This window comes from Citrobacter sp. Colony219 (genome assembly GCF_019382635.1).
GTDB lineage: Bacteria > Pseudomonadota > Gammaproteobacteria > Enterobacterales > Enterobacteriaceae > Citrobacter > Citrobacter youngae.
The window spans coordinates 3593829-3640590 of the sequence record NZ_CP080033.1 but is presented as its reverse complement, the minus strand read 5'-3'; the positions used below and the strand labels follow the sequence as shown (position 1 = coordinate 3640590).

Genomic DNA, 46762 nt, shown 5'->3' with positions numbered 1-46762 from the left:
GATCTCTATGTCTGAAACAAAAAACGAATTAGAAACCCTGCTGGAGCAAGCGGCGACAGAGCCTGCGCATCGTCCGGCATTTTTCCGCACTTTACTGGAGTCTACCGTCTGGGTGCCGGGTACTGTCGCAGAAGGCGAGGCGGTGGTTGAAGACAGCGCCCTCGACCTTCAGCACTGGGAAAAAGAAGACGGCACCACCGTGATCCCGTTCTTTACCTCCCTGGAAGCCCTGCAGCAGGCGGTTGAAGATGAGCAGGCATTTGTCGTCATGCCGGTGCGCACATTGTTTGAAATGACGCTCGGCGAAACGCTGTTTCTCAACGCGAAACTGCCGACCGGCAAAGAATTTATGCCGCGTGAAATCAGCCTGCTGATGGGGGAAGAGGGGAATCCGCTCAGCACCCAGGAAGTACTGGAAGGCGGTGAATCGCTGATCCTCTCTGAAGTCGCTGAACCTCCGGCGCAGATGATTGACTCGCTGACTACGCTGTTTAAAACCATTAAGCCGGTAAAACGCGCGTTTCTCTGCTCGATCAAAGAAAGTCCGGATGCCCAACCCAACCTGCTGATTGGCATTGAAGCCGATGGCGATATTGAAGAGATTATTCATGCCACGGGGAGTGTTGCAACGGATACGTTACCGGGTGATGAACCGATTGATATCTGCCAGGTGGTGAAAGGTGAGAAAGGGGTCAGCCACTTTATTACCGAACACATCGCGCCTTTCTACGAGCGTCGCTGGGGCGGTTTCCTGCGGGATTTCAAGCAGAACAGGATTATCTGAGTAAAGGAAAGCCGCCCCGTAGGGCGGCTACCTGGCTTACTTGCCCTGGGCGCTGAGCGTCACGCATACAGAATTACCTGAGTAACTCCGATCACCGTGAAGACACAACGCGCCAGATACAACAAGCACGATACAGAAGTATCGTATTTTCATTGCGCGGTCCATGCGAAGACCGCATCACGACAGCACCACTGGCGATCATGCCGTGATAGCAAGCACTGAGGTGCGCCTGCGTATACGGCCATACAATGACCTTCCCTAAAGCCAGTGCCCGTTTGCGAGACAGCGGAAAGGGCCGCTCAGAATAATACATTAAATGTTGAATAGTTTCCCTGTTAATTAACTTGACTTTTATTCTCTTAAACCGGAATATTTAGCTCCTGAGGTGTGCCTGCGTTGCTATGGCAACACAGCCTGCTGGAAAGGCCGCGAACCGGACTGGCACAAAAAAACCGCTCATTTGAGCGGTTTTTTTGTGGGCGAAAAAGATGTGTAAATCAGATTTTATTTGGTTTCGGGTTCTACCGGTAAATCGTTGCGCGCTCCCCATTCGCTCCATGCGCCGTCATACAACGCGACGTTGGAAACGCCCAGCGTCGCAAGCGCCAGCACCACCACGGCCGCCGTTACGCCGGATCCGCAACTGGCGATTATCGGTCTGTCAAAGCTCACGCCGTGGCTGAAGAAAATAGCATCCAGCTCATCGGTGGTTTTCAGTTCGCCGTCACGAACCAACTCTGTCCACGGTACGTTCAGCGCACCGGGAACATGGCCGCGCTTGAGGCCTGGTCGGGGTTCGTCAACTTCTGCGTTAAAACGCGCAGCCGGGCGCGCATCGACAATCTGTGCGGTTTTTTCATGGCTGGCCAGCAGGACATCGGTCACCCGCACGACGGCCTCTGGCGTAAACACGGCGTCAAATTCACCTTCGGGCAAGTCAACATTTCCTGTCTGCAAGGGGAGCTCATCACGCTGCCAGCTCGCAAAACCGCCTGCCAAAATGGAAACATTTTCGACGCCAAATGTGCGCAGCATCCACCAGGCACGCGGGGCGGAAAACAGATTGCCATCATCGTAGATGACCAGGTGTTTATCCTGATGTACACCCAGCTCGCGCATGGCGACGGCGAAAGCCTCCGGACGTGGCAGCATATGCGGTAACGCAGAAGTATGGTCGGAGAGCGCTTCGATATCAAAAAAGACCGCACCAGGAATATGGCCGGCGCGATACTCCTCGCCAACATCGCGATCTTCCTGGCCTGGAGGTGCCATCCGGGCATCAAGAATTTGTATTTCCGGGTCGTCAATATGTTCGACAAGCCAGTCGGCAGCGACAAAGAAGGCGGTAGTCATAGGCATCTCCATTTTTACCAGGTTTCGGCAAATTGTCGGATGTTTGGTGCAAAGCGACAAGTAAAAGAGGCTGATTTGTCAGGTGGACCCACATTAATCACGAAAATTCAGACAACAACATCTTATTACTGACTTCCACCTGCTGAAATCTGACGCATAATAGTTGTTCTACGTTGCTAACGGGCCACTCAGGCCAGGGATGAAAAATGAAACATTTACGCGTAGTGGCCTGTATGCTGATGTTGGCGCTGGCGGGGTGCGATAATAACGATAAGCCGTCGACGACGGCAAAAAATGATACGCCCGCCCCACAGACCACACCGGTAAAAGATCCGGCGCAATTACAAAAGCTGATGCAGCAAAGCCAGGGCAAGCCGTTGACGCTGCTGGATGCCTCAGAAGTCCAGTTGGATGGTGCGGCGACGCTGGTGCTGACTTTTTCTATTCCTCTCGATCCTGAACAAGATTTTTCTCGCGTACTGCACGTTGTCGATAAAAAAAGCGGCAAAGTGGATGGGGCCTGGGAGCTGGCGCCAAACCTGAAAGAGCTGCGCTTACGCCATCTTGAACCTAACCGGGAACTGGTGGTGACCATTGAGCGTGATTTGCTGGCGCTGAATAAAGCGACGTTCGCTATTGATTATGAAAAAAACATTACCACTCGCGACGTCCAGCCAAGCGTAGGATTTGCCAGTCGCGGCTCGCTGCTGCCGGGAAAAGTGATTGAAGGGCTGCCAGTGATGGCCCTTAACGTCAACAGCGTGGATGTGAACTTCTTTCGCGTGAAGCCCGAGTCGCTCGGTGCATTTGTCAGCCAGTGGGAATATCGTAATTCGCTGTCAAACTGGGAGTCAGACAATCTGTTGAAAATGGCGGAACTGGTTTATACCGGGCGCTTTGACCTTAATCCTGCGCGCAATACCCGCGAGAAACTGCTGCTGCCGCTTAGCGATATTAAGCCGCTACAGCAGGCGGGCGTTTACATTGCGGTGATGAACCAGGCCGGGCAGTACAACTATAGCAATGCCGCCACGCTGTTCACGCTCAGCGATATTGGCGTGTCTGCGCACCGTTATCATAACCAGTTGGATGTCTTTACGCAGAGTCTGGAAAATGGCGCTGCGCAGCAGGGTATTGAGGTCACCTTACTCAATGAGAAAGGGCAGACGCTGGCGCAGGCGACCAGCGATGCGCAGGGACATGTGAAGCTCGAGACGGATAAAGATGCCGCCTTATTGTTGGCCCGCAAAGATGGGCAAACCACGCTGCTGGACCTGAAGCTCCCGGCGTTGGATCTGGCTGAATTTGATATTGCCGGTGCACCGGGATACAGCAAACAGTTCTTTATGTTCGGTCCTCGTGACCTCTACCGTCCTGGCGAAACGGTGATCCTCAACGGATTACTGCGTGACAGCGACGGCAAAACATTGCCCGACCAACCGGTGAAGCTGGAAGTCGTGAAACCCGACGGACAGGTATTACGCTCGGTAGTTAGCCAACCGGAAAACGGCCTGTACCGTTTTAGCTGGCCGCTGGACAGCAGCGCGCCAACCGGCATGTGGCATATTCGTGCCAATACTGGCGACAACCAGTCGCGGATGTGGGATTTCCACGTCGAGGATTTTATGCCGGAGCGGATGGCGCTTAACCTCGCCGCTAGTAAGATGCCGGTGGCGCCAACTGATGAAGTGAAGTTCTCGGTGGTGGGCTACTACCTGTACGGTGCGCCCGCCAACGGCAATGCGCTGCAAGGCCAGCTTTATCTGCGTCCATTGCGGGATGCGGTACAGGCGTTACCGGGCTTCCAGTTTGGGAATATCGCCGAAGAAAACCTTTCCCGCAGCCTCGATGAAGTTCAGCTCACGCTGGATGACCACGGTCGCGGCGAAGTGACCGCCAACAGCCAGTGGCAGGAGACGCATTCCCCGTTACAGGTCATTCTGCAAGCCAGCCTGCTGGAGTCGGGCGGTCGTCCGGTAACGCGTCGGGTTGAACAAGCCATCTGGCCTGCAGATACGCTGCCGGGCATTCGTCCGCAGTTTGCGGCGAAAGCCGTTTATGACTACCGCACCGATACCACCGTGAATCAGCCTATCGTTGATGAAAACAGCAACGCCGCTTTCGACATTGTGTATGCCGATGCGCAAGGCGAGAAAAAAGCGGTGTCCGGTTTGCAGGTGCGTTTGATCCGTGAACGCCGGGATTATTACTGGAACTGGTCTGAAGGCGAGGGCTGGCAATCACAGTTCGATCAAAAGGATCTGGTTGAAGGTGAGCAGACTCTGGATCTTAAGGCCGATGAAACCGGTAAAGTCAGCTTCCCGGTTGAGTGGGGCGCCTATCGTCTGGAAGTGAAAGCCCCTAATGATGCGGTGAGCAGCGTACGCTTCTGGGCCGGTTATAGCTGGCAGGATAACAGCGATGGCAGTGGAGCAGTACGTCCCGATCGCGTGACCCTGAAACTGGATAAACCCAATTATCGCCCCGGCGATACCATGAAGCTGCACATTGCCGCACCCGCCGCCGGCAAAGGTTATGCGATGGTGGAATCCAGCGAAGGTCCGCTGTGGTGGCAAGAGATAGACGTGCCTGCGCAGGGGCTTGATATCGCCATCCCAATCGATAAAACCTGGAATCGCCACGATTTGTATCTTAGTGCGCTGGTGGTTCGTCCTGGCGACAAGTCCCGCTCAGCAACGCCAAAACGGGCGGTCGGGTTACTGCATTTACCGTTAGGTGATGAAAACCGTCGTCTGGGGCTGACGCTGGAAAACCCGGCGAAAATACGGCCCAATCAGCCGTTGACCGTCAAGATTAAAGCCAGCGTGAAAAATGGCGACATGCCAAAACAGGTTAACGTACTGGTCTCTGCCGTTGACAGCGGAGTGCTGAACATTACCGATTACGCCACGCCGGATCCGTGGCAGGCGTTTTTCGGGCAAAAACGCTATGGCGCGGATATTTATGATATTTACGGCCAGGTGATCGAAGGGCAAGGACGCCTGGCGGCGCTGCGCTTTGGTGGTGATGGCGATGAATTAAAACGCGGCGGTAAGCCACCGGTCAATCACGTCAATATCGTGGCGCAACAGGCGCTGCCGGTCACGCTTAACGAGCAGGGCGAAGGTATGGTGACGTTACCTATCGGTGATTTCAACGGCGAGCTGCGGGTAATGGCGCAGGCCTGGACGGCGGATGACTTTGGCAGCAGCGAAAGCAAGGTGATTGTTGCCGCGCCAGTAATTGCTGAACTGAATATGCCGCGTTTTCTGGCGGGAGGCGATACCTCGCGCCTGACGCTGGACGTGACTAACCTGACTGACAAACAGCAAACGCTGAATATTAAGCTCGCGGCCAATGGTTTACTGGAGCTGATGGGGCAAGATCCCGCGCCGGTAAATCTGGCGCCAGGAGTAAGGACTACGCTGTTTATTCCGGTGCGCGCGCGGGAGGGGTTTGGCGATGGCGAAATTCAGGCAGAAATTAGCGGTCTGACTTTACCGGGTGAAACGCTGCCTGTTCAGCATAAACAGTGGAAGATTGGCGTGCGTCCGGCGTTCCCGGCGCAAACCGTTAATAACGGTGTCGCACTTCAGCCGGGCGCAACCTGGCAGCTTCCGGGCGAAGCACTGACCAATTTCTCCCCTGTGACGATGCAGGGACAACTGCTGTTCAGCGGTAAACCGCCGCTAAATCTGGCGCGCTATATCCGCGAACTGAAAGCTTACCCCTACGGTTGTCTGGAGCAAACGGCGAGCGGGTTGTTCCCATCCTTATACACCAACGCTGCGCAATTGAAGGCGTTAGGTATTGTAGGCGACAGCGATGAAAAACGTCGCGCGGCAGTCGATATTGGGATTTCCCGTTTAGTGCAGATGCAGCGTGATAATGGCGGTTTCGCGCTGTGGGATAAAAACGGGTCGGAAGAGTACTGGCTTACCGCGTATGTCATGGATTTCCTCGTCCGGGCAAATGAACAGGGCTACAGTGTCCCGGTAGAGGTGATTAACCGGGGCAACGAGCGACTGCTGCGCTATTTACAGGATCCGAGCATGATGTCGATTCGTTATACCGACGACGCATCCGCGAGCCGCTTTGCCGTCCAGGCTTACGCCGCGCTGGTACTGGCTCGTCAGCAAAAAGCTCCGCTCGGCGCATTGCGTGAGATCTGGGAGCGTCGTGCGCAAGCAGCCTCTGGTTTACCGCTGTTACAACTGGGGATCGCGCTGAAAAATATGGGCGATGCCAACCGCAGTGAACAGGCGTTGACGCTGGCCCTGAATACACCGCGCCGCGATACGCAACAGTGGATGGCGGATTACGGCAGTCAACTGCGCGACAACGCGCTGATGCTGGCCTTGCTGGAAGAAAACAAACTTAAACCTGAGGTACAGAATACGCTGCTGAACACCTTGTCAGAACAGGCCTTTGGACAGCGCTGGCTCTCGACTCAGGAAAATAATGCGTTGTTCCTTGCCGCGCGTACGTTACAGGACTTGCCAGGCACATGGCAGGCGCAAACGTCACTCTCTGAACAACCGTTAGCCGGGGAGAAATCACAGACGCGTAATCTGGATGCCGATGCGCTGTCTACGCTGAGCGTCACCAATACCGGTAATCTACCGCTGTGGCTGCGTCTGGATGTGAGCGGTTATCCGCAAACCTCACCGACGCCTGCCAGCAATGTCCTGCATATTGAACGTCAGATCCTGGGGCTCGACGGGAATAGCAAATCACTGGATTCTCTGCGTAGCGGCGAGCTGGTGCTGGTCTGGCTGGAGGTAAAAGCCAGCCAGAACGTGCCGGATGCGCTGGTGGTCGATTTACTGCCAGCAGGCCTGGAACTGGAAAACCAGAATCTGGCCAACGGCAGCGCCAGCCTGCAGGATAGCGGCAGCGAAGTGGCGAATCTACTCAATCAGATGCAGCAGGCGGATATCCAGCACGTTGAGTTCCGTGACGATCGCTTTGTCGCCGCAGTGGCGGTCAACGAAGGACAGCCGGTGACGCTGGTGTATCTGGCGCGGGCGGTAACGCCGGGGACCTATCAGGTTCCTGTGCCGCAGGTGGAGTCCATGTACGTTCCGCAGTGGCGCGCGACCGGTGCGACAGAGGGACTGTTGATTGTCAGACCGTAAATGATGCGCGGGTTGGGTAAACGCGGCTGCTGGCTCTGGCTGGCAGCCGTTGCACTATTGTTTGTGGCGGCGGTTTGGGCGGCAGATAAAATCTGGCCGCTGCCGCTGCACGAAGTCGATCCGGCGCGGGTCGTGGTGGCCTATGATGGTACGCCGCTCTGGCGCTTCGCCGACGCGGACGGCATCTGGCGTTATCCGGTGACGATTGATGAAGTGTCCCCCCGGTATCTTGAGGCGTTAATTAACTACGAAGACCGTTGGTTCTGGAAACATCCTGGCGTTAATCCTTTTTCAGTGCTGCGCGCGGCATGGCAGGACCTCTCCTCAGGGCGTGTGGTTTCGGGCGGCAGTACGCTCACCATGCAGGTCGCACGATTACTCGATCCCCATCCGCGAACCTTCGGCGGCAAGTTTCGCCAACTCTGGCGCGCATTGCAGCTGGAATGGCATCTCTCCAAACGCGACATCCTGACACTGTATCTCAACCGTGCGCCGTTCGGCGGTACGCTGCAGGGCGTGGGGGCGGCAAGCTGGGCTTATTTTGGTAAATCACCTGCGCAATTGAGTTATTCCGATGCCGCGCTGCTGGCCGTGCTGCCGCAGGCACCGAGCCGCCTGCGCCCGGATCGCTGGCCGGACCGTGCTGAAGCGGCGCGCAATAAAGTACTCGAACGCATGGCAACGCAGGGCATTTGGCCTGCCAGACAGGTGCAGGAGTCGCGTGAAGAACCGGTCTGGCTGGCGCCCCGGCAAATGCCGCAGTTAGCACCGTTATTCTCGCGCATGATGCTGGGAAAAAGCCGAAGCGATAAAATCGTGACTACCCTTGATGCCGGATTGCAGCGTCAACTGGAAGAGCTGGCGCAAAACTGGAAAGGGCGCTTACCTGCGCGCAGTTCGCTGGCGATGATTGTGGTCGATCACACCGATATGAGCGTGCGTGGCTGGGTCGGCTCGGTAGATATGAATGACGACTCCCGTTTTGGTCATGTGGATATGGTGAATGCGATCCGTTCGCCGGGCTCGGTGCTAAAGCCGTTTGTTTATGGTCTCGCGCTGGATGACGGACTCATTCATCCGGCTTCATTGTTGCAGGATGTACCGCGTCGAACCGGGGATTATCGACCAGGGAATTTTGACAGTGGTTTTCATGGCCCGGTGAGTATGAGCGAAGCGCTGGTGCGCTCGCTAAATTTACCCGCCGTGCAGGTACTCGAAGCCTATGGTCCGAAGCGTTTTGCCGCATCGTTACGTAACGTTGGCTTACCGCTGTATCTTCCCGCAGGGGCCGCACCGAATCTGTCGCTGATTTTAGGTGGTGCGGGGGCAAGGCTGGAAGATATGGCCGCAGCGTACAGCGCCTTTGCCCGCCAGGGAAAAGCGGGAAAACTGCGTCTGCAGCCAGACGATCCGCTGCTGGAACGTCCGTTGATGTCGGCGGGCGCGGCGTGGATTATTCGCCGCATTATGGCTGACGAAGCGCAACCGCTGCCGGATAACGCGCTGAGCCGCGTGGTGCCGTTGGCGTGGAAAACGGGCACCAGCTATGGCTATCGCGATGCGTGGGCGATTGGTGTTAACGCCCGTTATGTGATTGGCATCTGGACCGGCAGGCCAGACGGTACGCCGGTGGTGGGACAGTTTGGTTTTGCCAGCGCCGTGCCGTTGCTCAATCAGGTCAACAATCTTTTGCTCTCTCGCGGGACAAATCAGCCGGAAGATCCACGCCCTGAATCCGTGAGTCGCGGTGTGGTGTGCTGGCCGGGCGGGCAATCTCTTGCCCCCAGTGACAGCAACTGCCGTCGCCGTCTGGCAACCTGGTTACTGGATGGCAGTCAGCCGCCAACGTTATTATTGCCCGAACAGGAAGGGGTTAATGGCATTCGTTTTCCTGTCTGGCTGGATGATGATGGCAAACGTGTGGCGGCGGATTGCCCCCAGGCGCACGAGCAAACGTTAATCGTCTGGCCGTTGCCGCTGGAGCCATGGCTACCGGAATCAGAACGCCGTGGGGCGAGATTACCGCCAGTTTCTGCCATATGTCCGCCGCTGGGACAAGACGCTTCGCAGCCGTTGCAGTTGACAGGCGTTCGCGATGGCGCGATTGTGAAGCGTTTACCCGGTTCTGCTCAAGCCTCATTGCCGGTGCAAACCAGCGGTGGAAGCGGTGAACGCTGGTGGTTTCTTAACGGCGAAAGGCTGGATGAACGCGGACGTCGTCTTACGCTACGGCTGGCGACTAAAGGGGATTATCAACTGCTGGTGATGGATGACGCCGGACAGGTGGCGGCGGTGAGATTTTCGTTGCAGTAGACCAGTTGGTCACTGTTTGTTGCTAAAATTCATCTTATTTTAAAGAAATGTTATCTTCGTCAATAGTCAATTGCCGGGATGCTCTTTATAATCCGCGCCAGGTAAACCACAACAAAACATCTTTTTCAGAGGTAATCATGGCTATTGAACGTACTTTTTCCATCATCAAACCAAACGCGGTGGCAAAAAACGTTATTGGGAGTATCTTTGCGCGCTTTGAAGCTGCAGGGTTCAAAATTGTCGGTACTAAAATGCTGCACCTGACCGTTGAGCAGGCACGCGGCTTCTACGCCGAGCATGATGGCAAGCCGTTCTTTGACGGTCTGGTTGAATTCATGACCTCTGGTCCGATCGTTGTTTCTGTGCTGGAAAGCGAAAATGCCGTACAGCGCCACCGCGATCTGCTGGGTGCAACCAACCCGGCAAATGCGCTGGCAGGTACGCTGCGCGCAGATTACGCTGACAGTTTTACTGAGAACGGCACCCATGGTTCTGACTCCGTTGAATCTGCGGCGCGTGAAATCGCCTATTTCTTTGGGGAAGGCGAGGTTTGCCCTCGTACTCGCTAATCTCCCGCGTCTTTCACGTTGCAGATGCGTTGGCTGCATTCGTTTACCCCGGTCACATAGTTTTCTATGCTCCCGGGGATGCTCGAACTTGCCGCCTTCCTGCGATGCGAAATCCTTTGGAGATGAATTAGCGATTTACATATTATTTTCGCTAATGCTTCGTGCAAACGTGGCATCCCTGCGCCAGACTTTGTACAATGCAACGCCCCGGAAGAGCAGATCGCTTGCCGGGGCGTTTCTTTTTAACCCTCCACGGGCCACAACGTGTAACAACGAGGCCGGAAAAAATTATGTCTGAATTAGTTAACACCTCTGAAGTCGTCATTCCTGCGGTTCCAAATAAAAATGGAAAAATTAACCTGCTGGATCTGAACCGTCAGCAAATGCGCGAATTCTTCAAAGAGATGGGCGAAAAACCGTTTCGTGCCGATCAGGTCATGAAGTGGATGTACCACTATTGCAGCGACAACTTTGATGACATGACTGACATCAATAAGGTGCTGCGTAACAAGCTGAAAGAAGTGGCTGAAATTCGCGCCCCGGAAGTGGTGGAAGAGCAGCGCTCCTCTGACGGTACGATCAAATGGGCCATCGCGGTTGGCGATCAGCGCGTAGAAACCGTGTATATCCCGGAAGACGATCGCGCCACCCTGTGTGTTTCTTCACAGGTCGGTTGCGCATTAGAGTGTAAATTCTGCTCTACGGCGCAACAGGGCTTTAACCGTAACCTGCGAGTGTCGGAAATCATTGGTCAGGTCTGGCGTGCGGCGAAAATCGTCGGCGCGGTGAAAGCAACGGGCGTGCGTCCTATCACCAACGTGGTGATGATGGGGATGGGCGAGCCGCTGCTTAACCTGACCAACGTCGTTCCGGCGATGGAAATCATGCTGGACGACTTTGGTTTTGGGCTGTCCAAGCGTCGCGTCACGCTCTCCACCTCAGGCGTTGTCCCTGCGCTGGATAAACTGGGCGATATGATCGACGTTGCGCTGGCGATTTCTTTGCATGCGCCAAATGATGAAATTCGTGACGAAATTGTACCTATCAACAAAAAGTACAATATCGAAACGTTCCTCGGGGCTGTGCGCCGTTATCTGGAGAAATCCAATGCGAATCAGGGCCGCGTGACCATCGAGTATGTGATGTTGGATCACATCAACGATGGCACTGAGCATGCTCATCAGCTTGCTGAACTGCTGAAAGACACGCCGTGTAAGATCAACCTGATCCCGTGGAACCCGTTCCCGGGCGCGCCGTATGGCCGCAGTTCCAACAGCCGTATCGATCGTTTCTCCAAAGTGTTGATGAGCTATGGTTTCACCACCATCGTGCGTAAAACACGTGGCGATGACATCGATGCAGCCTGCGGTCAGCTGGCGGGCGACGTTATTGACCGTACCAAGCGTACTCTGCGTAAGCGTATGCAGGGTGATGCTATCGACATCAAGACCGTTTGATGTTGAGTGCACTACGGTATAATTAATGTACCGTAGTGTAACGTAAACCAGATGAGGTTCTTTGTTGTTGTCGTCAGGTCAATAATAACGGTGCGTTTTTGTCGACTTTAAGGCAGTATGTAACGGCGCAACAAGCGTTTAGCCCTCAGGTTTACGCTGTTTTGTCATTGATGGTCTGACGGTTTTATACTGTCTGACGAAGGTTAACTGACCAGATGTTTCGCGGTGTGGGTGAGCATTGTGGCTCGCCAGCATCAGAACCCAAATATTACGCAGCTGTAGCGAATGAATACTGAAGCCACGCACGACAAAAATGAAGCACTCTCCACCGGCGTTCGTCTGCGCAATGCCCGTGAACAACTCGGATTCAGCCAACAGGTGGTCGCGGAACGACTCTGCCTGAAGGTTTCCACGGTACGCGATATTGAAGAAGATAAGGCACCAGCCGATCTCGCTTCAACATTCCTGCGCGGGTATATCCGTTCTTATGCGCGTCTGGTGCATATTCCTGAAGAAGAACTGTTGCCAGGGCTGGAAAAACAGGCTCCGATTCGTCCTGCCAACGTCGCACCGATGCAAAGTTTTTCGCTCGGTAAGCGTCGTAAGAAACGCGACGGCTGGCTAATGACCTTTACCTGGCTGGTACTGTTTGTCGTTGTCGGACTGACCGGTGCCTGGTGGTGGCAGAATCATAAAGCGCAGCAGGAAGAGATCACCACCATGGCCGATCAATCTTCCGCTGAACTGAATGCCGGTAAAGATAACGCACAGAGTGTGCCGCTGGATACCAGCGCCTCTGCAAGCCAGGACAGTACACCGGCTCCGGATGATGGTGCAGTGGATGATGCCGCTCAAACGCCGGATACCGCAGCGACTCCGGCTCCTGGCGCAGATCAAAACGCCGTTGTGGCTCCGTCTCAGGCCAATGTTGATACTGCAGCGACCACACCCACTGCACCGGCGACAGCGGCACCGCTGCCGACTGACCAGGCTGGCGTCACTACACCGGCTGGCGATCCTAACGCGCTGGTGATGAATTTCACCGCTGATTGCTGGCTGGAAGTGACCGACGCAACCGGTAAAAAACTGTTCAGCGGCATGCAGCGTAAAGATGGCAATCTGAATCTGGTCGGTCAGGCGCCATATAAACTGAAAATTGGCGCTCCGGCGGCAGTGCAGATTCAGTTCCAGGGTAAACCTGTCGACCTGAGTCGTTTTATCAGAACTAACCAGGTTGCGCGTCTGACCGTTAATGCCGAACAATCACCGGCTCAGTAACAGACGGCAATGCGGGAGATTTTTTAATGCATAACCAGGCTCCAATTCAACGTAGAAAATCGACACGCATTTACGTTGGGAACGTGCCGATCGGCGATGGCGCGCCCATCGCCGTACAGTCGATGACCAATACGCGTACCACGGATGTGGAAGCGACGGTTAATCAGATTAAAGCGCTGGAACGCGTAGGCGCAGACATTGTTCGTGTCTCTGTACCGACAATGGATGCTGCAGAAGCGTTCAAGCTTATCAAACAGCAGGTTAACGTCCCGCTGGTTGCCGATATTCACTTCGACTATCGTATCGCGCTGAAGGTGGCGGAATACGGCGTTGATTGCCTGCGTATCAACCCAGGTAATATCGGTAATGAAGAGCGTATTCGCATGGTGGTGGACTGCGCTCGTGATAAAAACATTCCTATCCGCATCGGCGTCAACGCCGGATCGCTGGAAAAAGATCTGCAGGAAAAATACGGTGAACCGACGCCGCAAGCGCTGCTGGAGTCCGCTATGCGCCATGTGGATCACCTCGATCGTCTGAACTTCGATCAATTCAAAGTCAGCGTTAAAGCGTCTGACGTTTTCCTCGCCGTAGAATCCTATCGCCTGCTGGCGAAACAGATCGATCAACCGCTGCATCTGGGGATCACCGAAGCCGGTGGCCTGCGTAGTGGCTCGGTAAAATCCGCGATCGGTTTAGGATTGCTGCTGTCTGAAGGGATCGGCGATACGCTGCGCGTTTCTCTGGCGGCCGATCCGGTAGAAGAGATCAAAGTTGGCTTCGACATCCTGAAATCGCTGCGCATTCGTGCGCGTGGCATCAACTTTATCGCTTGCCCAACCTGCTCGCGTCAGGAGTTTGACGTTATCGGTACAGTGAACGCGCTGGAGCAACGTCTGGAAGATATTATTACGCCAATGGACGTTTCGATCATCGGTTGTGTGGTAAACGGCCCTGGCGAAGCGCTGGTTTCCACGCTGGGCGTGACGGGCGGTAACAAGAAAAGCGGTCTGTATGAAGACGGTGTGCGTAAGGACCGACTCGATAACGACGACATGATTACGCAGCTCGAAGCCCGTATTCGCGCCAAAGCGAGTATTCTGGACGAAGCGCGACGCATTGACGTGCAGCAGCTTGAAAAATAATAACGTGATGGGAAGCGGCGTGCTTCCCGTGTATGATTGAACCCGCATGGCGCCCGCATTGTTCGGGTTAGCGCTGAGGGTTCATTTTTATATCCATAAAGAGAATAAACGTGGCAAAAAACATTCAAGCCATTCGCGGCATGAACGATTATCTGCCTGGCGAAACCGCCATCTGGCAGCGCATTGAAGGCACTCTTAAAAACGTGCTCGGCAGCTACGGTTACAGTGAAATCCGCTTGCCGATTGTAGAGCAGACCCCGTTATTCAAACGCGCGATCGGTGAAGTCACCGACGTCGTTGAAAAAGAGATGTATACCTTTGAGGACCGCAATGGCGACAGCCTGACCCTGCGTCCTGAAGGCACTGCGGGCTGCGTACGCGCCGGCATCGAACATGGTCTCCTGTACAATCAGGAACAGCGTCTGTGGTATATCGGGCCGATGTTCCGCCACGAACGTCCGCAAAAAGGGCGCTATCGTCAATTCCATCAGTTGGGTTGCGAAGTGTTTGGCCTGCAAGGCCCGGACATCGATGCTGAACTCATTCTGCTGACCGCCCGCTGGTGGCGTGCGCTGGGGATTTCTCAGCATGTCAGCCTTGAGCTGAACTCCATTGGGTCGCTTGAAGCCCGTGCGAACTACCGTGATGCGCTGGTCGCTTATCTGGAACAGTATAAAGATAAACTGGACGAAGACTGTAAGCGGCGCATGTACACCAACCCGCTGCGCGTTCTTGACTCCAAAAACCCGGAAGTACAGGCGCTGTTGAACGACGCGCCTGCGCTGGGCGACTATCTGGATGACGACTCGCGCGAGCATTTTGCGGGCTTGTGCAAACTGCTGGAATCCGCAGGTATTGCCTACACCGTCAATCAGCGTCTGGTTCGTGGTCTTGATTACTACAACCGCACCGTATTTGAGTGGGTCACCACCAGCCTGGGCTCACAGGGTACCGTCTGTGCAGGTGGCCGTTATGACGGTCTGGTAGAGCAACTTGGCGGTCGCGCAACGCCGGCCGTAGGCTTTGCCATGGGCCTGGAACGACTTGTTTTGTTAGTTCAGGCAGTTAATCCGGAATTTAACGCCGATCCTGTTGTCGATATATACCTGGTCGCTTCGGGGGCAGACACGCAGTCGGCGGCAATGCGGCTTGCAGAACGTCTGCGCGATGAAGTTCCTGGTGTGAAACTGATGACAAACCACGGCGGCGGCAACTTTAAGAAACAGTTTGCCCGCGCCGATAAGTGGGGCGCCCGCGTTGCACTGGTACTGGGTGAGTCCGAAGTGGCTGACGGTACCGTTGTAGTGAAGGATTTGCGCTCTGGTGAGCAAACGGCAGTAGCGCAGGATAGCGTTGCCACGCATTTGCGCACTCTACTGGGCTAAGGAGAAGGACAGCGTGGAAATTTACGAGAACGAACACGACCAGGTTGATGCGGTAAAACGCTTCTTTGCTGAAAACGGCAAAGCGCTGGTTGTTGGGGTAATTTTAGGGGTTGGCGCGCTGGTCGGCTGGCGTTACTGGACCAGCCATCAGACGGAGTCCGCACGCTCTGCTTCTCTGGCGTATCAAAATACGGTGACTGCGGTTAGCGCAGGTGAGCCGGACAGCATTCCTGCCGCAGAGAAATTTGCCGCAGAGAACAAAAATACTTACGGCGCATTAGCGTCAATGGAACTGGCACAGCAGTTTGTTGACCAAAACGAACTAGAGAAAGCCGCGGCCCAGTTACAACAAGGCCTGGCTGCCACCAGCGATGAGAATCTCAAAGCGGTGCTTAATCTGCGTCTTGCTCGTGTTCAGGTTCAGCTTAAGCAGGCTGATACCGCGCTGAAAACACTCGATACCATTAAAGGTGAAGGGTGGGCGGCAATTGTGGCCGATCTGCGTGGTGAAGCGTTGCTGAGCAAAGGCGACAAACAAGGTGCGCGTAGCGCATGGGAAGCGGGTGTGAAAAGCGATGCCTCTCCTGCTCTGAGCGAAATGATGCAGATGAAAATCAATAATTTGTCCATCTGAGAGGGACCCGATGCAATTGCGTAAATTACTTCTGCCAGGGCTGCTTTCCGTTACCCTATTGAGCGGCTGTTCACTGTTTAGTGGCGAAGAAGATGTCGTTAAGATGTCCCCGTTACCGGTGGTTGAAAACCAGTTTACTCCGTCTACTGCCTGGAGCACTTCTGTAGGCAACGGTATTGGTGATTTCTACTCCAACCTTCATCCTGCACTGGCGGATAACGTGGTCTATGCTGCCTCTCGCGCCGGTGTGGTGAAAGCGCTGAACGCAGACGACGGCAAAGAAGTCTGGTCTGTTAATCTGGGTGAGAAAGACGGCTGGTTCTCCCGTGCATCTGCTCAGCTTTCTGGCGGAGTCACCGTGTCCGGCGGCCATGTTTATATTGGCAGCGAAAAAGCACAGGTTTATGCGCTGAACACCAGCGACGGCACAACCGCATGGCAGACGAAAGTTGCCGGGGAAGCGCTGTCTCGCCCGGTGGTGAGCGATGGCATGGTGTTAATCCACACCAGCAACGGCCAGTTGCAGGCCTTGAACGAAGCTGATGGCGCCATCAAATGGACCGTTAACCTCGATATGCCTTCTCTGTCACTGCGCGGCGAATCTGCTCCAGCGACCGCCTTTGGCGCAGCTATTGTGGGTGGCGATAATGGTCGCGTAAGTGCCGTACTGATGCAGCAGGGCCAGATGATTTGGCAGCAGCGTATCTCTCAGGCCACTGGCCCAACCGAAATCGATCGTCTGAGTGATGTCGATACCACGCCGGTTATCGTCAATGGCGTAGTTTACGCACTGGCTTATAATGGTAACCTGACGGCGCTGGATCTGCGCAGTGGCCAGATCATGTGGAAACGTGAGCTCGGCTCGGTGAATGATTTCATCGTCGATGGTAATCGTATCTATCTGGTTGATCAGAATGACCGTGTGCTGGCGCTGACCACCGACGGCGGCGTGACGCTGTGGACGCAAAGCGATCTGCTGCACCGTCTGCTGACGTCTCCGGCTCTGTATAACGGTAACCTGGTCGTAGGCGATAGCGAAGGCTACCTGCACTGGATTAACGTTGAAGATGGTCGCTTTGTCGCTCAGCAGAAAGTCGATAGCTCAGGTTTCCTGACCGAGCCGGTCGCTGCTGATGGTAAACTGCTGATCCAGGCGAAAGACGGTACGCTGTACTCCATTACGCGTTAATCGTCCTGGCCGCTCGCTTTGAAAAACGGCTCCTGGTGCAGGGGCCGTTTTACTGTTTTTAACAATGGCGCAAAAATAGCGTCCGTTGTCTGATGATTTTTTAAATGAGGCTTTAAACATGGTACCTGTGGTCGCGCTTGTCGGGCGCCCTAACGTTGGCAAATCCACGTTATTTAACCGTCTAACTCGCACCCGAGATGCGCTGGTTGCGGATTTCCCGGGTCTGACTCGTGACCGTAAGTACGGTCGTGCGGAAATTGAAGGCCGCGAGTTTATCTGCATTGATACTGGTGGTATTGATGGCACCGAAGACGGTGTTGAAACCCGTATGGCTGAGCAGTCGTTGCTGGCTATCGAAGAAGCGGACGTTGTGCTGTTTATGGTGGATGCGCGTGCTGGCCTGATGCCGGCAGATGAAGCCATTGCCAAGCATCTGCGTGCGCGCCAGAAACCAACCTTCCTTGTTGCCAACAAAACTGACGGACTCGATCCGGATCAGGCTGTTGTCGATTTCTATTCACTGGGGCTGGGCGAAATTTACCCCATCGCAGCGTCCCATGGTCGCGGCGTCCTCAGCCTGCTGGAGCATGTTCTGCTGCCGTGGATGGATGATATCGCACCGCAGGAAGAAGTGGATGAAGATGCGGAATACTGGGCGAAACTGGAAGCCGAGGAAAACGGCGAAGAAGAGCCTGAAGACGACTTCAATCCGCAGGATCTGCCGATCAAACTGGCGATTGTCGGGCGCCCGAACGTAGGTAAGTCTACACTGACTAACCGTATTCTTGGCGAAGACCGCGTGGTGGTTTACGACATGCCGGGGACCACGCGTGACAGTATTTATATCCCAATGCAGCGTGATGAGCGCGAATATGTGCTGATTGACACTGCGGGGGTACGTAAGCGCGGTAAAATTACCGAAGCGGTAGAAAAATTCTCCGTAATCAAAACGTTGCAGGCAATTGAAGATGCCAACGTGGTGATGCTGGTGATTGACGCTCGCGAAGGGATCTCCGATCAGGACCTCTCGCTGTTGGGCTTTATCCTCAATAGTGGGCGCTCACTTGTTATCGTCGTCAACAAGTGGGATGGCCTGACGCAGGAAGTGAAAGAACAGGTAAAAGAGACACTGGACTTCCGTCTGGGCTTTATCGACTTTGCCCGTGTTCACTTTATCTCCGCGCTGCACGGCAGCGGTGTAGGTAACCTGTTCGAATCCGTGCGCGAAGCGTATGACAGCTCAACCCGTCGCGTCAGCACCGCGATGCTGACTCGCATCATGACCATGGCAGTAGAAGATCATCAGCCGCCGCTGGTGCGTGGTCGCCGTGTGAAGCTTAAGTACGCACACGCCGGTGGTTATAACCCGCCGATTGTGGTGATCCACGGTAACCAGGTGAAAGACCTGCCGGATTCATACAAGCGCTATCTGATGAACTACTTCCGCAAATCACTGGAAGTCATGGGTACACCAATCCGTATTCAGTTCAAGGAAGGGGAAAACCCGTTTGCCAACAAACGTAATACACTGACGCCAACGCAGATGCGTAAGCGTAAGCGTTTGATTAAGCACATCAAAAAAAGTAAGTAACCTTGCTGATGGCGATAGAGGCCCGCGTAAATCGCGGGCTTTTTTTCGCCTGTACCTGTCTGTTTGCTGTCAATGACTATTCGCTTTTTACCAAGTTTAAATCTAAGAAAGTAGACAATTGTCGAATTTTCATCTTAAAGTCACCCGGTTGGTACTAGACAAAACTACTGTCAGGTTATCAAATGGTTAAATAACTCTTCGCCGTATGTAAAAAATCGACCAGCTACGTAACTGGCCGGCGTACATCACGGTGTTTACAAGCACACGACATATCTTTTCGGGAGAATTATGCAATCCTCTGTTAATCAAAAAGAAAGCCGAACTTTCTTCGGTCATCCTTATCCGCTCGGCTCATTGTTCTTTACTGAGATGTGGGAGCGTTTTTCGTTTTATGGCATTCGTCCGTTACTGATCCTGTTTATGGCGGCTACCGTTTATGACGGCGGTATGGGGCTGGCGCGTGAAAATGCCTCGGCGATTGTCGGTATCTTTGCCGGTACCATGTATCTTGCTGCGCTGCCAGGTGGCTGGCTGGCGGATAACTGGCTCGGCCAACAAAAGGCGGTATGGTATGGCTCCATCCTGATAGCGCTTGGTCACCTGTCGATTGCGCTCTCGGCCATCATGGGTGACAACCTGTTCTTTATCGGCCTGATGTTTATCGTGCTCGGCTCTGGTCTGTTCAAGACCTGTATCTCGGTGATGGTCGGCACGCTGTATAAAAAAGGCGATGCGCGTCGTGATGGCGGTTTCTCGCTGTTCTATATGGGCATCAACATGGGCTCCTTCATCGCGCCGTTGATCTCCGGGTGGCTGATTAAATCTCATGGCTGGCATTGGGGTTTTGGAATCGGTGGCATCGGGATGTTGGTCGCGTTGATTATCTTCCGCGTATTTGCTGTTCCGGCGATGAAACGCTACGACAGCGAAGTCGGGCTGGACTCTACCTGGAACAGCCCGGTTGTGAAGCGTAACGGTGTGGGCACGTGGCTGCTGGCGCTTGCTGTGGGTGTAGCAATTGTTGTTACCCTGATTGCGCAGGGAGTGATTGTGATTAACCCGGTCGCGGTAGCCAGCGTGCTGGTGTATGTGATTGCGGCATCCGTAGCCCTCTACTTCATCTACCTGTTTGTCTTTGCGGGGCTGAACCGTAAAGAGCGCGCCAGACTGTTGGTCTGCTTTATTCTGCTGGTTTCCGCGGCCTTCTTCTGGTCGGCATTTGAGCAAAAACCAACGTCGTTTAACCTGTTCGCTAACGACTACACTAATCGTATGATCGGCGATTTTGAAATCCCGGCGGTGTGGTTCCAGTCGATCAACGCGCTGTTTATCATCCTGCTGGCCCCGGTCTTTAGCTGGGCGTGGCCGAAACTTGCCAGCATGAACATTCGCCCGAGCAGCATCACCAAGTTCGTTATCGGTATTCTGTGTGCCGCAGCGGGTTTTGGCCTGATGATGCTGGCAGCGCAAAACGTGCTGAATAATGGTGGTGCAGGCGTTTCGCCATTCTGGCTGGTGGGTAGTATTCTGATGCTGACGCTTGGCGAACTGTGTCTGAGCCCGATTGGTCTGGCAACCATGACGCTGCTGGCGCCGGAAAGAATGCGTGGACAGATGATGGGTCTGTGGTTCTGCGCCAGTGCGCTGGGTAACCTGGCCGCGGGTCTGATTGGTGGCCATGTGAAGGCTGACCAACTGGATATGCTGCCGGATCTCTTCGCGCGCTGTTCGATTGCGCTGCTGATCTGCGCTGCAGTACTGATCGTCCTCATTGTTCCGATTCGTCGCATGCTGGAGAATACACAAACTAAACCGGTGACCAGCGCCTGATAACACCTCGATTGTGCCGGGGCAGACGTTATGTCCCGGCCATTTAATTTTCGAGGTAAGAACATGCTGTTTGGGTTTGTTGGACTTGGCGCAGTCGTTGAAACGGCATACTTGCCTGCATTACGTAACATGTTCGGTGATTCACTACGCTGCGTGGGATTTGACGTTCAACCCACAAAACAGCCAGCAGGCGTGACGCGTTGTACGTCGCTCGAAGAGCTGCTTACTCAGCCTCTTGATACCCTGTTTATCACGACCGCATCCCTACATCACCTTGAGGTGCTTGAACAATCCCTGGCCTCTCCCATTGCACGTATCGTGGTTGAAAAACCTATTGTCGCCACGCTTTCCCAAATTGAAAAACTGAAAATGCTGCTGGTTCAACCCGGCGTTGCTGATCGCGTGCTGGCGCTAGACCACTGGATGGCGCGCATCGAAACGGTGAAACGAGGGTTGGTCAGCACTTTTGCCGAGATTGTGAAAATCGAAGGTTTCTTGCAGGAGCCAAGCGGGTTTAACACCGCAGGGGAGCCGATAGCGCTTAACTTTGCCACCGGTGAACCGGACACGCGTGAACTTCGCCACCCGGATGGCGTGATTCTGGATATCGGTACGCACGTGTTAGCAATGCTGCGGGAAACGGTACGGTATCTGGGAGGGAATAATGAGATGGCGCTACGGGTGGTGAGTGCTAAAGACCGTCTGGGGCGTGATATCCCCCAGAGTGACCTGACCACGGCAGAGGGTGAAGCTCATCTTCAGGGGCAGATTAGCGGCATTCCACTGGATATCTGGCTGAATAAGTACGCGGGTGCAACTAGCGGTCAAAAAGGTTTGCGTCTGTATCTGAGCGATGGTCGTATCATCAGTCATGACCGGCGCGGTACAGAAGATGTACTGGAAGTGATTGACGGTGATGCTGTGCGTCGCTGGAAGCTTCCTGGCACGATTTATGCCCATTGTCTGGCGGAACATATTCTGGGGGCGCAAAGTCTGTTTGAACGCAACCCACAGGAGGTGAGGCGCACAACGCAGCGCAGACTGGAGGAGGTTGAACGATTACTCACCTTGCAGCAACAGCTGCGTGGCCCACACTAAGCGTATCGTGGTAAAATTAGCGCAGAGCTGAACGCCCTTTATAGGAGTCACCATGTCAATGAACTGCCCGGAATGTCACGCAGAACTGGAACAGCAAAACGGTGTGGCGCACTGTGAAAACTGCAAAAAAGTTATTCCGTTAGAAGCGCGCTGTCCGGAGTGCCATCTGCCACTGCAAGTGTTAAAAGCCTGCGGCGCAGTGGATTATTTCTGTCAGAACGGCCATGGCCTTATTTCGAAAAAACGCGTGGAGTTTGCGCCGGTTTAATCCGGCTTTTTTTTACGCGTTTTCTTTGCCGCCGTTACGCCTTTCACTTCGCTCTCTACCCAGCCATCTGACAGTCGGGTGGTGAGCACATCACCGGCCTTCACTTGTTTGGTTTGCTTCAGCACTTTGCCGTCTGTCGCGGTAGTGACGCTATAACCACGTGCCAGCGTTGCCAGCGGGCTGACGGCTTCCAGATGCGTGACCGCATTGCCGAAACGCTCGCGCTGCTCGCTTAGCCGCGCGCGGATATTTTCCGCCAGTCGGTATTCCAGTTGCTGAATACGTGTTTGCGCGCGGTGAATACGCGGCTGTGGGGTTTGCTGATTCAGACGCTGCAGCATGCGCTGTTGACGCTGATTTGCCTGTTTAATCTTATTCTCAAGTGCGACGTTCATTCTCTGACTTAGTCGTTCCAGCACGGTCTGCTGACGGGCCAGACGCAGCTGCGGATGCTGCTGTTGCAAGCGGTGATTAAGCTGGGTAAATCGGCGAGTTCGGTTGGCGAGATAGTAATCCATCGCCATTTCCAGACGTTGCTGACCCTGCTGAATTTGACGCAGCAGTTCAAGCTGATTGCGGCTGACAATTTCGGCCGCCGCAGATGGCGTTGGCGCGCGCAGATCGCCGACGAAGTCAGCGATGGTCACATCGGTTTCATGGCCGACGGCGCTGACGACTGGAATCCGGCTGGCAAAGATCGCCCGCGCTACCCGTTCGTCGTTAAAGCTCCATAAATCTTCCAGCGAACCGCCGCCGCGCCCGACGATTAATACGTCACACTCGCCCCGCGCGTTCGCCAGCGCAATGGCGCGCACAATCTGTCCCGGCGCATCGTCGCCCTGGACGGCGGTTGGGTAGATAATCACGGGCAGGGAAGGGTCACGACGCTTCAGCACGTGGAGAATATCATGCAGCGCGGCGCCGGTTTTCGAGGTGATGACCCCAACGCAGTGCGCAGGTGAGGGGAGCGGCTGTTTGAACTGTTGGTCAAAGAGGCCTTCGGCCTGGAGCTTCGCCTTCAGTTGCTCGTATTTCTGCTGCAACAACCCTTCGCCAGCTGGCTGCATGCTCTCGACGATTATCTGGTAGTCCCCACGCGGCTCATACAATGTAATGTTGGCGCGTACCAGTACCTGCTGCCCGTGCTGTGGGCGGAACGTTACCCGGCGGTTGCTGTTGCGAAACATCGCGCAGCGAACCTGAGCGGTGTCATCTTTGAGCGTGAAGTACCAATGACCCGAGGACGGCTGAGTGAAATTGGAGATTTCACCGCTGATCCACACTTGCCCCATTTCTTGCTCAAGCAGCAAACGAACCGTCTGATTCAGGCGGCTTACGGTAAAAATTGAGGTGGTCTGAGAGGATAACATGTGAGCGGGATCAAATTCTAAATCAGCAGGTTATTCAGTCGAAAGTAACATGCTCACAGAGGAGCGCAAGGTTTTTTTGCAAAAAAGTGTGGATGCAATCGGTTACGCTCTGTATAATGCCGCGGCAATATTTAATAACCTCCCAGGTGAGATATTGCCCATGCTACGTATCGCAAAAGAAGCCCTGACGTTTGACGACGTCCTCCTCGTTCCCGCTCATTCTACCGTTCTGCCGAATACTGCTGACCTCAGCACCCAGTTGACGAAAACCATTCGCCTGAACATTCCTATGCTCTCCGCAGCAATGGACACCGTGACGGAAGCGCGCCTGGCAATTGCCCTGGCCCAGGAAGGCGGCATCGGTTTTATCCACAAAAACATGTCCATCGAGCGCCAGGCCGAAGAAGTTAAACGTGTGAAAAAACACGAATCTGGCGTGGTGACCGACCCGCAGACCGTTCTGCCAACCACCACGCTGCGCGAAGTGAAAGAACTGACCGAGCGTAACGGTTTTGCAGGCTACCCGGTTGTGACTGAAGATAACGAACTGGTCGGCATCATCACCGGTCGTGACGTACGTTTTGTGACCGATCTCAGCCAGCCAGTGAGCGTTTACATGACGCCGAAAGAGCGTCTGGTGACCGTTCGCGAAGGCGAAGCGCGCGATGTCGTGTTTGCCAAAATGCACGAAAAACGCGTTGAGAAGGCGCTGGTTGTTGATGACAGCTTCCACCTGCTCGGCATGATCACGGTTAAAGATTTCCAGAAAGCGGAACGTAAACCTAACGCCTGTAAAGACGAGCATGGTCGTCTGCGCGTTGGCGCTGCTGTCGGTGCGGGTGCAGGTAACGAAGAGCGCGTTGATGCGCTGGTTGCCGCGGGCGTTGACGTACTGCTGATTGACTCCTCTCATGGTCACTCTGAAGGCGTACTGCAGCGTATTCGTGAAACTCGCGCTAAATATCCTGATCTGCAGATTATTGGCGGTAACGTGGCAACTGGCGCTGGCGCTCGCGCACTGGCGGAAGCCGGCTGCAGCGCGGTGAAAGTCGGTATCGGCCCAGGCTCCATCTGTACTACCCGTATCGTTACCGGCGTAGGTGTACCGCAGATCACCGCTGTTTCTGACGCGGTTGCAGCGCTGGAAGGCACCGGCATTCCGGTTATCGCCGATGGTGGTATTCGTTTCTCCGGCGACATCGCGAAAGCGATTGCTGCAGGTGCTGCTGCAGTCATGGTTGGCTCCATGCTGGCGGGTACCGAAGAATCCCCGGGTGAAATCGAACTGTACCAGGGCCGTTCTTACAAATCATACCGCGGTATGGGCTCTCTGGGCGCGATGTCCAAAGGCTCCTCCGACCGTTACTTCCAGAGCGATAACGCCGCCGACAAACTGGTCCCGGAAGGTATCGAAGGCCGCGTAGCGTATAAAGGTCGCCTGAAAGAGATCATTCACCAGCAGATGGGCGGGCTGCGCTCCTGTATGGGGCTGACCGGCTGTGGTACTATCGACGCGCTGCGTACTCAGGCTGAATTTGTCCGTATCAGCGGTGCGGGTATCCAGGAAAGTCACGTTCATGATGTGACCATCACCAAAGAGTCCCCTAACTACCGCATGGGCTCCTGATAAGTTTCCGCGCCCGGCTCTGTGCCGGGCGAATTTGTTTCACTTGCCTCGGAATTAGCGTCAATGACAGACAATATTCATAAACATCGCATTCTCATCCTCGATTTCGGATCGCAGTACACTCAGCTGGTCGCACGCCGCGTACGTGAGCTGGGCGTCTACTGTGAACTGTGGGCATGGGATGTTACGGAAGCACAAATTCGCGAATTCAACCCAAGCGGTATTATTCTTTCCGGTGGTCCGGAAAGTACCACCGAAGCAAACAGCCCGCGTGCGCCAGAGTACGTGTTCAATGCCGGCGTGCCGGTGTTCGGCGTTTGCTACGGCATGCAGACCATGGCAATGCAGCTCGGTGGCCATGTTGAAGGGTCTAACGAACGTGAATTCGGCTATGCGCAGGTAGAGGTTCAGACTGACAGCGCGCTTGTCCGCGGTATTGAAGACTCCCTGACCGCCGACGGCAAACCTCTGCTGGACGTATGGATGAGTCACGGCGATAAAGTGACTGCCATTCCGGAAGGTTTCGTGACTGTTGCCAGCACTGACAGCTGCCCGTTTGCTATCATGGCGCACGAAGAAAAACGCTTCTACGGCGTGCAGTTCCACCCGGAAGTTACCCACACCCGTCAGGGCATGCGCATGCTGGAGCGTTTTGTGCGCGACATCTGCCAGTGTGAAGCGCTTTGGACGCCGGCAAAAATTATCGATGACGCCGTTGCCCGCATTCGTGAGCAGGTTGGCAATGATAAAGTTATCCTCGGTCTGTCCGGTGGCGTTGACTCCTCTGTGACTGCGATGCTGCTGCACCGTGCAATCGGAAAAAACCTGACCTGCGTGTTCGTCGACAACGGTCTGCTGCGCCTGAACGAAGCCCAGCAGGTAATGGATATGTTTGGTGACCATTTCGGCCTGAACATCGTTCACGTTGAAGGCGAACAGCGTTTCCTCGACGCGCTGAAAGGCGAGAACGATCCTGAAGCGAAACGTAAGATCATCGGCCGCGTATTCGTTGAAGTGTTCGACGAAGAAGCGCTGAAACTGGAAGACGTTAAATGGCTGGCGCAGGGCACTATCTATCCGGACGTGATTGAATCCGCGGCTTCCGCCACCGGTAAAGCGCACGTTATCAAATCTCACCACAACGTCGGCGGCCTGCCGAAAGAGATGAAGATGGGTCTGGTTGAACCGTTGCGTGAACTGTTCAAAGACGAAGTGCGTAAGATTGGTCTGGAGCTGGGCCTGCCGTACGACATGCTGTACCGTCACCCGTTCCCGGGCCCGGGTCTGGGTGTTCGCGTACTGGGCGAAGTGAAGAAAGAGTACTGCGACCTGCTGCGTCGTGCGGATGCTATCTTCATCGAAGAACTGCACAAAGCCGACCTGTACAACAAAGTCAGCCAGGCGTTCACCGTGTTCCTGCCGGTACGTTCCGTTGGTGTGATGGGCGATGGCCGTAAGTACGACTGGGTTGTTTCCCTGCGTGCAGTAGAAACCATCGACTTTATGACCGCGCACTGGGCGCACCTGCCGTATGACTTCTTAGGCCGCGTGTCTAACCGCATCATTAACGAAGTTAACGGTATCTCCCGCGTGGTGTATGACATCAGCGGTAAGCCGCCGGCTACCATTGAGTGGGAATAAGCCGATAACCCTTTCTGAGTTTTCATGAACAGGTAAAAATGCAATCAACCCTCTGTTTTTACAGAGGGTTTTTATTTATGTGTATTCATGAATTTTCTATGTGGCCGTATCGCCCACCGGACCTCGCTTGCTGCGAAGAAACGTGATGGTAAAATCTGATCAGAAATGCGGAAACTTTCACAAATTTTACCTTCAATAATATGCGACGAATGGTCTGCATTTTATTGCATGAGGCTGGGGATCCATCAGGCTGGGCAGAAAAGTGCCTCGCGCATGAGCAAAAAGGGTTAAGGGAATCTTGTTGAAATGTTTGCGCTTTCTGTTTCATCAACGCCTAAGTTTAAGCTGAGGTAGCCAAAATTCAGGAGGTATGAGTTGGCATTCCCAATGCTTCCCATTCTGCCCCTCTGTTAGTGCGTAGTGCCCATGTTCTTGGGAAAGATAAAGTTTTATTGATAGCCGTTCGTGCAGCATCCCAAGTCGAGTCATAAAGAAAATCATTTAATAATAATGAATATCCATATTGATTACTTCTGGGAGTCCATGCTCTGCTTATTATTTGAACAAGGTCTTGCGCTCCAAATATTGCATATGAATCCGATGTTGAACTATCTTTTGCTGAAATCCACAATAGTCTTTCGCCGGGAAACAATGTTTCTCTTCAGTTAATAAAACCATTTTGGGCAAAATATTCACGGTTAAGGAATGGGATAGGATTAAAAGTTGAATAAGGATCGTTATTACTAAAACTGGATATATTCTTGCAGAATTTATAGCGTATGTTTCAAGTTGATCGCCATTAGAATGGGATTGCCAAATATCAATAATTTGTGGATATCACCGCCAGCACGCCTTCATCCTCTTGGTTGGCGAGATGCCGCTGCTCCAGCCGCGACATCTCGTATTGTATAGCCAATTCTTGACGTTTAGTTAGCGTCGGTATGCTAACGCAAAAAGCGACCTCTCAGCACCTTATTATCCACAATCTCTAACAATACCTGCGGTGATTGGGCTGCCTGGATGCGTTCGCCGAGTTGTGTAAGTAAAACGTTATCAGTATTAAGTAGGCTATCCGTTTGATTTAGCTTGCGTTCTACCTGTAAGGCATTTGCCTGGGTGCTGCTTGTTCGTTCAAATAATGGCTTCATCTTGCTTAGATGATGGGCGACTTTACGTTTTATTTTTTCCCATTGCTGAAATATGCCGTTGCTGGCATTCAGTTCTTTTAAATATAATTCGCTTGTCAGGACAAACTCTTGGTTGCCGTCATGCTTGATGAACAGGATGAGATTAGCAACTAACAAACATTGCATACCCGTCAGATACTCACGCTGCAACCGTTCAACATTGCTGATTTTCAGTTTGAGCGCTTCCCGGAGATCGTCAGATCCAAACCAACTGGTCGGTTCAAATTGTTCAATTTCTCGATATGCCTGAGTGATATCCTTTTCAAGATGCTTAACCTGCGAGCGCACTTCCTGCGCGCTTTTGGCGAGGTTCAGTAGTGACTCTTTGGTGATAATTTCATTACGGCTCAGTAATAAACCAATAATATTGAGATGTTCATGGAAAGTCTGGATATTCGCGAGGCGCGATTGTTCAAGATGGCCTTTAATCGAATCGATCTTTTGTTCGATGATCCGCAGTCTCTCATTAATATCGGCAAGATGTTTTTGGGCCAGAAGTTGTGACGCGATATTAAAAACCAGGCTGGCATTGACCAGCGACTTCAGATTTTCAGCTTCGTGAAATCGGGCTTGTGCGCCAATTTTGTTGGTGTCTGGATTAAGTACCGCACCGATTGCTCCGCTGCCATCTTTCGCCTGTACCAGTTGGCTGTATTCGAAAGAACAGGTCATTAATTGTGTCGCGTTACCTGCAATGGCAGTGGCGACGGTGGGGACGCTACTGAGCCAGTGATTAAAGAGTGAAATGCTGCTGGGATCCAGTTCCGTCTGTGAGTCCTGTTGCGCAAGATCTTGCCAGTATCCAGGCTGGCTGTGTATTTTCACCAGGGCATTATTTTGCGCGTCGACGATGTCCACTTCGAAGGCCGCTTCTTGCTCAGGTATCTGATTGTTATTCGCTAAAGTTGACATAGGGTGAATTCTGCTCGATTAGTTACGGTATTTTTACTGCGCTATTTTGGGCGAGTGAAGCATGTTGAGCATCGCGATATGAGCAATGAACGGAATTGTCACCCGGTATGCCTCCCCAAGCGTTTGGTTAGCAAGGCTGACCGTACTGACGATAGCAGTGACGGGATGTAAGCGGAGCGCGGTAAATGCCGCTACGCTTGCCGCAGCTGACAGGCCGATAACAACCCCTTTATCGTTTATGCGCAGATTATCCTGCATCTTGAAAAAACCGGAGATAACTTTCGTTTCTGTGCAGCGCTCCCAACGTTCATGATCGGCTAATGACTGCCAGTCATCACCAAACAAACTTAGGACGATTTCCCGTTCTTTTGTGACGTTATTTTTTTTCTTGCTGTCTTTGCCATTGAGCTTTTTATGAACATCGGTTAATAACTCAGAATAAGGCAATGGCTCACTGCGGAAAATATTAACGAGCGAGTGTCCGCCATATTCCTGCAATTCATGTAGCAGATGCCGCAGCCCACGCTCGCTGTAGTCCCGTTCTGCCTTCTCTTCGAGTAGTAAGTCCTTAACGGACGATGATAATGCTACCCGGCCTTTACCGTTGTCTGTCAGAACGTCGACCAGATAGTCAATGTGATTGAGGGAGGTTTTTTTCAGTAACGACAGGATATGTGGGTCACATTTGACCGGTTGTTCCATTTTTATGGATTCCTTCATCATGAATAAAGCATAGAAAACGATAGAGAGTATTGTACAGATATGTTGGGGAGGGGGGAGGTTGTTTTTTGTAGCCTGTAATGTGAGACATGGAAACATGTAACGATGATGATATTTACGGTTTCTTTTTTAGCATTTAATTTTTAAATTTTATCTAAGGATGGGTGTTTAAGCGATTAGTCAACGCTAATGCGGCCCAGCAGAGGGAATAAATATTTTAATCGACAATCTGCAGGTGAGGCTGTGATTGTGATGGGGCGTTTTGAGCACGGCTATCCATCTGCGGATAGGGCAAGTCGATATGGTTGACATCCATCGCTTCTTTGATGTTTTCCAGCAGATCGTAATAGGTATTCCAGTATTCGCCGTTACGCACCCAAACGCGAACATAGAAGTTAAGCGATGAGGCGGCAAGTTCGCCCAGATGCACGGTCACACCGCGACTCCGATCAACGCGTTCATCCTGCTCGATGATATGCGTAATGACGCGTTTCACTTCCGCAATCCGACTCTGGTAGCCTATGCCAATGATGGCGATAATGAATTTTTGGGAAAAAATGAAAAACTACTCATAGTATTATCCTGTTTGTGTTCAAAAATGGTAACGATTCAAATAAATATTTAATTTTCATGCAAAACATTGATGTATACGTCAGTGATATATGCTGGCGATATTAATTAGCGTCTGTTTGAACTGTATTTGTCTTTTTTATGTCCAGTAAACAAGAACGTAAAAATGAGCGCGAATGGTGAGGTGAAGTGGGATTAAAAGATTGTGCATTTGTGCGAAAAACACGGTCTTTTATCCGATAACTTAGTGCGTGTGGTGGGTAAGACAGCGTATTGTTTCATCGCTCAAATCCCTTACCGGATGGTTAAATGTCAGGCGATTAGCCATCCGGTAAGGAATCTTAAGACAGGGGATCACAGATACGAGCGTTCAGCGTTCGTCAGTTTGAGCAGGAGAAGTCTGTTGCGGCAAGGTGGTCTGCTGGGATTCTTTCTTGTCCTGGTGGTGGTGCCACGCACCGATAGCAGAGTAGACGAAGCGTCCGAAGAAGAAGATGAAGCTGATAAGCAGTACGATCCGGATCATGCGACTGTTAAATCGGTGTCGTTTGCGTAGGCTGGTAACCTGGCTCACAAAAGGTTCCTTAAAGTGTACCCAACCAGTGGGCGATACTTACATTAAGGCACACTAAGAGGGAATGGTCAATTCTTCGTTATGTAAAATTGCATCAACGGTTTTATCCACTTATGTTATGGAAACTAATATTATTATTTGCATTAATAATGAATAAACGATCATAAATAAAGAAAAAGGTAATAATTGATTAATGGGGGATATTTTTTTTGACATATATCAAACCCCGTCGGTTATCCGTAACTAAAATTGATGAGTCATTGTGATGTGTATTACATCATAGTTTTAAAGTCAGGTGGGATGCCTGTCTGAATGCCCTTCACAGAAAATACCCCTACATGATGTGAGGGATTCTACTGAGCATCTATGAAACTCAATAAAAACTATATAAATATTAGAGATAAATGGTGGGCGCTGCCCCTCATCTTACCATCTTTACTGTTGCCGTTATTGAGCACTGCCAATACCTACGCACATATTAGTACCGGTACAGTCATCCTTTTTTACCTGCCTTTAGCGCTGATGATTAGCTTGATGTTGTTTTTTAGTTGGGCGGCACTGCCAGGAATAATCATTGCTATCGGTTGGTACAAATATCCGCAGGTTGGGTTATTTGAAACGCTGTCAATTATTACGCACTTTATAGTTACAGTGGTGCTTAGTTGGGGCGGATATAAAGTTTTTGCTCCCCGGAGAAACAACGTGGCGCACGGCGACTCCCATCTGATGTTTCAGCGAATATTTTGGCAGGTTTTCTGTCCGGCAACGCTATTCCTGATTCTCTTCCAGTTCGCTGCGTTTGTTGGTGTATACGAGAGCAAATCAGGTATGGTGGGCGTCATGCCCTTTAATACCGGAACGTTGATCAACTACCAGGCTATGCTGGTAGGGAACCTTGTTGGTATACCTCTATGCTATTTTATCATCCGAACCATTCGAAACCCGCTGCATATACGGGGCTATTTTGCGCAATTAAAGCAGCAATTTGACACCAAAGTAACGCGAACAGAGTTTGCTGTCTGGTTGATAATATTGACTTTATTGATGGCTCTGTTGTGTATGCCGTTAAATGAACAGAGTTCGATATTCAGCACAAATTATACCTTGTCTCTGTTACTGCCCGTCATGTTATGGGGCGCAATGCGTTACGGTTACCGATTTATTTCAATGATATGGACAGTCGTGTTGATAACTGCCATTCATTATTATCAGCGCTATATGCCCTGGTATTCGGGTTACGATACACAACTTGCAATTACCTCTTCGAGTTACCTCGTTTTTTCTTTCATCGTAAATTACATTGCCGTGCTGGCAACGCGTCAGCGATTTGTCACCCGACGCACACATCGTCTGGCATATTTTGATCCGATGGTGCATTTGCCAAACCTGCGGGCATTGAACCGAACGCTGAAAAAAGCGCCATGGTCAGTGCTCTGTTTTCTGCGTATACCGGGCATGGAACTGTTGGTGAAAAACTACGGTATTATGTTGCGTATCCAGTATAAGCAAAAACTCTCACATTGGATAGCGCCGTTGCTGGAACAAGATGAATATGTTTTTCAATTATCCGGTAATGATTTAATACTGCGTTTTAATACTGAGTCACATCAGCAGCGTATTGAAGCGCTGGACAAACATATCAGGCAATTCCGTTTTGTCTGGGATGGCATGCCCCTGCAACCGCAGGTTGGGATCAGTTTTTGCTATGTTCGCTCACCCGTTAACCACATTTATCTGTTACTGGGGGAGTTAAGCACCATCGCCGAGCTCTCGCTGGCAACCAATATGCCGGAGAGTTTGCAGCGACGTGGCGTAATGCACCTGCAGCGGGATCTGAAAGATAAAGTGGCAATGATGAATCGTTTGCAGCAGGCACTGGAGCATGATCGCTTCTTCCTGATGGCACAGCCGATTTCTGGCGTACGCGGCGATATTTATCATGAAATCCTGCTGCGTCTTCAGGGCGATGAAGGTGAAACGATTGCTCCTGATAATTTCTTACCGGTAGCCCATGAGTTTGGCTTGTCATCCAGCATTGATCTGTGGGTCATTGAAAATACGCTGAAATTTATGGCGCAGAATCGGGAGAAAATGCCCGCTCATCGGTTTGCCATTAACTTGTCACCCACGTCGATATGTCGCGCCCGACTTCCGCATGACATCAACCAGCTACTGGTTAAGTACAAGGTTGAAGCGTGGCAGTTGATTTTTGAAGTCACGGAAAGCAACGCCTTAACCAATGCGGAACAGGCACAGGCAACGTTACTGCAGCTGCAATCATTGGGCTGTCAGATTGCAATCGATGATTTTGGTACCGGCTATGCCAGCTATGCGCGGTTGAAAAATGTGAGTGCCGACATCCTGAAGATTGACGGAAGCTTTATCCGTAACATTGTCTCAAATAGTCTCGACTACCAAATCGTGGCCTCGATTTGTCACCTGGCGCGGATGAAAAAAATGTTGGTGGTCGCGGAGTATGTTGAAAGCGAAGAAATACGCAGTGCGGTGATTTCTCTGGGGATTGATTATTTGCAGGGCTATCTGATAGGTGAGCCGCGACCGCTGCATAAAACTCTGGAAGAACAGGTGCCAGTCACGCTGGCACCTGTCGATCACTCACGCAGCGATATCGGGTGAGTTTTCTTCCTCAATTTTAAGGCACCAGCCTGTGACGGCTTCCCAGTATTGCTGCTCTTTTTCCAGATCGAGCAGCACCAGCGCGTTCTGGCTAAACCAGTCGTGCGGGAAGCGTAGCGTCCAGTGGTTATCGTCGGTAATCAACGTGAGCGTCGGCGGCGTAGTGGTTGCCTGGCGCTGGTTGTTGAGCAATACCCCAAGTCGCAACAGCTGAATTAGCGGCAGGAACTGCTTTTTCTTGAACAGCGTAAAGCGGGGTAAATCATCCAGCTTAACCGCTTTACGATGATAGCGAACCAGGGTCGCCATCATCAGCTGTTGCTCCTGGTTGAAACCTGGCAGGTCGCTGTTTTGCAGAATATAAGCCGAGTGGCGATGCAGTCCGCTGTGGTTAATGTTCAGCCCAACCTCATGCAGCATCGCTGCCCAGCGCAGTAACGCTTCCAGTTGAGGATTGGCCAGTTTGGGCTGTTGTGTATGCCACTGGTCGTACATTTGCATGGTCGTTTCCAGCACGCGCCGGGCCTGTTCGCTGTCGATGTTGTACTGGTTTGCCAGGCTGCTGGCGGTACGGCTGCGAACGTCCTGGTGGCGAAAACGGCCTTCCATCTCATACAGTACACCTTCACGCAGCGCGCCATCGGAAAGCCGGAGTTCACGAATAGCGAGGGCATCAAAAACACCGCACAGTATTGCCAGACCGGGAACAAAAACCGCCTTTCGTTCTTCTGACAGCCCCGGCATGCTGAGTGCCTCAAATGACGCATGCTTCAGGACTTCTGTTGTCAGCTTGTCCAGACGTTCAGGGGTGATAAAACCATCTTTCTCACCCATTTCCAGCAGCACTTCATGGGCTGCTTTGATGGTGCCTGAAGCTCCCAGTGCAACGTTCCAGCCCTGGATTCGAAATTGCCAGGTGAGCGTTTCCAGTTTTTGCGCTGCCGCCATACGGGCGCGCTGGAAGTTTTCCCGGCTGATCGCACCACCCGGAAAGTACATCTGGGCAAAACTGACGCAACCCATACGGCGGCTTTCGACCAGTTTAGGCTCGAAATCTTCGCCGATCACCAGTTCTGTTGAGCCGCCGCCGATATCGATAACCAGCTTGCGACCTTTTTCCGGCTGGGTGTGCTCCACGCCCATAAAAATCAGTCGGGCTTCTTCGTTACCGGAAATAATCTCAATCGGGTAGGGGATGACTTTTTCCGCTCGCTTGAGAAAATCTGGCGCATTCAGCGCCTGACGCAAAGTATGGGTTCCCACGATGCATACGCTTGACGGGGGAAAGCCTTGCAGACGTTCGGCGAACAGCGACAGGCAGCTTAATCCGCGTTCCATCGCTTCTTCGCTTAGCTTGTTATCCGCGCCAAGGCCGTCCGCCAGATGTACGCGTTGTTTCAGTCGCCCGATAATTTGCATTGCGCCATCAACCACGCGGGCAATGACCATATGGAAACTGTTTGAACCAAGGTCGACCGCAGCAAATTCCTGCGGTCGTGGAGACTTGTCGTGTATTGGCATAGAGTTAGTCAGGTTGCTCGAGTGATTTGATGTAGTCGTAAATCGCTAATTGTGACTGAACCTTACGGCGGTTTCCGCGCGGTACGTAGCGATTACTCAGTTCTTTATCAATAAAGCGGGCTTTCACCGTGTCGCTGAACAGGATATCGATAATATCCAGCACGCGCTGCTTAAGGCGTGGGTCAAGAAGCGGTGTGGCAACTTCAATTCGATAATCGATGTTCCTGGTCATCCAGTCAGCAGAGGAGAGATACACCTGCTTATCGCCCCCGTTCTCGAAGATATAGACCCGGTCATGTTCGAGATAGCGGTCAACAATGCTGATGACGCGAATATTGTCACTGATGCCTTCCAGATTCGGGATCAGTGAGCACATACCGCGGATCAATAAATTAACGGGAACACCTGAACATGAAGCCGCATACAGGCGGTCAACCAGCCCTTTATCGACCAGATTATTCAGCTTCAGGGTAATGCCAGAAGGCAACCCTTGCTGTGCATTAGCGATCTCTTTGTCGATCATGCTGTACAGCAGGCGCCGTGAGTTCTGCGGGGAGACCAGCAGATAATCGAACGTTACCGGGCGATACGGGTTTTCGATGAAGTTAAACACCCGACGGACTTCGTTGGTAATGCGTGAATCGGCGGTCAGCAACGAGTAGTCGGTATACAGACGCGCTGTTTTTTCGTTGAAGTTCCCGGTGCCGATATGTGCATAGCGCACGACGTCATCGCCTTCTTTACGCGAAATCAGGAACAGTTTGGCGTGAATTTTCAGGCCTGGTGCGGAGAAGATGACGTGAACGCCCGCTTCGGTCAAACGCTTGGCCCAATGAATGTTGGCTTCTTCATCAAAGCGCGCCTGCAGTTCCACCACCACGGTCACTTTTTTACCGTTATGCGCAGCATGGATCATCGAGTCGATGATGCGCGAATCTTTTGCCACACGGTAAATGTTGATTTTTATCGCCAGTACACTCGGGTCGAATGAGGCCTGGCGCAGCAGTTCAAGAACGTGTTCAAAGGTGTGATACGGATAATAAAGCAACACATCGCGTTCACGTACGGCATCAAAGCCGTTACGAAACTTCTCTTTATCGAACCAGATATGGCGCAGACGCGGCAGGGGTTTGTTCACCAGGTTAGCTTTGCCAACGTTGGGAAAGTTAATAAAGTCTTTGAAGTTATGATAACGCCCGCCGGGGACAATGGAGTCGTAGCGAGAGATCGTCAGCTTTTCACGCAGTACTTCAACCAGCGCATTGGGCATATCGCGCTGATAAACAAAACGTACAGGCTCTGCGGTCAGACGCTGTTTCAGGCTGGATGACATCAGTTCCATCAGGCTCGATTCCATCTCGTGCACCAAATCGTATTCGGCATCACGGGTCATTTTCATCGAATAGGCGTTCAGCGCATCGTAATCAAAGAAACCTTTGAAAATGTCGTCAAGGCAGTAACGTAAGATGTTGTCCAGCAGGATCATCGGTTTGCGGCGACGCGGGGTTTCCGGCGGCAGATTCACAAAACGGGGAACCTTGTCAGAAGGGATTTCCAGCAACGCGTAGCGGATTGTATCGCCGCGGATAATTTCCACCGCCAGATAGGTGTAGTCATCTTTCAGAAACTGGACTAAATCCGTCTCGCGGTTAATCAGGATCGGCGTAATGTGCTGACGCAGATATTGCTTGAAGTAGTGGCGTAACCAGCTCTGTTGATTGGCTGATAGCTGACGTTCGTTGATGAGGAAAATCTGGTTGCGCGCCATCTCCAGCAGCAGCTCGTTGTACAGGCCGTCAAATTCCTGATCGGCTTTTAATACCCGAGCCTGGATTTTGCCTAACAGATGGCGGGAGTGAGAGTTTGAACCCTGTTCTTCGCTAATAATGATTCGGCGCTTCAGTTCGGCAAAACGCACCTTGTAAAATTCGTCGAGGTTGTTGGAATAGATGCCTAAGAAACGCATCCGTTCGATCAACGGGTTTGACTTATCAGCAGCTTCCTGGAGTACGCGTTCGTTGAACGCTAACCAGCTAAGTTCTTTCTCGATGTATAGCTTTTCCTGACCCATTACCACTTTTACTCCGTTTCATTCACGGGACACTACCGGTTAATTATGGCGAGCATTGCTCTCAGATGTCCAACTGTGCCAGAAAAATATGACAATAAACCGTCTGATAGCAAAGAGAAAGGGGGAGCGTAGATGAATACCAGTGGTATTAACCGGAAAAGGTAGTTATGCCTGTAGACCGGAGGGTGAGATCCGGTTTACAGGTTGGATTTTATTATTCGTCGGCGGCGTAGCCTTGTGGCGGCAGACGAACGCCATCCAGCCATGCAGCGTTATCACGCATCTTCAGACGGCCATCGGTAAACCAGCTTACCACCAACGGGTAAATGGTATGTTCCTGGGCCTGAACCCGCGCCGTGACGTCATCTTCGCTATCGCCTTCAAATACCGGAACCTTGGCCTGGAGAATAACCGGTCCGCCGTCCAGTTCATCGGTGACGAAGTGGACGGAAGTTCCATGCTCTTCATCGCCATTTTCCAGCACCTGACGGTGCGTATGCAGGCCTGGATACTTCGGTAATAAAGACGGGTGGATATTCAGCAATCGCTCAGAATAGTGCGCGACAAACGCCGGGCTGAGGATGCGCATATAACCGGCCAGCACCACGAAATCGGGCGCCCAGGCGTCAATTTCCTGAATCAGCTGGCGGTCGAAGGCTTCGCGACTGGCAAACTGGGCGGCTTCCAGCGAGTACGCTGGAATATTCGCTTCGCGTGCGCGTTCAAGGCCGAACGCATCGGCCTTGTTACTGAATACTGCACGTATGGTGCCATTGATTTTTTTCTGTTCACAGGCGTCGATTATCGCCTGCAAATTGCTTCCGTTACCGGAAATGAGCACCACAATGTTTTTCATTCAATGACCACACGCTGTTCGGAATCAGAAGCTTTGATGATACCGATTTTCCATGCGTTTTCACCTTTCTCATTGAGCAAAGCCAGGGCTTTGTCCACTTCCGGAGCTGGCAGGGCGATAACCATGCCTACGCCGCAGTTAAAGGTGCGATACATCTCATGCTGGCTGACGTTACCTGCCGTTTGCAGCCAGTTGAAGACGGCTGGCCACTGCCATGAAGACTCGTCGATCACGGCCTGCGTGTTGTCTGGCAGAACGCGAGGAATATTTTCCCAGAAGCCGCCGCCAGTCAGGTGCGCGATGGCATGCACATCAACCTTCTCGATCAGTTCCAGAATGGATTTTACGTAAATGCGGGTCGGAGCCAGCAAGTGATCGGCCAGCGACTTGCCTTCAAGCTCGGTGGTTTCCGGGTCACAACCGCTGACTTCAACGATTTTACGCACCAGAGAGTAACCGTTGGAGTGTGGACCGCTGGAGCCGAGCGCAATCAGTACGTCGCCGTCAGCCACTTTAGAACCGTCGATAATTTCTGATTTTTCGACGACGCCAACGCAGAAACCTGCCACGTCGTAATCTTCGCCGTGGTACATCCCCGGCATTTCTGCCGTTTCCCCACCGACCAGCGCACAGCCAGACTGCAGGCAGCCTTCGGCAATCCCGTTAATGACGCTGGCTGCGGTGTCCACATCCAGTTTGCCGGTTGCATAGTAGTCGAGGAAGAACAGCGGCTCAGCGCCCTGAACCACGAGGTCGTTGACGCACATTGCGACGAGGTCAATGCCGATAGTGTCGTGGCGTTTCAGATCCATCGCCAGACGCAGTTTTGTACCAACACCATCAGTGCCGGAAACCAGTACCGGTTCACGATATTTTTGCGGCAATGCGCACAGCGCACCGAAGCCACCCAGACCACCCATAACTTCCGGACGACGCGTTTTCTTTACTACGCCTTTGATTCGATCAACCAGAGCATTACCTGCATCAATATCAACACCGGCATCTTTGTAGCTAAGAGAGGTTTTATCGGTCACTGCCTGCTTCCCCACATGTTTACTTGCAGTAAAAGTTAAATTCGGCGCAATTCTAACAGGGAAAGCAAACGTTTGCGAGCCTGCTCTGCATCAAGTTTTATCTGCTGGTTTTTTCAGCATTTTACAATCATTTATCTATTTGTTTGAACTGCGCCACGAAAATGAAACCGGGTACAGTCTTGTGCTTGAAACCTGCCAGCCGAATGCACAGTATCATACTGAAACCGGTTTCAGTTTTCTGTTGCGGAGCTCATTTATACCCTAAATAATTCGAGTTGCAGGAAGGCGGCGACGCAGCGAATCTCCAGGAGCGTACATAAGTACGTGACTGGAGTGAGCGAGAAAAGCCAACGCACATGCAGCTTGAAGTATGACGGGTATAGAGCGTTTTGCGCAGACTCATCACGATAGGGGAAGGGGATGTCAGGATTTAAAGCAGATTTCATGTGGGGTGGCGCTGTTGCCGCTCATCAACTGGAAGGTGGCTGGCAGGAGGGCGGTAAAGGCATTAGCGTTGCTGATGTCATGACGGCGGGGGCGCACGGCGTGGCGCGTGAAATTACTGACGGTGTGATTGCCGGTAAAAACTACCCTAACCACGATGCCATCGATTTTTATCATCGCTATAAAGACGACATAAAGCTGTTTGCCGAAATGGGGTTTAAATGCTTTCGTACTTCTATTGCCTGGACGCGGATTTTCCCTTTAGGTGATGAAGCGCAACCTAATGAAGCTGGCCTGCAGTTCTATGATGACCTGTTTGACGAATGCCTGAAATATGGCATTGAGCCGGTGATTACGTTGTCGCACTTCGAGATGCCCTACCATCTGGTGACGGAATACGGCGGTTGGCGCAACCGTAAGCTTATCGACTTTTTTGTCCGTTTTGCCCGGGTGGTTTTCACTCGTTACCAGCACAAAGTGAAGTACTGGATGACGTTTAATGAGATTAACAATCAGGCAAATTATCACGAAGACTTCGCGCCCTTTACTAACTCTGGCCTGAAATATCTGCCTGGTGAAGACCGCGAGCCGGTCATGTATCAGGCGGCGCATTACGAGCTGGTGGCAAGCGCGCTGGCGGTGAAGCTTGCACGTGAAATTAACCCGGCGCTGCAAATTGGCTGCATGATTGCGATGTGCCCAATTTATCCGCTGACCTGTGCGCCGAACGACATGATGATGGCGATGAACGCTATGCACCGGCGTTACTGGTTTACTGACGTCCATGTGCGCGGCAAATACCCGCAGCATCTTCTCAATTACTTTGCCCGTCGTGGCTTTGAACTGGATATCACCGAGGAAGACCGTCAGGCGCTGACCGAGGGCTGTATTGATTACATTGGTTTTAGCTACTATATGTCTTTCGCGACGCAGGCCACGGCAGATAATCCACAGCTGGATTACGACGAGTCGAAAAGCCTGGTTTCCAACCCGTATGTGCAGAAATCGGACTGGGGCTGGCAGATTGATCCGGTTGGCCTGCGCTATTCGCTGAACTGGTTCTGGGATCATTATCAGTTGCCGCTGTTTATTGTAGAAAATGGCTTTGGCGCGATTGACGTGCAGCAGGCTGACGGCTCGGTGGATGATTCCTATCGTATTGACTATATGGCCGCACATATCCGCGAAATGAAAAAAGCGGTGGTGGAAGATGGCGTGGATCTGATGGGCTATACCCCGTGGGGTTGTATTGATTTAGTCTCAGCCGGGACGGGGGAGATGAAAAAACGCTACGGCTTTATCTATGTTGATAAAAATAATGACGGGAGTGGGACATTAGCACGCTCGCCGAAGAAATCTTTTTCCTGGTATAGAAACGTCATCCAGATCAATGCTGAAAATCTATAAAATTCATAATGTTGATAATAAGCTCCGCACTCAACGCGGGGCTTGTTTTATACTCATCGTCCAGACGCAAACGATTTTGGTTGATCCATATCAAGCGTATGCAGTGTTGCGCCAGAGACGAAAAGCGGTATAATCCGGCGATTTTTTTTGTGGTTGCCACTCGTCTGAGGAAAGGAGAAGAGTATGAAGATCGTGGAAGTCAAACACCCACTCGTCAAACACAAGCTGGGACTGATGCGTGAAAACGACATCAGCACTAAACGCTTTCGTGAACTCGCCTCGGAAGTTGGCAGCCTGCTGACTTATGAAGCAACCGCCGGTCTGGAAACCGAAAAGGTGACCATTGAAGGCTGGAACGGTCCGGTTGAAGTTGACCAAATCAAAGGTAAAAAAATCACCGTTGTGCCAATCCTGCGTGCGGGCCTGGGCATGATGGAAGGCGTTCTGGAAAACGTTCCGAGCGCGCGTATCAGCGTGGTGGGGATGTACCGTAATGAAGAGACGCTGGAGCCGGTTCCGTACTTCCAGAAGCTGGTTTCTAACATCGATGAGCGTATGGCGCTGATCGTTGACCCGATGCTGGCAACCGGCGGTTCCGTTATCGCGACCATCGACCTGCTGAAAAAAGCAGGCTGCAGCAGCATTAAAGTCCTGGTGCTGGTTGCGGCGCCGGAAGGTATCGCGGCGCTGGAAAAAGCGCACCCGGATGTTGAGCTGTACACTGCCTCCATCGATCAGGGACTGAACGAGCACGGATACATTATTCCGGGGCTCGGCGATGCCGGCGATAAGATTTTTGGTACCAAGTAAACGAATAAGTGAAAAGAAGCCGACTTTAAGAGTCGGCTTTTTTTTGAATAAAACAACCCAATCGCTAATAACAAACAACACTCAGAGGAAAACACTATGACGCGCCGTGCTATCGGGGTGAGTGAAAGACCGCCGCTTTTACAGACAATCCCGCTTAGTTTGCAGCACCTGTTCGCCATGTTTGGCGCAACGGTACTGGTGCCAGTCCTGTTTCATATCAACCCAGCTACCGTTCTGCTGTTTAACGGCATTGGTACGTTACTGTATCTCTTTATTTGTAAAGGAAAAATTCCGGCTTACCTCGGTTCAAGCTTTGCGTTCATTTCCCCGGTTCTGCTGCTGCTGCCGCTAGGGTATGAAGTGGCGCTGGGCGGTTTCATTATGTGTGGCATCCTGTTCTGCCTGGTTTCGTTCATCGTTAAGAAAGCCGGTACTGGCTGGCTGGATGTGATGTTCCCGCCTGCGGCGATGGGCGCAATCGTTGCCGTCATCGGTCTGGAGCTGGCGGGTGTCGCTGCGGGTATGGCGGGATTACTGCCTGCTGAAGGACAAGCGCCAGACTCAACAACCATCATCATCTCAATGGTGACGCTGGCGGTGACGGTATTTGGTTCCGTACTGTTCCGTGGCTTTATGGCGATTATCCCGATTTTGATTGGGGTGCTGGCCGGGTACGCGCTCTCCTTTGTGATGGGCGTCGTGGACACTACGCCGATAGCGCAGGCCCACTGGTTTGCTCTGCCAACGTTTTACACGCCGCGCTTTGAATGGGTCGCTATTCTGACCATTCTGCCTGCGGCGCTGGTGGTTATTGCTGAACACGTCGGCCACCTGGTGGTAACGGCGAATATCGTGAAAAAAGATTTGATTCGCGATCCTGGCCTGCATCGTTCTATGTTTGCTAACGGCCTGTCGACGGTGATCTCCGGCTTCTTCGGTTCGACGCCTAACACCACCTACGGCGAAAACATCGGCGTCATGGCGATTACCCGCGTTTACAGTACCTGGGTTATTGGCGGCGCGGCGATTTTCGCCATTCTGCTCTCCTGCGTGGGTAAACTGGCTGCGGCGATCCAAATTATTCCACTGCCGGTCATGGGCGGTGTATCTCTGCTGCTGTACGGCGTGATTGGCGCTTCCGGTATTCGCGTACTGATCGAGTCAAAAGTTGACTACAACAAAGCACAGAACCTGATCCTGACCTCGGTCATTTTGATCATCGGCGTCAGCGGCGCGAAAGTTCACATTGGTGCTGCTGAGCTGAAAGGCATGGCGCTGGCGACCATTGTGGGTGTCTGTCTGAGCCTGATTTTCAAAGTTATCAGCCTGCTGCGTCCGGAAGAAGTGGTGCTCGACGCCAAAGATGCCGACACTGAGCAACAGTAAACCTTTGACCGGGCGGCGATGCTGCCCGGTTCTATCGCGACGCATTTCTGTGTTAAACTCAACGCGATTTTATGAAATCCTGGGTTGAGGTATCTCTGAACACACCGGCACAGCTCTCTTTGCCACTTTATCTTCCTGACGACGAAACTTTCGCAAGTTTCTGGCCGGGGGATAACTCCTCTTTACTGGCTGCACTGCAAAACGTGCTGCGTCAGGAACATAGCGGGTATATTTATCTTTGGTCGCGTGAAGGCGCTGGCCGTAGCCATTTGCTGCATGCAGCCTGTGCGGAACTGTCCGCGCGCGGCGATGCGGTAGGCTATGTGCCGCTCGACAAACGCACCTGGTTCGTCCCCGAGGTGCTCGACGGGATGGAGCATTTATCGCTGGTCTGCATCGACAACATCGAATGTGTGGCCGGTGATTCGCTGTGGGAAATGGCGATCTTTGATCTCTACAACCGTATCCTGGAGTCGGGGAAAACACGCCTGCTGATCACCGGCGATCGCCCGCCAAGACAGCTAAATCTGGGATTGCCGGATCTCGCCTCGCGTCTGGACTGGGGACAAATCTACAAGCTACAGCCGCTTTCTGATGAAGATAAACTGCAGGCGTTGCAATTACGCGCCAGGCTACGTGGGTTTGAACTGCCGGAAGATGTGGGACGCTTCCTGCTTAAGCGTCTGGATCGGGAAATGCGTACGCTGTTTATGACGCTGGATCAGCTTGATCACGCATCGATCACCGCCCAGCGAAAGCTGACGATCCCCTTCGTAAAAGAAATTCTGAAGCTGTAAGCGCCGCAGCCGAAAAACTGCGGCAGTCTTAAGATTAACCGACGATTTCCAGTACCTGCTCCGGCGGGCGTCCAATTCGAGCCTGACCTTTGGCAACTACGATCGGGCGCTCCATCAGTTTCGGGTTTTCCACCATTGCCTGAATCAGCGCATCTTCACTCAGGTTTTTGTCCGCAAGGTTAAGCGACTTATAGAGATCTTCTTTCTGGCGCATCAGCTCACGCGCGCTGGACATACCCAGCATCTGCAGAAGTTCACGCAGAGTCGCGGCGTCAGCCGGGGTTTCCAGATACAGCACCACTTCCGGGTCCACGCCGTTGGACTTCAGTAATTCCAGCGTTTCACGGCTCTTGGAGCAGCGTGGGTTATGGTAGATTTTAATCGCGTCTGACATTTTTCTTTCCTGTTACATCTTGGTGTACGGTTTAAAGCGCTCTTGCAGCTGGCGTAGCTGGTCGATACGGGCATCGTATCTGGCCTGCTGCTGGCTGCCCAGTTTCACCTGAGAGCTTGCGCTGCTGAGCATTGAAATCGCCTGATCCAGACGTCCGGCGAGGGCATACCCTTCCGCCCGCGCCGCCAGCTCCTGATCGCGGTTGTTCAGGTTGGCTTCCGTTTGCGCTAACAAATCCCAGCCGTTAGGGTCGTCCTTATGGTTAAACGTATAGCGATTCAGGATGGTCGCCGCCTCTTTGGCTTGTCCACCCTGTAAATACGCATTCGCCAGGTTGAGCTGAAGGACCGGGTTAGTGCGCAGGTCGCGGGCGTTTTTCAGGCGGTTAATGGCATCACTGGTTTTCTTCTGGCCGAGATCAATATCCGTTGCCAGGTCGAGATACCAGGCATTGTTAGCATCCGCCGCGAGCAGCGGCTGTAGCGCTTTACGTGCTTCGTCATATTTGCTGGCTTCCATCGCCTGCAATGCCCGGCCATACTGGGCTGCACGTTGTTCACGTACGTTGCCTTTCGACCAGTTATCCAGTAGATCGCTGGTTAACTGGTTGCGGCCTGAATTGTACATGCCCAAGGTTCGCGCCTTGGCCAGATAAAAATCTTCCGACGACTGGACGACCACCGGACGCATCTGGTTGGCGCGGTTACGGGCATCCGCCAGACGGCTTTCAGGCAGGGGGTGAGTCAGCAAAATTTCCGGCGGACGCGAAGAGTAACGAGCCTGATCGAGCAGTTTTTCGAGGAACGTTGGCATGGCCTGAGGATCAAAGCCCGAACGTTGCAGTACCTGAATACCGATGCGGTCTGCTTCCTGTTCATTTTGTTGCGTAAAGCTAATCATCCCCTGGCGAGTACCCGCCAGCGTACCGGTTAACGCCGCCATCCCTGCCTGCGGGCTGGCCATTGCTAATAAAATCGAGCCTAATGCGCCAACCCATGTCAGCGGTGCGCTGCGTTTCTGATCTTCCATCGCGCGCGCCAGGTGGCGCTGCGTGACGTGGGAGATTTCGTGCGCCATGACCGATGCTAACTGGCTTTCGTTATCGGAATAGCGGAATAGCGCGGAGTGCAAAACAACGTTGCCGCCAAAGAAAGCAAAGGCGTTGATTTCATCGTTGTTAATCAAAAAGAAGGTGAAGGGCGTTTTTACCGAGTCGGCGTGCGAAACCAGACGCATACCCAGAGAATTAATGTATTGGGTCAGCAGTGGATCGTTAATTAATGGCGCACTGCCGCGCAACTGGCGTACGTAATAATCGCCCATCTGCATTTCCTGTCCTATGGAAAGCGTACTCCCTGCCGAGGTTCCCATATCAGGCAGGGTGTCCGCGGTGTCTGCAAATGCGGGCGCGACCTGACCGATGGTCAGTGCGGCAATGAGGGTAGCAACCAGGTTTTTTTTCAACTGCCTGAACATAACCTCTGTCCTGTATTCTTTTTTGAGATAGCCATTTGACCAATGCCGTGAAGTATCGTTCACACTCCGCAAGCTTAGGGAGTGTAACTGTGAAACCTGACGATGAACACCCAGGAAAAATGTCTTTTCACTTTGCGTAATCAGTCATAAAAAGCGAAGTCTTTTTTGTGACATTTCGATACAATTCGGGATCGCAATCCCGCTATTGAGGTTCAGGGAAGGTTTTATGCTCGAAATGTTGACGCAATGGTATCGCCGCCGCTTTAGCGACCCAGAGGCTATTGCCTTGCTGATTATTCTGGTTGCCGGTTTTGGCATCCTGTTCTTCTTTAGTGGTCTGTTGGCGCCGCTGCTGGTCGCGATTGTGCTGGCTTATCTGCTGGAATGGCCTACCGCCCGGCTGGAAAATATCGGTTGCTCGCGGCGCTGGGCGACGTCAATTGTGCTGGTGGTGTTTGTCGGTATTTTACTGCTGATGGCGTTTGTGGTAATGCCTGTTGCATGGCAGCAAGGCATCTATCTGATACGCGATATGCCTGGCATGCTCAACAAGTTGTCTGACTTTGCCGCCACCTTACCGCGACGTTATCCGGCGCTGATGGATGCGGGCATCATTGATGCGATGGCGGAAAATATGCGCTCGCGAATGCTCACCATGGGCGATTCAGTGGTGAAATATTCGCTGGCTTCTCTGGTTGGGTTGTTGACGCTGGCGGTCTATCTGGTGCTTGTCCCACTGATGGTATTCTTTTTGGTGAAGGATAAAAGCCAGATGTTGAATGCTGTGCGCCGGGTGCTGCCGCGAAATCGTGGACTGGCAGGACAGGTCTGGAAAGAAATGAACCAGCAAATCACCAACTATATCCGCGGTAAAGTACTGGAGATGGTGGTGGTCGGTGTTGCAACCTGGCTGGGTTTCCTGATGTTTGGCCTTAACTACTCTCTGCTGCTGGCGGTGCTGGTGGGGTTCTCTGTGCTGATCCCGTATATCGGCGCGTTTGTGGTGACGATTCCGGTTGTTGGTGTGGCGCTGTTTCAGTTCGGTCTCGGTACCGAGTTCTGGAGCTGTTTCGCCGTGTACCTGATAATCCAGGCGTTGGACGGCAATCTGCTGGTTCCCGTACTCTTCTCCGAAGCCGTAAATTTGCATCCGCTGGTCATTATTCTCTCAGTCGTAATATTCGGCGGCCTGTGGGGATTCTGGGGCGTTTTCTTTGCCATTCCGCTGGCGACGCTAATCAAAGCCGTGGTGCATGCCTGGCCGGATGGTCAGACGGTTGACGATCGCTAATCTGT

34 protein-coding genes and 1 pseudogene are annotated in these 46762 nt (G+C 52.6%); 22 read left to right on the top strand and 13 right to left on the bottom strand.

Going from position 1 to position 46762, the window contains the following annotated elements:
- Nucleotides 1-784: enhanced serine sensitivity protein SseB (sseB, locus tag JTI85_RS16310; protein ID WP_219351751.1), on the top strand; the 784-nt coding region annotated here is incomplete at its 5' end.
- 36 nt (nucleotides 785-820) lie between these two features.
- Here the strand turns inward: sseB and timP are convergent.
- Together timP and sseA are read right to left on the bottom strand one after the other, a co-directional pair.
- Nucleotides 821-937 carry a small toxic inner membrane protein TimP gene (gene timP, locus JTI85_RS21550; RefSeq protein WP_249033505.1) on the bottom strand — a complete coding sequence of 39 codons (117 nt, stop codon included), beginning with the start codon at nucleotides 935-937 and terminating at the stop codon, nucleotides 821-823.
- A gap of 351 nt (nucleotides 938-1288) precedes the next feature.
- Nucleotides 1289-2137: a 3-mercaptopyruvate sulfurtransferase gene (sseA, locus tag JTI85_RS16305; RefSeq protein WP_061068338.1), complete on the bottom strand. Its 849-nt coding sequence runs from the start codon at nucleotides 2135-2137 to the stop codon at nucleotides 1289-1291.
- A gap of 206 nt (nucleotides 2138-2343) precedes the next feature.
- Here sseA and JTI85_RS16300 point away from each other — a divergent pair, with 206 nt between their 5' ends.
- The 13 genes from JTI85_RS16300 (at nucleotide 2344) to JTI85_RS16240 (ending at nucleotide 22032) form a co-directional block, all read left to right on the top strand.
- The gene (locus tag JTI85_RS16300) at nucleotides 2344-7275 is read left to right on the top strand and encodes an alpha-2-macroglobulin (RefSeq protein WP_219351750.1); all 4932 of its coding nucleotides are present in this window, start codon (nucleotides 2344-2346) and stop codon (nucleotides 7273-7275) included.
- Entirely contained in the window at nucleotides 7276-9588 is a 2313-nt protein-coding gene (gene pbpC, locus JTI85_RS16295) for a peptidoglycan glycosyltransferase PbpC (protein ID WP_219351749.1), read from the top strand.
- A 137-nt stretch (nucleotides 9589-9725) separates the two neighbouring features.
- Entirely contained in the window at nucleotides 9726-10157 is a 432-nt protein-coding gene (gene ndk, locus JTI85_RS16290) for a nucleoside-diphosphate kinase (RefSeq protein ID WP_003037710.1), read from the top strand.
- Between the two features lie 290 nt (nucleotides 10158-10447).
- Nucleotides 10448-11614: a bifunctional tRNA (adenosine(37)-C2)-methyltransferase TrmG/ribosomal RNA large subunit methyltransferase RlmN gene (locus tag JTI85_RS16285; RefSeq protein ID WP_003037713.1), complete on the top strand. Its 1167-nt coding sequence runs from the start codon at nucleotides 10448-10450 to the stop codon at nucleotides 11612-11614.
- 285 nt (nucleotides 11615-11899) lie between these two features.
- Nucleotides 11900-12892, top strand: a complete 993-nt coding sequence (gene rodZ / locus JTI85_RS16280; protein WP_219351748.1) for a cytoskeleton protein RodZ — start codon at nucleotides 11900-11902, stop codon at nucleotides 12890-12892.
- Between the two features lie 26 nt (nucleotides 12893-12918).
- Nucleotides 12919-14037: a flavodoxin-dependent (E)-4-hydroxy-3-methylbut-2-enyl-diphosphate synthase gene (gene ispG, locus JTI85_RS16275; protein ID WP_040233471.1), complete on the top strand. Its 1119-nt coding sequence runs from the start codon at nucleotides 12919-12921 to the stop codon at nucleotides 14035-14037.
- A 110-nt stretch (nucleotides 14038-14147) separates the two neighbouring features.
- On the top strand, nucleotides 14148-15422 hold the full coding sequence (gene hisS, locus JTI85_RS16270) for a histidine--tRNA ligase (RefSeq protein WP_061068334.1): 1275 nt from the start codon (nucleotides 14148-14150) through the stop codon (nucleotides 15420-15422).
- A gap of 13 nt (nucleotides 15423-15435) precedes the next feature.
- Nucleotides 15436-16056 carry a YfgM family protein gene (locus tag JTI85_RS16265; RefSeq protein ID WP_219351747.1) on the top strand — a complete coding sequence of 207 codons (621 nt, stop codon included), beginning with the start codon at nucleotides 15436-15438 and terminating at the stop codon, nucleotides 16054-16056.
- A gap of 10 nt (nucleotides 16057-16066) precedes the next feature.
- Nucleotides 16067-17245 (top strand): outer membrane protein assembly factor BamB, encoded by a 1179-nt coding sequence (gene bamB / locus JTI85_RS16260; protein ID WP_048210928.1) that lies wholly within the window; start codon nucleotides 16067-16069, stop codon nucleotides 17243-17245.
- A gap of 118 nt (nucleotides 17246-17363) precedes the next feature.
- Nucleotides 17364-18836: a ribosome biogenesis GTPase Der gene (gene der, locus JTI85_RS16255; RefSeq protein ID WP_048210929.1), complete on the top strand. Its 1473-nt coding sequence runs from the start codon at nucleotides 17364-17366 to the stop codon at nucleotides 18834-18836.
- Nucleotides 18837-19124: 288 nt separating this feature from the next.
- Entirely contained in the window at nucleotides 19125-20666 is a 1542-nt protein-coding gene (locus JTI85_RS16250) for a peptide MFS transporter (protein WP_115601669.1), read from the top strand.
- Nucleotides 20667-20729: 63 nt separating this feature from the next.
- The gene (locus JTI85_RS16245; protein ID WP_219351746.1) at nucleotides 20730-21764 is read left to right on the top strand and encodes a Gfo/Idh/MocA family oxidoreductase; all 1035 of its coding nucleotides are present in this window, start codon (nucleotides 20730-20732) and stop codon (nucleotides 21762-21764) included.
- A 52-nt stretch (nucleotides 21765-21816) separates the two neighbouring features.
- Nucleotides 21817-22032 carry a zinc ribbon domain-containing protein gene (locus tag JTI85_RS16240; RefSeq protein ID WP_048210932.1) on the top strand — a complete coding sequence of 72 codons (216 nt, stop codon included), beginning with the start codon at nucleotides 21817-21819 and terminating at the stop codon, nucleotides 22030-22032.
- On the opposite strand, the gene xseA is transcribed toward JTI85_RS16240, so the two are convergent.
- Nucleotides 22029-23402 carry an exodeoxyribonuclease VII large subunit gene (gene xseA / locus JTI85_RS16235; RefSeq protein WP_219351744.1) on the bottom strand — a complete coding sequence of 458 codons (1374 nt, stop codon included), beginning with the start codon at nucleotides 23400-23402 and terminating at the stop codon, nucleotides 22029-22031. The two genes, JTI85_RS16240 and xseA, sit on opposite strands and share 4 nt — an antisense overlap.
- Before the next feature lie 160 nt (nucleotides 23403-23562).
- Here xseA and guaB point away from each other — a divergent pair, with 160 nt between their 5' ends.
- The gene (gene guaB, locus JTI85_RS16230) at nucleotides 23563-25029 is read left to right on the top strand and encodes an IMP dehydrogenase (protein WP_048210934.1); all 1467 of its coding nucleotides are present in this window, start codon (nucleotides 23563-23565) and stop codon (nucleotides 25027-25029) included.
- 63 nt (nucleotides 25030-25092) lie between these two features.
- Nucleotides 25093-26670 carry a glutamine-hydrolyzing GMP synthase gene (guaA, locus tag JTI85_RS16225; RefSeq protein WP_048224996.1) on the top strand — a complete coding sequence of 526 codons (1578 nt, stop codon included), beginning with the start codon at nucleotides 25093-25095 and terminating at the stop codon, nucleotides 26668-26670.
- Nucleotides 26671-27614: 944 nt separating this feature from the next.
- Here guaA and JTI85_RS16220 read toward each other — a convergent pair.
- From JTI85_RS16220 to JTI85_RS16205, 4 genes and pseudogenes are all read right to left on the bottom strand, one after another.
- Nucleotides 27615-28769, bottom strand: coding sequence for a hypothetical protein (locus JTI85_RS16220; protein WP_061068328.1), 1155 nt, complete (start codon nucleotides 28767-28769; stop codon nucleotides 27615-27617).
- Nucleotides 28770-28802: 33 nt separating this feature from the next.
- Nucleotides 28803-29471 carry a hypothetical protein gene (locus JTI85_RS16215; RefSeq protein WP_061068327.1) on the bottom strand — a complete coding sequence of 223 codons (669 nt, stop codon included), beginning with the start codon at nucleotides 29469-29471 and terminating at the stop codon, nucleotides 28803-28805.
- Between the two features lie 235 nt (nucleotides 29472-29706).
- A pseudogene (locus tag JTI85_RS16210) lies at nucleotides 29707-30021 on the bottom strand (mechanosensitive ion channel protein MscS); the annotation flags it as partial.
- Nucleotides 30022-30429: 408 nt separating this feature from the next.
- Complete coding sequence (locus JTI85_RS16205; protein WP_071887371.1) at nucleotides 30430-30633, bottom strand: YfgG family protein; 204 nt, start codon at nucleotides 30631-30633, stop codon at nucleotides 30430-30432.
- A gap of 366 nt (nucleotides 30634-30999) precedes the next feature.
- Between JTI85_RS16205 and JTI85_RS16200 the strand changes: the two genes are divergently transcribed.
- Nucleotides 31000-33270, top strand: a complete 2271-nt coding sequence (locus JTI85_RS16200) for a sensor domain-containing phosphodiesterase (protein WP_219351743.1) — start codon at nucleotides 31000-31002, stop codon at nucleotides 33268-33270.
- On the opposite strand, the gene ppx is transcribed toward JTI85_RS16200, so the two are convergent.
- From ppx to purM, 4 genes are all read right to left on the bottom strand, one after another.
- Nucleotides 33250-34791: an exopolyphosphatase gene (ppx, locus tag JTI85_RS16195; RefSeq protein WP_061068325.1), complete on the bottom strand. Its 1542-nt coding sequence runs from the start codon at nucleotides 34789-34791 to the stop codon at nucleotides 33250-33252. The genes JTI85_RS16200 and ppx overlap by 21 nt on opposite strands.
- A 4-nt stretch (nucleotides 34792-34795) precedes the next feature.
- On the bottom strand, nucleotides 34796-36862 hold the full coding sequence (gene ppk1 / locus JTI85_RS16190; protein ID WP_101741994.1) for a polyphosphate kinase 1: 2067 nt from the start codon (nucleotides 36860-36862) through the stop codon (nucleotides 34796-34798).
- 214 nt (nucleotides 36863-37076) lie between these two features.
- The gene (gene purN, locus JTI85_RS16185) at nucleotides 37077-37718 is read right to left on the bottom strand and encodes a phosphoribosylglycinamide formyltransferase (protein ID WP_219351742.1); all 642 of its coding nucleotides are present in this window, start codon (nucleotides 37716-37718) and stop codon (nucleotides 37077-37079) included.
- On the bottom strand, nucleotides 37715-38752 hold the full coding sequence (gene purM / locus JTI85_RS16180) for a phosphoribosylformylglycinamidine cyclo-ligase (protein ID WP_003838485.1): 1038 nt from the start codon (nucleotides 38750-38752) through the stop codon (nucleotides 37715-37717). Before purM ends, purN begins: the two co-directional genes overlap by 4 nt.
- A 420-nt stretch (nucleotides 38753-39172) precedes the next feature.
- On the opposite strand from purM, the gene JTI85_RS16175 reads away from it, so the two are divergent.
- The 4 genes from JTI85_RS16175 to JTI85_RS16160 all read left to right on the top strand — a co-directional run bounded on the left by JTI85_RS16175 (nucleotide 39173) and on the right by JTI85_RS16160 (nucleotide 43596).
- Nucleotides 39173-40603: a 6-phospho-beta-glucosidase gene (locus JTI85_RS16175; RefSeq protein WP_219351740.1), complete on the top strand. Its 1431-nt coding sequence runs from the start codon at nucleotides 39173-39175 to the stop codon at nucleotides 40601-40603.
- A gap of 183 nt (nucleotides 40604-40786) precedes the next feature.
- Nucleotides 40787-41413, top strand: a complete 627-nt coding sequence (gene upp, locus JTI85_RS16170) for a uracil phosphoribosyltransferase (RefSeq protein ID WP_003037929.1) — start codon at nucleotides 40787-40789, stop codon at nucleotides 41411-41413.
- Nucleotides 41414-41509: 96 nt separating this feature from the next.
- Nucleotides 41510-42799, top strand: a complete 1290-nt coding sequence (gene uraA, locus JTI85_RS16165; protein ID WP_003037932.1) for a uracil permease — start codon at nucleotides 41510-41512, stop codon at nucleotides 42797-42799.
- 95 nt (nucleotides 42800-42894) lie between these two features.
- The gene (locus JTI85_RS16160; protein ID WP_211924219.1) at nucleotides 42895-43596 is read left to right on the top strand and encodes a DnaA inactivator Hda; all 702 of its coding nucleotides are present in this window, start codon (nucleotides 42895-42897) and stop codon (nucleotides 43594-43596) included.
- Between the two features lie 34 nt (nucleotides 43597-43630).
- Here the strand turns inward: JTI85_RS16160 and arsC are convergent, their stop codons facing one another.
- Nucleotides 43631-43990 (bottom strand): arsenate reductase (glutaredoxin), encoded by a 360-nt coding sequence (arsC, locus tag JTI85_RS16155; RefSeq protein WP_003037937.1) that lies wholly within the window; start codon nucleotides 43988-43990, stop codon nucleotides 43631-43633.
- 12 nt (nucleotides 43991-44002) lie between these two features.
- Nucleotides 44003-45466, bottom strand: coding sequence for a beta-barrel assembly-enhancing protease (gene bepA, locus JTI85_RS16150; protein WP_115601677.1), 1464 nt, complete (start codon nucleotides 45464-45466; stop codon nucleotides 44003-44005).
- A 226-nt stretch (nucleotides 45467-45692) separates the two neighbouring features.
- Between bepA and JTI85_RS16145 the strand changes: the two genes are divergently transcribed.
- Nucleotides 45693-46757 (top strand): AI-2E family transporter, encoded by a 1065-nt coding sequence (locus JTI85_RS16145; protein WP_005121878.1) that lies wholly within the window; start codon nucleotides 45693-45695, stop codon nucleotides 46755-46757.
- Nucleotides 46758-46762 lie beyond the last annotated feature (5 nt).

Coding starts and splice junctions, on each gene's coding strand:
- sseA (WP_061068338.1), bottom strand. CDS start 2,137: ATGACTACCGCCTTCTTTGTCGCTGCCGACTGGCTTGTCGAACATATT.
- JTI85_RS16240 (WP_048210932.1), top strand. CDS start 21,817: ATGTCAATGAACTGCCCGGAATGTCACGCAGAACTGGAACAGCAAAAC.
- der (WP_048210929.1), top strand. CDS start 17,364: ATGGTACCTGTGGTCGCGCTTGTCGGGCGCCCTAACGTTGGCAAATCC.
- JTI85_RS16200 (WP_219351743.1), top strand. CDS start 31,000: ATGAAACTCAATAAAAACTATATAAATATTAGAGATAAATGGTGGGCG.
- JTI85_RS16245 (WP_219351746.1), top strand. CDS start 20,730: ATGCTGTTTGGGTTTGTTGGACTTGGCGCAGTCGTTGAAACGGCATAC.
- purN (WP_219351742.1), bottom strand. CDS start 37,718: ATGAAAAACATTGTGGTGCTCATTTCCGGTAACGGAAGCAATTTGCAG.
- uraA (WP_003037932.1), top strand. CDS start 41,510: ATGACGCGCCGTGCTATCGGGGTGAGTGAAAGACCGCCGCTTTTACAG.
- bamB (WP_048210928.1), top strand. CDS start 16,067: ATGCAATTGCGTAAATTACTTCTGCCAGGGCTGCTTTCCGTTACCCTA.
- JTI85_RS16215 (WP_061068327.1), bottom strand. CDS start 29,471: ATGGAACAACCGGTCAAATGTGACCCACATATCCTGTCGTTACTGAAA.
- xseA (WP_219351744.1), bottom strand. CDS start 23,402: ATGTTATCCTCTCAGACCACCTCAATTTTTACCGTAAGCCGCCTGAAT.
- ndk (WP_003037710.1), top strand. CDS start 9,726: ATGGCTATTGAACGTACTTTTTCCATCATCAAACCAAACGCGGTGGCA.
- JTI85_RS16285 (WP_003037713.1), top strand. CDS start 10,448: ATGTCTGAATTAGTTAACACCTCTGAAGTCGTCATTCCTGCGGTTCCA.
- JTI85_RS16175 (WP_219351740.1), top strand. CDS start 39,173: ATGTCAGGATTTAAAGCAGATTTCATGTGGGGTGGCGCTGTTGCCGCT.
- pbpC (WP_219351749.1), top strand. CDS start 7,276: ATGATGCGCGGGTTGGGTAAACGCGGCTGCTGGCTCTGGCTGGCAGCC.
- ppx (WP_061068325.1), bottom strand. CDS start 34,791: ATGCCAATACACGACAAGTCTCCACGACCGCAGGAATTTGCTGCGGTC.
- ppk1 (WP_101741994.1), bottom strand. CDS start 36,862: ATGGGTCAGGAAAAGCTATACATCGAGAAAGAACTTAGCTGGTTAGCG.
- JTI85_RS16300 (WP_219351750.1), top strand. CDS start 2,344: ATGAAACATTTACGCGTAGTGGCCTGTATGCTGATGTTGGCGCTGGCG.
- JTI85_RS16145 (WP_005121878.1), top strand. CDS start 45,693: ATGCTCGAAATGTTGACGCAATGGTATCGCCGCCGCTTTAGCGACCCA.
- JTI85_RS16250 (WP_115601669.1), top strand. CDS start 19,125: ATGCAATCCTCTGTTAATCAAAAAGAAAGCCGAACTTTCTTCGGTCAT.
- ispG (WP_040233471.1), top strand. CDS start 12,919: ATGCATAACCAGGCTCCAATTCAACGTAGAAAATCGACACGCATTTAC.
- timP (WP_249033505.1), bottom strand. CDS start 937: ATGAAAATACGATACTTCTGTATCGTGCTTGTTGTATCTGGCGCGTTG.
- rodZ (WP_219351748.1), top strand. CDS start 11,900: ATGAATACTGAAGCCACGCACGACAAAAATGAAGCACTCTCCACCGGC.
- JTI85_RS16220 (WP_061068328.1), bottom strand. CDS start 28,769: ATGTCAACTTTAGCGAATAACAATCAGATACCTGAGCAAGAAGCGGCC.
- bepA (WP_115601677.1), bottom strand. CDS start 45,466: ATGTTCAGGCAGTTGAAAAAAAACCTGGTTGCTACCCTCATTGCCGCA.
- arsC (WP_003037937.1), bottom strand. CDS start 43,990: ATGTCAGACGCGATTAAAATCTACCATAACCCACGCTGCTCCAAGAGC.
- guaA (WP_048224996.1), top strand. CDS start 25,093: ATGACAGACAATATTCATAAACATCGCATTCTCATCCTCGATTTCGGA.
- guaB (WP_048210934.1), top strand. CDS start 23,563: ATGCTACGTATCGCAAAAGAAGCCCTGACGTTTGACGACGTCCTCCTC.
- upp (WP_003037929.1), top strand. CDS start 40,787: ATGAAGATCGTGGAAGTCAAACACCCACTCGTCAAACACAAGCTGGGA.